At 73.4% G+C, this 56,801-nt stretch carries 52 protein-coding genes (1 of these 52 running past the window's edge); 37 read left to right on the top strand and 15 right to left on the bottom strand.

Annotation, left to right across the window (positions count from 1 at the left end; genetic code table 11):
• The 3 genes from ACZ3KP_RS33850 to ACZ3KP_RS33840 all read right to left on the bottom strand — a co-directional run.
• Window positions 1-3,734, bottom strand: partial view of an amino acid adenylation domain-containing protein gene (locus ACZ3KP_RS33850; RefSeq protein ID WP_467504197.1) — the 5' portion only. It extends 1,300 nt beyond the left edge of the window; only the first 3,734 of its 5,034 coding nucleotides appear in the window; the start codon lies at window positions 3,732-3,734; its stop codon lies off the left edge, out of view.
• A gap of 315 nt (window positions 3,735-4,049) precedes the next feature.
• Window positions 4,050-5,348, bottom strand: coding sequence for an MFS transporter (locus ACZ3KP_RS33845; RefSeq protein WP_467504195.1), 1,299 nt, complete (start codon window positions 5,346-5,348; stop codon window positions 4,050-4,052).
• 336 nt (window positions 5,349-5,684) lie between these two features.
• A complete protein-coding gene (locus ACZ3KP_RS33840) occupies window positions 5,685-5,852 on the bottom strand; it encodes a hypothetical protein (protein WP_467504193.1) in 168 nt (55 codons plus the stop codon).
• A gap of 238 nt (window positions 5,853-6,090) precedes the next feature.
• Here ACZ3KP_RS33840 and ACZ3KP_RS33835 point away from each other — a divergent pair, with 238 nt between their 5' ends.
• The 10 genes from ACZ3KP_RS33835 (at window position 6,091) to ACZ3KP_RS33790 (ending at window position 20,316) form a co-directional block, all read left to right on the top strand.
• Complete coding sequence (locus tag ACZ3KP_RS33835; protein ID WP_132893789.1) at window positions 6,091-6,534, top strand: SRPBCC family protein; 444 nt, start codon at window positions 6,091-6,093, stop codon at window positions 6,532-6,534.
• A gap of 149 nt (window positions 6,535-6,683) precedes the next feature.
• Window positions 6,684-9,113, top strand: coding sequence for an MFS transporter (locus tag ACZ3KP_RS33830; protein WP_467504191.1), 2,430 nt, complete (start codon window positions 6,684-6,686; stop codon window positions 9,111-9,113).
• A 159-nt stretch (window positions 9,114-9,272) separates the two neighbouring features.
• Entirely contained in the window at window positions 9,273-11,762 is a 2,490-nt protein-coding gene (locus tag ACZ3KP_RS33825) for a SpoIIE family protein phosphatase (protein WP_467504189.1), read from the top strand.
• A gap of 134 nt (window positions 11,763-11,896) precedes the next feature.
• Window positions 11,897-12,622 carry a class I SAM-dependent methyltransferase gene (locus ACZ3KP_RS33820; RefSeq protein WP_467504187.1) on the top strand — a complete coding sequence of 242 codons (726 nt, stop codon included), beginning with the start codon at window positions 11,897-11,899 and terminating at the stop codon, window positions 12,620-12,622.
• A 109-nt stretch (window positions 12,623-12,731) separates the two neighbouring features.
• On the top strand, window positions 12,732-13,565 hold the full coding sequence (locus ACZ3KP_RS33815; RefSeq protein WP_467504186.1) for a M55 family metallopeptidase: 834 nt from the start codon (window positions 12,732-12,734) through the stop codon (window positions 13,563-13,565).
• Window positions 13,558-14,862: a M20/M25/M40 family metallo-hydrolase gene (locus tag ACZ3KP_RS33810; protein WP_358984459.1), complete on the top strand. Its 1,305-nt coding sequence runs from the start codon at window positions 13,558-13,560 to the stop codon at window positions 14,860-14,862. Before ACZ3KP_RS33815 ends, ACZ3KP_RS33810 begins: the two co-directional genes overlap by 8 nt.
• A gap of 16 nt (window positions 14,863-14,878) precedes the next feature.
• A complete protein-coding gene (locus tag ACZ3KP_RS33805; RefSeq protein WP_467504184.1) occupies window positions 14,879-16,813 on the top strand; it encodes a prolyl oligopeptidase family serine peptidase in 1,935 nt (644 codons plus the stop codon).
• A gap of 50 nt (window positions 16,814-16,863) precedes the next feature.
• On the top strand, window positions 16,864-17,787 hold the full coding sequence (locus tag ACZ3KP_RS33800) for a S66 peptidase family protein (protein WP_467504346.1): 924 nt from the start codon (window positions 16,864-16,866) through the stop codon (window positions 17,785-17,787).
• A 39-nt stretch (window positions 17,788-17,826) separates the two neighbouring features.
• Window positions 17,827-18,381, top strand: coding sequence for a GNAT family N-acetyltransferase (locus ACZ3KP_RS33795; protein ID WP_467504182.1), 555 nt, complete (start codon window positions 17,827-17,829; stop codon window positions 18,379-18,381).
• Between the two features lie 60 nt (window positions 18,382-18,441).
• On the top strand, window positions 18,442-20,316 hold the full coding sequence (locus ACZ3KP_RS33790; protein ID WP_467504181.1) for a DUF5107 domain-containing protein: 1,875 nt from the start codon (window positions 18,442-18,444) through the stop codon (window positions 20,314-20,316).
• Window positions 20,317-20,328: 12 nt separating this feature from the next.
• On the opposite strand, the gene ACZ3KP_RS33785 is transcribed toward ACZ3KP_RS33790, so the two are convergent.
• Window positions 20,329-20,679 carry a VOC family protein gene (locus ACZ3KP_RS33785; protein WP_467504180.1) on the bottom strand — a complete coding sequence of 117 codons (351 nt, stop codon included), beginning with the start codon at window positions 20,677-20,679 and terminating at the stop codon, window positions 20,329-20,331.
• A gap of 87 nt (window positions 20,680-20,766) precedes the next feature.
• Between ACZ3KP_RS33785 and ACZ3KP_RS33780 the strand changes: the two genes are divergently transcribed.
• The 13 genes from ACZ3KP_RS33780 to ACZ3KP_RS33720 all read left to right on the top strand — a co-directional run bounded on the left by ACZ3KP_RS33780 (window position 20,767) and on the right by ACZ3KP_RS33720 (window position 29,564).
• On the top strand, window positions 20,767-21,228 hold the full coding sequence (locus tag ACZ3KP_RS33780; protein ID WP_467504178.1) for a phage holin family protein: 462 nt from the start codon (window positions 20,767-20,769) through the stop codon (window positions 21,226-21,228).
• A 215-nt stretch (window positions 21,229-21,443) separates the two neighbouring features.
• On the top strand, window positions 21,444-23,291 hold the full coding sequence (locus ACZ3KP_RS33775) for a transketolase (protein ID WP_467504177.1): 1,848 nt from the start codon (window positions 21,444-21,446) through the stop codon (window positions 23,289-23,291).
• Window positions 23,288-24,265, top strand: coding sequence for a non-homologous end-joining DNA ligase (ligD, locus tag ACZ3KP_RS33770; protein WP_467504175.1), 978 nt, complete (start codon window positions 23,288-23,290; stop codon window positions 24,263-24,265). The genes ACZ3KP_RS33775 and ligD overlap by 4 nt, the downstream gene beginning before the upstream one ends.
• Window positions 24,266-24,310: 45 nt before the next feature.
• Window positions 24,311-24,673, top strand: coding sequence for a gas vesicle protein GvpO (locus tag ACZ3KP_RS33765; protein ID WP_467504173.1), 363 nt, complete (start codon window positions 24,311-24,313; stop codon window positions 24,671-24,673).
• Window positions 24,674-24,719: 46 nt separating this feature from the next.
• Window positions 24,720-25,154 carry a gas vesicle structural protein GvpA gene (locus tag ACZ3KP_RS33760; RefSeq protein WP_132893764.1) on the top strand — a complete coding sequence of 145 codons (435 nt, stop codon included), beginning with the start codon at window positions 24,720-24,722 and terminating at the stop codon, window positions 25,152-25,154.
• The gene (locus tag ACZ3KP_RS33755; protein ID WP_467504172.1) at window positions 25,151-25,924 is read left to right on the top strand and encodes a GvpL/GvpF family gas vesicle protein; all 774 of its coding nucleotides are present in this window, start codon (window positions 25,151-25,153) and stop codon (window positions 25,922-25,924) included. The genes ACZ3KP_RS33760 and ACZ3KP_RS33755 overlap by 4 nt, the downstream gene beginning before the upstream one ends.
• A 4-nt stretch (window positions 25,925-25,928) precedes the next feature.
• Window positions 25,929-26,192 carry a gas vesicle protein GvpG gene (locus tag ACZ3KP_RS33750; RefSeq protein WP_358984489.1) on the top strand — a complete coding sequence of 88 codons (264 nt, stop codon included), beginning with the start codon at window positions 25,929-25,931 and terminating at the stop codon, window positions 26,190-26,192.
• Window positions 26,189-26,848: a DNA primase gene (locus ACZ3KP_RS33745; protein WP_467504170.1), complete on the top strand. Its 660-nt coding sequence runs from the start codon at window positions 26,189-26,191 to the stop codon at window positions 26,846-26,848. The genes ACZ3KP_RS33750 and ACZ3KP_RS33745 overlap by 4 nt, the downstream gene beginning before the upstream one ends.
• Window positions 26,845-27,963, top strand: a complete 1,119-nt coding sequence (locus ACZ3KP_RS33740) for an SRPBCC family protein (protein WP_467504168.1) — start codon at window positions 26,845-26,847, stop codon at window positions 27,961-27,963. The genes ACZ3KP_RS33745 and ACZ3KP_RS33740 overlap by 4 nt, the downstream gene beginning before the upstream one ends.
• Entirely contained in the window at window positions 27,960-28,307 is a 348-nt protein-coding gene (locus ACZ3KP_RS33735) for a gas vesicle protein (protein ID WP_132893756.1), read from the top strand. The genes ACZ3KP_RS33740 and ACZ3KP_RS33735 overlap by 4 nt, the downstream gene beginning before the upstream one ends.
• The gene (locus tag ACZ3KP_RS33730; RefSeq protein ID WP_467504165.1) at window positions 28,304-29,098 is read left to right on the top strand and encodes a GvpL/GvpF family gas vesicle protein; all 795 of its coding nucleotides are present in this window, start codon (window positions 28,304-28,306) and stop codon (window positions 29,096-29,098) included. The genes ACZ3KP_RS33735 and ACZ3KP_RS33730 overlap by 4 nt, the downstream gene beginning before the upstream one ends.
• Window positions 29,095-29,283, top strand: coding sequence for a gas vesicle protein (locus ACZ3KP_RS33725; protein ID WP_046730146.1), 189 nt, complete (start codon window positions 29,095-29,097; stop codon window positions 29,281-29,283). The genes ACZ3KP_RS33730 and ACZ3KP_RS33725 overlap by 4 nt, the downstream gene beginning before the upstream one ends.
• Window positions 29,284-29,300: 17 nt before the next feature.
• Window positions 29,301-29,564, top strand: coding sequence for a gas vesicle protein K (locus ACZ3KP_RS33720; protein ID WP_132893807.1), 264 nt, complete (start codon window positions 29,301-29,303; stop codon window positions 29,562-29,564).
• 25 nt (window positions 29,565-29,589) lie between these two features.
• Here the strand turns inward: ACZ3KP_RS33720 and ACZ3KP_RS33715 are convergent, their stop codons facing one another.
• On the bottom strand, window positions 29,590-30,405 hold the full coding sequence (locus ACZ3KP_RS33715; protein WP_467504163.1) for a class I SAM-dependent methyltransferase: 816 nt from the start codon (window positions 30,403-30,405) through the stop codon (window positions 29,590-29,592).
• A gap of 156 nt (window positions 30,406-30,561) precedes the next feature.
• Window positions 30,562-32,049 (bottom strand): phosphatase PAP2 family protein, encoded by a 1,488-nt coding sequence (locus tag ACZ3KP_RS33710; RefSeq protein ID WP_467504162.1) that lies wholly within the window; start codon window positions 32,047-32,049, stop codon window positions 30,562-30,564.
• Between the two features lie 78 nt (window positions 32,050-32,127).
• On the opposite strand from ACZ3KP_RS33710, the gene ACZ3KP_RS33705 reads away from it, so the two are divergent.
• From ACZ3KP_RS33705 to ACZ3KP_RS33695, 3 genes are all read left to right on the top strand, one after another.
• Complete coding sequence (locus tag ACZ3KP_RS33705) at window positions 32,128-32,787, top strand: histidine phosphatase family protein (protein WP_467504160.1); 660 nt, start codon at window positions 32,128-32,130, stop codon at window positions 32,785-32,787.
• 156 nt (window positions 32,788-32,943) lie between these two features.
• Window positions 32,944-34,563: an ABC-F family ATP-binding cassette domain-containing protein gene (locus ACZ3KP_RS33700; protein ID WP_358984511.1), complete on the top strand. Its 1,620-nt coding sequence runs from the start codon at window positions 32,944-32,946 to the stop codon at window positions 34,561-34,563.
• Between the two features lie 82 nt (window positions 34,564-34,645).
• Window positions 34,646-34,903, top strand: coding sequence for a DUF6158 family protein (locus ACZ3KP_RS33695; protein ID WP_358984514.1), 258 nt, complete (start codon window positions 34,646-34,648; stop codon window positions 34,901-34,903).
• A 51-nt stretch (window positions 34,904-34,954) separates the two neighbouring features.
• Here the strand turns inward: ACZ3KP_RS33695 and ACZ3KP_RS33690 are convergent, their stop codons facing one another.
• Together ACZ3KP_RS33690 and ACZ3KP_RS33685 are read right to left on the bottom strand one after the other, a co-directional pair.
• The gene (locus ACZ3KP_RS33690) at window positions 34,955-35,503 is read right to left on the bottom strand and encodes a type 1 glutamine amidotransferase domain-containing protein (RefSeq protein WP_467504158.1); all 549 of its coding nucleotides are present in this window, start codon (window positions 35,501-35,503) and stop codon (window positions 34,955-34,957) included.
• 94 nt (window positions 35,504-35,597) lie between these two features.
• Window positions 35,598-35,978, bottom strand: coding sequence for a DUF2795 domain-containing protein (locus ACZ3KP_RS33685; RefSeq protein ID WP_132893741.1), 381 nt, complete (start codon window positions 35,976-35,978; stop codon window positions 35,598-35,600).
• 238 nt (window positions 35,979-36,216) lie between these two features.
• Between ACZ3KP_RS33685 and ACZ3KP_RS33680 the strand changes: the two genes are divergently transcribed.
• The 3 genes from ACZ3KP_RS33680 to ACZ3KP_RS33670 all read left to right on the top strand — a co-directional run bounded on the left by ACZ3KP_RS33680 (window position 36,217) and on the right by ACZ3KP_RS33670 (window position 39,682).
• Window positions 36,217-37,128 carry a hypothetical protein gene (locus ACZ3KP_RS33680; protein ID WP_467504156.1) on the top strand — a complete coding sequence of 304 codons (912 nt, stop codon included), beginning with the start codon at window positions 36,217-36,219 and terminating at the stop codon, window positions 37,126-37,128.
• Window positions 37,129-37,241: 113 nt separating this feature from the next.
• Entirely contained in the window at window positions 37,242-38,552 is a 1,311-nt protein-coding gene (locus tag ACZ3KP_RS33675) for an aminotransferase class I/II-fold pyridoxal phosphate-dependent enzyme (protein WP_467504154.1), read from the top strand.
• Window positions 38,549-39,682, top strand: coding sequence for an MBL fold metallo-hydrolase (locus ACZ3KP_RS33670; RefSeq protein WP_467504152.1), 1,134 nt, complete (start codon window positions 38,549-38,551; stop codon window positions 39,680-39,682). Before ACZ3KP_RS33675 ends, ACZ3KP_RS33670 begins: the two co-directional genes overlap by 4 nt.
• Before the next feature lie 94 nt (window positions 39,683-39,776).
• Here ACZ3KP_RS33670 and ACZ3KP_RS33665 read toward each other — a convergent pair whose 3' ends face one another.
• Both ACZ3KP_RS33665 and ACZ3KP_RS33660 read right to left on the bottom strand, forming a co-directional pair.
• On the bottom strand, window positions 39,777-40,400 hold the full coding sequence (locus ACZ3KP_RS33665) for a DedA family protein (protein WP_366894046.1): 624 nt from the start codon (window positions 40,398-40,400) through the stop codon (window positions 39,777-39,779).
• Between the two features lie 14 nt (window positions 40,401-40,414).
• Window positions 40,415-41,188 carry an MBL fold metallo-hydrolase gene (locus tag ACZ3KP_RS33660; protein ID WP_467504150.1) on the bottom strand — a complete coding sequence of 258 codons (774 nt, stop codon included), beginning with the start codon at window positions 41,186-41,188 and terminating at the stop codon, window positions 40,415-40,417.
• A gap of 84 nt (window positions 41,189-41,272) precedes the next feature.
• Between ACZ3KP_RS33660 and ACZ3KP_RS33655 the strand changes: the two genes are divergently transcribed.
• The 6 genes from ACZ3KP_RS33655 to dnaK all read left to right on the top strand — a co-directional run bounded on the left by ACZ3KP_RS33655 (window position 41,273) and on the right by dnaK (window position 49,278).
• A complete protein-coding gene (locus ACZ3KP_RS33655; RefSeq protein ID WP_132893732.1) occupies window positions 41,273-41,704 on the top strand; it encodes a hypothetical protein in 432 nt (143 codons plus the stop codon).
• Window positions 41,705-41,834: 130 nt separating this feature from the next.
• Window positions 41,835-43,835, top strand: a complete 2,001-nt coding sequence (locus ACZ3KP_RS33650; protein ID WP_467504344.1) for an alkaline phosphatase family protein — start codon at window positions 41,835-41,837, stop codon at window positions 43,833-43,835.
• Window positions 43,836-43,951: 116 nt separating this feature from the next.
• Window positions 43,952-45,013 carry an ATP-binding protein gene (locus ACZ3KP_RS33645; protein ID WP_467504148.1) on the top strand — a complete coding sequence of 354 codons (1,062 nt, stop codon included), beginning with the start codon at window positions 43,952-43,954 and terminating at the stop codon, window positions 45,011-45,013.
• Window positions 45,010-46,806, top strand: a complete 1,797-nt coding sequence (locus ACZ3KP_RS33640; protein ID WP_467504147.1) for a vWA domain-containing protein — start codon at window positions 45,010-45,012, stop codon at window positions 46,804-46,806. Before ACZ3KP_RS33645 ends, ACZ3KP_RS33640 begins: the two co-directional genes overlap by 4 nt.
• A 57-nt stretch (window positions 46,807-46,863) precedes the next feature.
• A complete protein-coding gene (locus ACZ3KP_RS33635) occupies window positions 46,864-47,289 on the top strand; it encodes an OsmC family protein (protein ID WP_132893724.1) in 426 nt (141 codons plus the stop codon).
• A gap of 135 nt (window positions 47,290-47,424) precedes the next feature.
• A complete protein-coding gene (dnaK, locus tag ACZ3KP_RS33630) occupies window positions 47,425-49,278 on the top strand; it encodes a molecular chaperone DnaK (protein ID WP_467504146.1) in 1,854 nt (617 codons plus the stop codon).
• 27 nt (window positions 49,279-49,305) lie between these two features.
• Here the strand turns inward: dnaK and narJ are convergent, their stop codons facing one another.
• The 3 genes from narJ to ACZ3KP_RS33615 all read right to left on the bottom strand — a co-directional run bounded on the left by narJ (window position 49,306) and on the right by ACZ3KP_RS33615 (window position 51,570).
• The gene (narJ, locus tag ACZ3KP_RS33625; protein ID WP_467504144.1) at window positions 49,306-49,788 is read right to left on the bottom strand and encodes a nitrate reductase molybdenum cofactor assembly chaperone; all 483 of its coding nucleotides are present in this window, start codon (window positions 49,786-49,788) and stop codon (window positions 49,306-49,308) included.
• A gap of 89 nt (window positions 49,789-49,877) precedes the next feature.
• Window positions 49,878-50,693, bottom strand: coding sequence for an SAM-dependent methyltransferase (locus ACZ3KP_RS33620; protein ID WP_467504143.1), 816 nt, complete (start codon window positions 50,691-50,693; stop codon window positions 49,878-49,880).
• Window positions 50,694-50,706: 13 nt separating this feature from the next.
• The gene (locus ACZ3KP_RS33615; protein ID WP_467504141.1) at window positions 50,707-51,570 is read right to left on the bottom strand and encodes a helix-turn-helix domain-containing protein; all 864 of its coding nucleotides are present in this window, start codon (window positions 51,568-51,570) and stop codon (window positions 50,707-50,709) included.
• Window positions 51,571-51,835: 265 nt separating this feature from the next.
• Between ACZ3KP_RS33615 and ACZ3KP_RS33610 the strand changes: the two genes are divergently transcribed.
• Window positions 51,836-52,141, top strand: a complete 306-nt coding sequence (locus ACZ3KP_RS33610) for a 4a-hydroxytetrahydrobiopterin dehydratase (RefSeq protein ID WP_467504140.1) — start codon at window positions 51,836-51,838, stop codon at window positions 52,139-52,141.
• Between the two features lie 5 nt (window positions 52,142-52,146).
• The gene (locus ACZ3KP_RS33605; RefSeq protein WP_467504138.1) at window positions 52,147-52,968 is read left to right on the top strand and encodes a class I SAM-dependent methyltransferase; all 822 of its coding nucleotides are present in this window, start codon (window positions 52,147-52,149) and stop codon (window positions 52,966-52,968) included.
• On the opposite strand, the gene ACZ3KP_RS33600 is transcribed toward ACZ3KP_RS33605, so the two are convergent.
• Window positions 52,934-55,597 carry a cellulose binding domain-containing protein gene (locus ACZ3KP_RS33600; RefSeq protein WP_467504137.1) on the bottom strand — a complete coding sequence of 888 codons (2,664 nt, stop codon included), beginning with the start codon at window positions 55,595-55,597 and terminating at the stop codon, window positions 52,934-52,936. The genes ACZ3KP_RS33605 and ACZ3KP_RS33600 overlap by 35 nt on opposite strands.
• Window positions 55,598-55,695: 98 nt before the next feature.
• The coding region (locus ACZ3KP_RS33595) for a glycoside hydrolase family 48 protein (RefSeq protein ID WP_467504135.1) at window positions 55,696-56,801 on the bottom strand (1,106 nt) is incomplete at its 5' end.

The raw sequence follows: 56,801 nt of genomic DNA, 5'->3' as shown, positions 1-56,801 counted from the left end.
GTGAGGGGGTACTGGGCCTGCATCCATTGCATGCGGTTGGTCCAGCCGGTGTGGGTGGAGGCGACGCCCTTGGGTGTGCCGGTCGACCCGGAGGTGTAGTACACCGAGATCAGGTTGTCCCCGGTGACACCGTTGTCCACCGCCGTGGGCGAGGACTCGGTGAGCGTGCCCGGCCCGCAGTCCAGGACCGTGAGCGATCCGGCCGCACAGTCCGCCAGCGACTCGGCGCGCTGCCGGTCCACACAGATCAGCGGGGCGTCCGCGTCCGTCAGCAGGGTCACCACCCGGCCCACCGGCAGGTCCGGGTCGAGCGGCAGGAACGCGCCGCCCGCCTTCACGATGGCCAGGAGGGTGACGGCCATCTCGGCGGAGCGGTCCATCCAGAGGCCGACGGGGGTGTCGGCGACGACTCCGGCCTCGCGCAGCCGGGCGGCCAGGTGGTTGGCGCGGCCGGTGAGTTCGGCGTAGGAGAGGGTGTTCTCGGAGTCGGTGACCGCCGGCGCGTGCGGGGTCGCCGCCGCCACCGCGTCCACCAGGTCCGTCAGCAGGCCGCCGGGGTACTCGACGCGTTCGCCCAGCCCGCCGCCGAGCGGCGGCAGTTCGCGCTCCGCGGCGCCGGACTCCAGCCCGATGCGGTCCATCGGCCGCTCCGGGTCGGCGACCGCCGACCGCAGCAGGGTGATGTAGTGGTCCACCATCCGCCGGATGGTGTCCTCGTCGAACAGCGACGAGGCGTACTCCCAGATCAGGGTGATCCGGTCGCGGTCCGGGTGGTCCTCACGGCCGGCCCGCTGCTGGGCCCGCGGCACCACCACGATGTTCATGTCCATCTTGGACGAGCCGTTGTGCCGCTCCAGGACGGTGCCCCGCACCCCGCCGAACTCCAGGTCCGGGACGATGGCGTTGTGGAAGCTGAACATCACCTGGAACAGCGGGTTGATGGACGGCACCCGCGGCGGGGCCACGGCCTCCACCAGCCGGCCCAGCGGCACGTCCTGCCAGTCCGAGGTCTCCATCAGCACGTCGTTGACCCGGCGCCGCAGGACCTCGAAGCCCGGGGAGCCCGAGGTGTCCAGCCGCAGCGGCAGGGTGTTCACCACCATGCCCAGCATGCGCTCGGTCTCCGCGAGCCTGCGGTTCGCGACACCCGAGCCGACCACCAGGTCGCTCTGGCCCGAGTAGCGGCTCAGCAGGGCCGCGAAGCCCGACAGCATCGAGGCGTACAGCGTCACCCCGGAGCGCTCGCTGGACTCCCGCAACGCACGGCTGAGTTCGGTCGGCAGCTCGATCCGCAGGGCCGCGCCGTGGAAGGACGGCACACGGGGCCGCGGCCGGTCCGTCGGCAGATCCAGGACGAGCGGGGCGTCCGCCAAGTGCCGCTTCCAGTAGTCCAAGTGACGGTCCAGTACGTCGTCGCGCATCCAGGCACGCTGCCAGGCGGCGAAGTCGGCGTACTGGATGGGCGGTTCGGGCAGCGGTGACGGCCGGCCGGCCGCCAGCTCGGGGTAGATCGCCCGGATCTCGTCGAGGAGCACGCCGAACGACCAGCCGTCGTGCACGAAGTGGTGCTCCACCTGGACGAGGGTGTGGTCGTCGGCCGCGTGCCGGATCAGCAGCCAGCGGGCCAGCGGCGGTTCGGTCAGCTCGAAGGGACGGCGGATGGTGTCCCGTACGACCTCCTCGGTACGGCGCTCCCGGTCCGCCTCCGGCACGTCCTGGAGGTCGACCACGGGCAGCCGCACCGCCATCGGCGGACGGACCTGCTGCATCGGCACGCCGTCGACCGTGGCGAAGGCCGTCCGGAAGATCTCGTGGCGGCGGACCACCTCGGTGATCGTGGCGCCCAGCGCCTCGGCGTCGAGCGGGCCGCGCAGCCGGATGGTGGCCTGGGCGTTGTAGGCGAGGTTGCCGGGGGAGAGCTGCTCCAGGAACCAGATCCGCTCCTGGGGGAAGGACAGCGGCAGCGGACGGTCCCGGGGTACCCGGACCACCGGCGGCAGCGGCGGCGCGCTGCGGCCCAGCCGGTCCAGCTCGGCGGCCATCCGGGCCACCGTGCGCTCCTGGTAGATGCTCGATATCGGCAGCTCGGCGCCGAACTCCGAACGGACCCGCGCCGCGAGGCGTCCGGCGAGCAGCGAGTGGCCGCCCAGCAGGAAGAAGTCGTCGTCGACACCGACCTCGTCGATGCCGAGGAACTCGGCGGCGATCTCCGCCAGTCGGCGCTCGGTCTCGGTGCGGGCCTCGGCCCCGCCGCCGCCCAGCCCCAGCGACGCGCGGTCCAGGGCGGGCAGGGCGGCCCGGTCCAGCTTGCCGTTGGGCAGCAGCGGCAGCCGGTCGATCAGCGCGACCGACGGCACCATGAAGTGCGGCAGCCGGCCGGCGGCGAACCCGCGAAGCTCCAGCGGCTCCGCCGACGGCGCCACGGCGTAGGCCACCAGCCGGTCCTCGTCACCGACCCGGCCCACGACCACCGCGACATCCTGGACGGCGGGGTGTTCGCGCAGCACGGCGGCGATCTCGTCGGGCTCGATGCGGAAGCCGTTCAGCTTGACCTGCTGGTCGATGCGGCCGAGGAAGTCCAGCTCGCCGTCGGGCGTCATCCGTACCAGGTCGCCGGTGCGGTAGGCCCGTTCGCCGGGGGAGTCCGGGTCCGGCACGAAACGGTCGGTGGTCAGGTCCGCCCGGCCGATGTAGCCGCGGGCCACCCCCGCGCCGCCGATGACCAGTTCACCGGGCTCGCCGGGCGCCACCGGGCGCAGCGACTCGTCCAGGACGTAGAGGCGCACGCCGTCGATGGCCCGGCCGATGACCGGCTTGCCGCCGCCCGGCACGGTCCGGGACACCGAGGCCCACACGGTGGTCTCGGTCGGGCCGTACGCGTTGAACATGGCCCGGCCCGGTGCCCACCGGTCGACCAGCTGCTGGGGGAGCGCCTCACCGGCGCACACGATCGTCTCCAGGTGCGGCAGTTCCCGCTCCGGCACCATCGCGAGCACGCTCGGCGGCAGGGTGATGTGGGTGATCCGGGCGTCGGCGAGGAAGTCGCCGAGGCCGGGCCCGTACAGGACGTCGCGGCGCGGCGGCAGGACCAGGGTGGCGCCCGAGCACAGCGCCATGGCCAGCTCGAAGACGGACGCGTCGAAGCTGGGCGAGGCGAACTGGAGCACCCGGTGGCCCGGTCCGACGGTGAACGTGGAGCGCTGGGCGTCGGCCAGGTTGGCGAGCCCGCGCTGGGTGAGCGTCACGCCCTTGGGGCGGCCGGTGGAACCGGAGGTGTAGATGACGTAGGCCGCGGACTCCGGGCGCAGCCGGGGCAGCGGGAGGGGCTCGGCCGGCGCGGTGTCGTCGGCGGGGTCCGCGAGCGGCACGCCGAGGGAGCGCAGCCACTCGGGCGCGTCCGCGTCGGCGATCACCAGCGCGGCACCCGAGTCGCTGATCATGTACGACAGCCGGTCGGCCGGGTACGAGGGGTCCAGCGGCAGCCAGGCGGCGCCGGCGTGGGCGACGGCGAGGACCGAGGTCACGAGGTCGAGGGACGGCTCCAGGAACACGCCGACCGTCGCTCCCGGGCCCACGCCGAGGGAGTGCAGCCGGGCGGCCAGGGCCCGGGCGCGGGCGCCGAGTTCGGCGTAGGTCAGGTGCCGGTCGCCGAGCTCTGCCGCGGGGCGGTCGGGGGTTGCTGCTGCTTGCCGGAGGAACTTGTCGAGGAAGTGTCCGGAATCTGCTGGTGTCACGGAAGTCTCCATGAGGGGCGGTGACGGACGGGCGGGGACCGGGGGGCGGGGGGGGGGGGGGGGGGGGCCCGGGGGGGGGGCGGGGGGGCGCGGGGGGGGGCCCCCCCCCCCACGCCCCGGTCCCGGTCGCCCTGCTTCGGCGGTTGCGGGCAGACGCGGGCGGACGTCCGGGAAAGGGGTGGTGGGTGCGAGCCGCGTGAGCGGTGCCGCGACGGCGATCATCGATCGGTACAAGAACGCTAACCGCGCCACGACGGCCGGAACGGCACTGTCACAGGCAGTCCGGGAGGCACTTCCGGCTGCCGGTTGTGCCGCTCAGGTCTCCTGGACGGCCTCGGGCGGGGTCCTGCGGGACAGCGGCGAGGGCAGGATCCACAGGCAGGCGGTGAGGGCCCCGGCCGCGGCGATCCACAGCGTCGTGCGCAGCCCCAGCGGCCCGGCGACGGCACCGGCGAGCAGCGCGGCGAGCGGCCGCATGCCGAGGTTCACCCCCTGGTAGGCGCCGAACACGCTGGACCGCATGGCGTCCGGGACCTGCGAGGTCAGCAGGGTCGCGGCGGTGATGTCGATCCAGATGACGCCCATCGCCGAGCCGAACTGGGCGCCGACCAGCATCGGCAGGACCGTGCCCCCGGACCCGTGGGCCGCGGGGATCAGCAGCAGCGGGGCTGGGGTCGCCAGGCAGCCGAGCAGGAAGGTCCGCCCCACCCCCAGGCGCCGCGTGAGCGGGGTCGCGGAGACGGCGCCCACCACCGCGCCGACGGCTCCGGCGCCCAGCACCGTGCCCAGCAGGCCCGCGCCGAGGCCGAGCGTGGTGGTGGCGTACAGCACGAAGAGGGTGGTGGTCACGAAGCAGAAGAAGTTGACGGTGGCGGTGGCGGCCAGCGCCGCCCGGATGGTCCGGGAGCGGACGACGAACCGGCCGGCCGCCCGCAGCCGGGCACGCTCCTTCGAGGGAGGTGCCTCCTGCGGCGCGATCCGCGCCAGCTGCACGGCCGAGACGAGGTACGACACCGCGTCCACCAGCAGGGCCACGGGCGCGGAGAACAGCTGCACCAGGAAGCCGCCGGCGCTGGGGCCGACGACCTTGGCCATGGCCCGGCTGCCGCTGCCCAGCGAGTTCCCCGCGACGTAGTGCCCGGGCGGCACCAGCGCCTTGAACACCGGGGGGTTGCACACCTCGAAGAGGACCGACAGCAGCCCGACGCCGAACGCCACCGTGAACAGGACGGTGAACGTCAGCCTGCCGAAGGCGTACACGAGAGGCAGGCCGAGCAGCAGCGCGCAGCGCCCCAGGTCGGCGGCGATCATGACACGGCGGCGGTGCCTGCGGCGGTCCGCCCACAGTCCGGCGTACGGCCCGAACAGCAGGTGCGGCAGCCAGACCGCGGCGCCGAGGTAGCCCATCTGGGCCGCGCCCGCGTGCACCACGGTGACGGCGATGAGGGGGATGGCGAGGGCGGACACCTGGTCGCCGAGGTACGAGACGGTCTGCGCGGTCCAGTAGCGGCGGAACGCGGTGTCGCGCAGCAGGCCGGGGATCCAGGACAGGGCACGGGAGGGACCGGCCGGTCGGGTCGTGGGGGCGGTCTCCTCGGGGGCGGACACGTGCACGGGAGGGCCTTCCTCTGGTCGTCGGGCATGACGTGCGGCGGGATGCCCGTGGCCGCACGGCATGCCGGGACCTGGGAGGACCGCCCGGCGCGGGGCGCGGGTCGGTCGGGGGCACGGCAGGGCACACGGCCACGACCGTTCGACGACCCGGCCGCCCGGGAGCGCGTGACCCGGCCGGAGTGAGGTGTGGACCGCCCGTCCCACCCTTCGCACCCACCGGCCGAACCCCCACGATAGCGCGCCGTCCCCCGCGCCGATCTCCCCCCGACCCCCGAACCCCCGCCGCCCGCAACGGATTTCGGCCGGTAGCGGCGAGGCGCATCGCTGGTGCGTCGGTCAGAGGCGCTTCGCCGTGCGGTCGCGCAGCAGCAGCCACTGGCTCGCGTCGGCGTCGCCCGGGCGCGCGGCCGGTCCGTGCAGCAGCACGGCGTATGCGGTCCTTTCCGCCTTGCCCGGGGCGGCATACGGGCCCGGCTCCTGTGCGGTCGGGAATGACCTCGTCATGCCTTTCCAGGCCTGGTCCGCGTGCGGAGTGCTGAGCATCGGCCCTCCCGGGCTCCATAGGGTCAGGCAAGTAGCACTCACCACAGAATAGAACATCTGTTCCCATGATCGTGCGAACGATCCGTGGAGACCGTGCGGACGCGCTTTCCGACCGCTTCCGGCACCCCGATTTGGGGCGCCGGGCGCCGGGGTGGTTGGCTTGGTACCACCCCGAGAACCCAGCTGCTGGAGGAACGCAATGGCGCAGGTCGAGGCCACCACGGAGCGGATCGTCGCCGCGGACCCGGAGACGGTGTTCGACACCCTCGCCGACTACAGCGGCGCGCGCGCGAACCTCCTGACCGAGCACTACAGCGAGTACGAGGTGCGCGAGGGCGGCGACGGCGAGGGCACCCTCGTCCACTGGAAGCTCCAGGCCACCAGCAAGCGCGTCCGTGACTGCCTCCTGGAGGTCACCGAGCCCACCGACGGCGAGCTGGTCGAGAAGGACCGCAACTCCTCCATGGTCACCACCTGGCGGGTCACCCCCGCCGGGGAGGGGAAGTCCAGGGTCGTCGTCCACACCACCTGGCAGGGCGCGGGCGGCATCGGCGGCTTCTTCGAGAAGACCTTCGCCCCCAAGGGCCTCGGCCGTATCTACGACGCGGTGCTCGACAAGCTCGCCGCCCAGGTCGAGAAGTAATCTCCTGACGAACAGAGGGCGTTGGCCGCCCTCACCGGTTCGAGTGGATCTCCGTTCCGGACGGTCCCGTGCCGTAACCCGTCGCGCCTGCCCGTAGTTGTCGCCTTCACGGCGGCAATGGTGCGCAGGCGCGACGAGGGGAGCGGTACGTGGGCGGAACGACGCTGGTGGAGTACGAGGAACCGGCCGCGGCGCCTTCGGCCGCGCCGGTACCCGAAGCCGCCCCGGCGCCCGGACTCGGGCCGCGCCGCACCTGGCTGGTGTTCTGCGGGCTGATGCTGGCCCTGCTCCTCGCCGCGCTGGACCAGATGATCGTCGCCACCGCGCTGCCGAAGATCGTCGGTGAACTGCACGGCCTCGACAGGATGTCCTGGGCGATCACCGCCTACCTGCTCACCGCCACCGTCGGCCTGCCCGTCTACGGCAAGCTCGGCGACCTGATCGGCCGCAAGGGCGTCTTCCAGTTCGCGATCCTGGTCTTCGCCGTCGGCTCCGCGCTGGCCGGACGGGCGCAGAGCATGGACCAGATGATCGCCTTCCGTGCCGTACAGGGCGTCGGCGCGGGCGGGTTGATGATCGGCGTGCAGGCGATCATCGCCGACATCGTGCCGCCAAGGCAGCGCGGCCGGTTCATGGGGCTGATCGGTGCCGCCTTCGGTCTCGCCTCCGTCGCCGGGCCGCTGCTCGGCGGCTACTTCACCGACCACCTCTCCTGGCGCTGGTGCTTCTACGTCAACGTGCCCTTCGGGCTGGTCACCCTGGCCGTCGTCACCCTTGTGCTGAAGCTGCCGAAACCCCGGCCGCGCGCCCGTTTCGACGTGCTGGGCGCGCTGTCGCTCACCGCCGCCTCCACCTGCCTCGTGCTGCTCACCAGTTGGGGCGGGACCGAGTACGCGTGGGGCTCGGACGTCATCCTCGGGCTGGGCGCCGGCGCGGTGCTCGCCGCCGGGCTGTTCCTGGTCGTCGAGCACCACGCGGTCGAACCCCTCATCCCGCTCAGGCTGTTCCGGGACCCCGTCTTCACCGTGACCGGCCTCGTCGGACTGGTCATCGGCGTCGCCCTGTTCGGCGCCGCCAGCTACCTGCCGACCTACCTGCAGATGGTCGACGGGGCCTCGGCGACCGGGTCCGGGCTGCTCATGCTGCCCATGATGGGCGGGATCGTCGGGGCCTCGGTCGTCGCCGGACAGCTCATCAGCCACACCGGGCGCTACCGGATCTACCCCGTGCTCGGCGGGGGTCTCTCGGTCGTCGGCATGTGGCTGCTGTCCCGGCTCGACATCGGCACGCCGCGCTGGCAGTACAGCATCTGGATGGCCGTCCTCGGCGCCGGGATCGGCATGGTGATGCCGGTGCTGGTCCTCGCCGTGCAGAACTCCGTGCGCCCCACCGACCTCGGCACCGCCACCAGCGCCAACAACTACTTCCGGCAGATCGGCGGAAGCGTCGGCGCCGCCGTCTTCGGCACCCTCTTCACCGACCGGCTCACCGACGCCCTGCACCGCCGCCTCCCCGTCCACGCCGGCGCCCGGCTGCCCGACCCGGAGGCCCTCACCCCGCAACTCGTCCACGCGCTGCCCCCGGCACTGCGCGACGCCTACATCCGCGCCTACGCCGACGCCATGCCCCGGATCTTCCTCTACCTGGTCCCGGTGCTCGTCCTCGGCCTGATCGTCGCCTGCTTCCTCAAGGAGAAACCGCTGGTGTCGCACCACACCGCCGAAACGGAGTCCGCTCCCGTGACCGCCCCGATCCCGCAGGCCCGCGTCCAGCCCCCGGCCGCGGGGAGCCACACCCCGCCGCGCCCGCCGGGCACCGGCGCGGGGATCCCCGTCTGCGGCACCGTCCAGCACCCCGACGGGACCGTGGTGCCCCGCGCGGCCCTCACCCTCATCGACGCCGTCGGCCGGCAGATCGGCCGCGGCGCCAGCGGCGAGGACGGCCGGTACGCCCTGGCCACACCCGGCTCCGGGGCGTACGTCCTGATCGCCGCCGCCGGCGGACACCAGCCGCAGGCCGTCACCGTGACCGTCGGCGAGCGGCCCGTCGAACTCGACGTGGTCCTCGGCGGCGCCGGACGCCTCGCGGGCAGCGTGCTCACCGCCGACGGCACGCCGGTAAGGGACGCCACCGTCACCCTCACCAACGTGCACGGCGAGGTCGTCGCCAGCGTCCGCAGCGGGCGCGAGGGCGGCTACGTCATCACCGAGCTGGTGGCCGGCGAGTACACCCTCGCCGGCAGCGCGCCCGCCTTCCGCCCGGCCGCCCTCCCGGTCACCGTGCAGGCCTCCCGGGAGACCCGGCAGGACGTCGAACTCGCCGGCGGTGCCGTGCTGAAGGGCACGGTCCGGGCCGGCGGAGGCCGGCCGGTGGAGGACGCGCGGGTGACCCTGCTCGACGCCGCGGGGAACGTCGTGGACACCCTCACCACCGGTGCCGACGGAACCTTCCGGTTCGTCGACCTCTCGTCCGGCGAGTACACCGTCATCGCCGCCGGCTACCCGCCGGTCGCCACGGTCCTCCAGGTCGCGGGCGGCGGCCGTACCGAACGCGACCTCCAACTCGGCCACGAGGACTGACCGCCGACCCGCGTGCGAGCACTGACCGCCGGCCCGCGCGCCGGTGTGATCCGGTGAAACAATTCCAGGAATGCCACACATCGCAACCTGCGGCCACCGTACGGTAGTGGCGGGCGGCACAGATCTTTTGCGGAGCCGTGGGGAGAGAGGGCCTGGGTCATGGACCGTGGCAGCGAGCGGGACGCACCTGCCGGCCTCGGTGCCGGAGACGGCGCGGTGGGCCGCATCCCGCTGGCCGTGGTCGTCGTCGACCGTGCCGGCCGGGTCTCCCACTGGAGCACCGGCGCCCGACGCCTCTTCGGCGCCGCCAGGGAGGAGGCGATCGGCCGCGCCGTCCTCGACCTGCTGCCCGTCTCCGGCGCTCTCCCCGAGGAGGACGACGAGATCACCCCGTACGGGGCCTACGCGGCGTACGACGGACTCGGCCCCGACCTGGAGTCGTCCCTCGACGGACGGCTGAACTTCCCGGCGGCGGGCCGCGCCCGCCTCACCGTGCCCACGCGAAGCGAGCCGGGGGCAGCCGCGCCCGAAGGGCAGGGCAGCGACCGCACCGACGTGCTCTGGTGGGCGTACCCGCTGGTCGGCCCCGGGGAGGAGCGGCTCCTGGTGCTGGCCGCCGACGCCGAACGGCTGCACAGGGCCGAGCAGGAGGAGGGTGTCGCCGTCGAGCGGATAGCGCCCGGCTTCGCCCTGCACACCGACTTCCCCGGCGCCGAGGAGCTGGCCCGCAGGCTGCCCGAGATCCTGCCCAGCATGAGCGTGGACGAAAGCGCCCGGATAGTCGCCCAGGTCCTCGAACTCGGCTACCCCATCCTGGAGTTCAGCCAGAACGACCGGGTGCCGGTCACCCCCGACTGGGGCGTCGCCCGGCGCACCGAGCGCAAGGCCCGCCGAGCACGCGCCGCACTCGCCGCCGCCCAGGGGCTGCCCGTCCCCGCCGAACTCACCGACGACGTGGCCGAGGACCTGGAGCACGCGGCCGTCCGCGAACGCCTGGAGTTCCTCAACGAGGTGAGCGGGAAGATCGGCACCTCGCTCGACCTGTCCCGCACCATCGTCGAGGTCAGCAGAGCCGTCGTACCCCGCTTCACCGACGTCGCCGGCACCTACCTGCGGGAACAGGTCGTCGCCGGTGAGGGGTTCCCGGACGGCGTGCCCGACACCACCACCATGTGGCACCGGGTCGCCCTGGAGCACACCGACGAACCCGGCCGCTGGGACGACGTCGTGCCGATCGGGGAGGCCATGCCCTTCCCGGCGCACACCCCGTTCTTCCAGTGCATGACCAGCGGCGAACCGGTCCTCGTCCCGCACATCAGCGAGGAGATGGGCCATGCCATCGCCTCCCAGTTCGAGAAGCGCGACATCCGGCCGCTGATCACCGGCCGTTCGATGCTGGTGGTGCCGCTGAAGGCCCGCAACGTCGTGCTCGGCTTCATGATCCTGCTGCGCCACCCGGAGCGCGAGCTGTTCAACGACATGGACCGGGTCACCGGCGCCGAACTCGCCGCCCGCGCGGCCCTCGTGCTCGACAACGCCCGCATGTACACCTTCCAGGAGAGCGTCGCCGAGACCCTCCAGGACAGCATGCTGCCGCACATCCCGCCCCGGATGGCGGGCTGTGACATCGCCACCCGCTACCTGCCCGGCACCCTGCTCGGACGGGTCGGCGGCGACTGGTTCGACTCCGTGAAACTGCCCGGCGCCCGCACCGCGCTCGTCGTCGGCGACGTCATGGGCCACGGCCTCAACTCGGCCGCGATGATGGGCCAGTTGCGCACCGCCGTCCAGACGATGGCGGCGATGGACCTGCCGCCCGCCCAACTCCTGCGCAACCTCGACGACTTGGCGCAGCGCCTCGGTGACTCCTACCTGGCCACCTGCCTCTACGCCGTCTACGACCCGATCGAGGGCGAACTGCACCTCGCCAACGCGGGCCACATCCCGCCGGTCCTGGTGCGGGCCGCCGACGGCCGCAGCGAACTCCTCGACCTGCCCACCGGCGCGCCCATAGGGGTCGGCGGGGTCGCCTTCGAGTCGCTGCGGGTGCGCGTCGAGCCCGGTGACCGGCTGGTGATGTGCACCGACGGCCTGGTCGAGATGCGCGGCGAGGACATCGGTGTCGGCCTCGCCACCCTCTGCGAGTCCGCCGCCCACCCGGCCGCCTCCATGGACCAGGCCTGCGACACCATCATCCGCGCGCTCAACACCCGAGGCGGCCGCAAGGACGACGTCGCCCTGCTGATGGCCCGGCTCAACGGCATCGCGCCCGAGGACGTCGCCGAATGGCGGCTCGCCCTCGACCCGGCCGAGGTCGGCCGGGCCCGCGCCGTCGTCCGCGAGCAGCTGCACGACTGGGGTCTCGGGCGCCTGGCCGACCCGGCCGAACTCATGGTCAGCGAACTGGTCACCAACGCCGTACGGCACTCCCACAGTCGTCCGGTGCAGCTCCGGCTGATCCGCGGCGAGACCCTGCTGTGCGAGGTGGACGACGACGACCACACCCTGCCCACCCTGCTCAACGCGCGCCCCGACGCCGACGCCGGACGCGGACTGCGGGTGGTCAGCACCCTGGCCCGGGAGTGGGGCACCAGTCGCACGGCCGCCGGGAAGACCGTCTGGTTCGAACTCACCTCGCGGCGCCGCTGACCCGGGGGCGCAGGTTCGCCGAACGGGTGGTGAAGGAACGCGCTGGGCGCTTGTGGCCGAAACCCGCGCAGGGTAAACCGTACTGGCCCGTCAGTGCTGACGGTCATCTGCGGTTTCACCCTGGGGAGTTGGCCATGAGCGTGACTAGTCGCAACCGGCATGCGTGGGAGGACTTCTGGCGAGAAGCCCCCGACGAACCGGGGGCGGTGTTCTGGGACGCCGATCCGGACGTGACCGCAGCGGTCCACGTCGCCCTCTTCGAACCCCACCTCATCGACCCGGGCCTGCCCCTGGTCGACCTGGGCTGCGGCAACGGCACCCAGACCCGCTTCCTCGCCCAGCACTTCCCGCGCGTCCTCGGCACCGACATGTCCGAGGCCGCCCTGGAGCACGCCCGGCAGGCCGATCCCGCGGGACAGGCCCGCTACCGGCTCCTCGACGCGGCCGACAAGACCGAGGCCCAGGCCCTGCACCTGGAGCTGGGCGATGCCAACGTCTACATGCGGGGCGTCCTGCACCAGTGCGAACCGGACGACCGGCAACCACTGGTCGACACCATCGCCACCCTCGTCGGCAGCCGCGGCCGGGCCTTCCTCGTGGAACTCGCCGAGGCTGCCGGGCCCCTGCTCGGCGGTCTCGCGCAGAGCCCGTCGGGCCCGCCGCCCAAGCTCGCCCCGGTCTTCCGGCACGGCATAGCCCCCGGCGAGGTCGCCGACGACGCGGTCCTCGGCTACCTGCGCAGCGCCGGCCTCACCGTCCTGGCGAGCGGTGAACTTCCCCTGACCACCACCGAGTTCACCCCGGACGGCGAGCTGATCGTGCTGCCGTCCAGGTGGCTGCTCGCGGGCCGGGAGGGCTGAGGCAGCACGCGGGGACCGCGCCGGGGCCGGGCGGGGTGGGCGGGGGTGGGCGGGCGCGCCCCGCCCGCCTGCTGGCCCGGCCCTCCCGCGACGCGTAACGTGACGGACCATGAAGATCCTCATCAGCGCCGACATGGAGGGCGCCACCGGGGTGACCTGGCCCGGTGACGTGCTCCCGGGGACACCGCAGTGGGAGCGGTGCCGGTCGTTGTTCACCTCGGACGTGAACGCGGCCGTCCTCGGCTTCTTCGACGGCGGCGCCGACGAGGTCCTGATCAACGAGGCCCACTGGAGCATGCGCAACCTGCTCCTGGAGCAGCTCGACGAACGCGCCGAGATGATCACCGGTCGCCACAAGTCCCTCTCCATGGTCGAGGGCGTCCAGCACGGTGACGTCGACGGGGTCGCCTTCGTCGGCTACCACACCGGCGCAGGCATGGCGGGCGTCCTCGCCCACACCTACCTCGCCAACTCCGTCACCGGGGTCTGGCTGAACGACGTCCGCGCCAGCGAGGGCCTGCTCAACGCCCACGTGGTCGCCGAGTACGGCGTCCCCGTCGTCCTCTTCACCGGCGACGACCTGGCCTGCGAGGACGCCCTCGGCTACGCGCCCGAGGCCCTCAAGGTCGCCGTCAAGGACCACGTGTCCCGGTACGCGGCGGTGTGCCGGACCCCGGCCAGGACGGCCGGGGAGATCCGGGCCGCCGCCAAGGAGGCCGCCCGCCTCGCGGTGCGGCACGAGCCCGTGACCGGCGGCCCCTTCACGATCGCCCTGGAGTTCGACGCCGAGCACCTCGCCCTCTCCGCCACCGTCGTCCCCGGCGTCGAGCGGATCGGCGAGCGCAAGGTGGCGTACACCGAAGGAACCATGTACGACGGCATCCGCACCTTCAAGGCGGTCACCACGATCGTCTCGGCCGCGGTGGAGGAGCAGTATGGCTGACCAGCAGGCACTGGACGAGGTCGTCCGGTTCACCTCCGAACTGATCCGGATCGACACCAGCAACCACGGCGGCGGCGACTGCCGGGAGCGCCCGGCCGCCGAGTACGCGGCCGAGCAGCTCTGCGGAGCGGGCCTGGAACCGATCCTCCTGGAGCGCACCGAGGGCCGTACCAACGTCGTCGCCCGCATCGAGGGCACCGACCCGGCCGCCGACGCGCTCCTGGTCCACGGCCACCTCGACGTGGTGCCCGCGCGGGCCGCCGACTGGAGCGTCGACCCCTTCTCCGGGGAGATCCGCGACGGGGTGGTGTGGGGACGGGGCGCCGTCGACATGAAGAACATGGACGCGATGATCCTCGCGGTGGTGCGCGCCTGGGCCCGGCAGGGAGTCCGGCCGCGCCGGGACATCGTCGTCGCCTTCACCGCCGACGAGGAGGACAGCGCGGTCGACGGCGCCGGCTTCCTCGCCGACCACCACCCCGAACTGTTCGAGGGCTGCACCGAGGGCGTCGGCGAGTCGGGCGCCTTCACCTTCCACGACGGCACCGGGCGGCAGATCTACCCGGTCGCCGCCGGGGAGCGCGGCACCGGCTGGCTCAAGCTCACCGCACGCGGCCGGGCCGGACACGGCTCCAAGGTGAACAAGGAGAACGCGGTCACCCGCCTCGCCGCCGCCGTCACCCGCATCGGCGAGCACACCTGGCCGCTCCGGCTCACCCCGACCGTCTCCGCGGCCCTCACCGAACTCGCCGCGCTCTACGGCATCGACAGCGACCTGCGCGACGTCGACCTGCTCCTCGACAAGCTCGGCCCGGCCGCCCGGCTGGTCGAGGCCACCGTCCGCAACAGCACCAACCCGACGATGCTGGACGCCGGTTACAAGCTCAACGTCATCCCCGGCGAGGCCGTCGCCTTCGTCGACGGGCGCTATCTGTTCGGCACCGAGGACGAGTTCCGCGCCACTCTCGACGAGCTCACCGGCCCCGACGTCGACTGGGAGTTCCAGCACCGCGAGGTCGCCCTCCAGGCACCGCTGGACTCACCGACGTACGCCAGGATGCGCGCCGCCGTCGAGGAGTTCGCCCCCGAGGGGCACGTGGTGCCGTACTGCATGTCCGGCGGTACCGACGCCAAGCAGTTCTCCCGGCTCGGCATCGCCGGCTACGGCTTCGCCCCGCTCAGGCTGCCCGAGGGCCTCGACTACCAGGCCCTCTTCCACGGGGTCGACGAACGCGTGCCCGTCGATGCCCTGCACTTCGGCGTCCAGGTCCTGGACCGCTTCCTGCGTACGGCCTGAGAGCGAAGGAGACAGCGTGCAGACGAAGGTGTACGGCTCGTGGACCTCGCCCGTCGACGCGGCCCTGGCCGCGGCGCACGACGGCGCCCCGGAGTGGGTGGGGTACGTCGGCGGCGAACCCTGGTGGACCGAGCCCCGGCCCGGGGAGGGCGGCCGCCGCACCCTGGTCAGGGGCAGCACCGGGCAGTCCGTGCTGCCCGCGCCGTGGAACGTCAACAGCCGGGTCATCGAGTACGGCGGACACCCCTGGGCGGGCACCGTGCCCGCCGACGGCGGCGCCCCGCTGCTGGTTTTCACGCACTTCGACGACCAGCGGCTGTACCGGTTCGAGCCAGGCGCCGAACCCCGCCCGCTGACCCCGCCCGGACCTCGCTGGGCCGAACCGCTGCTGTTGCCGGACCGGGGTGAGGTGTGGTGCGTGCTGGAGGAGTTCACCGGGGACGGCCCCGACGACGTGCGGCGCGTGCTGGCCGCCGTACCGCTGGACGGCTCGGCCGCCGAGGACCGGGCCGCCGTACGGGAACTCACCGCCGAGCGGCACCGGTTCCTGACCGGGCCCCGGCTCTCGCACGACGGGCGGCGGGCCGCCTGGCTGGCCTGGGACCACCCGCGGATGCCCTGGGACGGCACCGAGCTGCTGGTCGGCGAGGTCGGTGACGACGGTCTGCTGCACTCGGTCCGCGCCGTCGCGGGCGGACCGGCGGAGGCCGTCGCCCAGGTGGAGTGGTCCGCGGACGACCGGCTGCTGTGGGCGAGCGACCGCAGTGGCTGGTGGAACCTGTACCGGGACGGCGTCCCCCTCTGCCCGCGCGAGGAGGAGTTCGCCGGGCCGCTGTGGAGGCTCGGCTCCCGCTGGTTCGCGCCCCTTGACGACGGGCTGATCGCCGTCGTCCACGGCCGGGGACCGGCCGTGCTCGGGGTGCTCGACCCGGAGACCGGCGAACTGGTCGACGCCGCCGGACCCTGGACCGAGTTCGCCGCCACCCTCGCCGTGCACGGCACCCGGGTCGTCGCGGTGGGGGCCGGGCCGCGCACCGCGCCCGAGGTCGTCGAACTCGACACCGCCTCCGGCCGCGCCCGGGTCGTCGGCACCCCGCACCACGACCCGGTCGACCCGGCCCACTACTCCGAGCCGCAGGTCCGTACCTTCACCGGGCCGGGCGGCCGGGAGGTGCACGCCCACGTCCACCCGCCCCGCAACCCCGGCCACACCGCCCCCGCGGGCGAGCTGCCGCCGTACGTCATCTGGGCGCACGGCGGCCCCACCAGCAGGGTGCCGCTCGTCCTCGACCTCGCGATCGCCTACTTCACCTCCCGGGGCATCGGGGTCGCCGAGGTGAACTACGGCGGCTCCACCGGGTACGGGCGGGAGTACCGGGAACGGCTGCGCGAGCAGTGGGGCGTGGTCGACGTCGAGGACTGCGCGGCCGTCGCGCTCGCCCTCGCCGAGGAGGGCAGCGCCGACCGCGCCCGGCTCGCGATCCGCGGCGGCAGCGCGGGCGGCTGGACCGCCGCCGCCTCCCTGACCGGCACCGACGTCTACGCCTGCGGCACCATCGCCTACCCCGTCCTCGACCTCGTCGGCTGGGGCGCGGGGGAGACCCACGACTTCGAGTCCCGGTACCTGGAATCCCTGATCGGACCGCGGGCCGAGGTGCCCGAGCGCTACGCCGAGCGGTCTCCCACCGAGCGGGTCGACCGGCTCACCGCGCCCTTCCTGCTGCTCCAGGGCCTCGACGACGTGATCTGCCCGCCCGCGCAGTGCGAGCGTCTCCTCGCCCGGCTGGACGGCCGGCCGGTGCCGCACGCCTACCTGACCTTCGCGGGGGAGGGGCACGGATTCCGGCGCGCCGAGACCCTGATCCGCGCCCTGGAAGCCGAACTCGCCCTCTATGCTCAGGTCTTCGGTTTCGAGGTGGCGGGGATCCCCGCACTGGAGCTGGTGAAGTGAGTGAAGTGACCGCAGCAAGCGCACCGACGCCGGCGGCCGGAGCGGCCTCGGTGGGCGCACTGACCAGGCCGCCCCGGCTGTCCGCCGGAGCGCGGGTCGCCGTCGTGGCGCCCAGCGGGCCGATCGTCGAGGAGCGGCTCCAGGCGGGGCTCGACATCCTGCGCGGCTGGGACCTCGACCCGGTGGTGGCACCCCATGTGCTCGCCCAGGACGGTGAGTTGGGCTACCTGGCGGGCACGGACGCCGACCGTGCGGCCGACCTCCAGCGGGCCTGGTGCGACCCGTCCGTCTCCGCCGTGCTCTGCGCACGCGGCGGCTACGGCGCGCAGCGCGTCGTCGACCTGCTCGACTGGGAGGCGATGCGGGCGGCCGGGCCGAAGGCGTTCGTCGGCTTCAGCGACGCGACCGTGCTGCACGAGGCGTTCGCCACCCGGCTGGGCCTCGCCACCCTGTACGGACCGGTGGCCGCGGGCGCCGACTTCGTCAAGAGCGCCGAGGCCCAGGAACACCTGCGGGCCACCCTGTTCGCCCCGGAGACGGTCCGCACGATCCCCTCCCGGGGCACCGCGCTGGTCCCCGGCCGGGCCCGGGGCGTCACGGTCGGCGGCTGTCTGCGCCTGCTCGCCACCGGCCTCGGCACCCCGGGCACCCACCCCGGCGCGCGTGGCGGACTGCTCCTCCTGGAGGACGTGGGCGAGCAGCCGTACAGCCTCGACCGGAGCCTCACCCAGCTGCTGCGGTCCGGCTGGCTCGACGGAGTCGCCGGGGTCCTGCTCGGCTCCTGGGACCGCTGCGGGCCCTACGAGGGGGTCCGGGCCATGCTCGCCGACCGGCTCGGCGGCCTCGGGGTGCCGGTGGCCGAGGAGTTCGGGTTCGGGCACTGCGCGGACGCCCTGACGGTCCCGCTGGGAGTGACCGCGGAACTGGACGCCGACGCGGGCACCCTCACCCTGACGGAGCCGGCACTGCGCTGAGGCCCACCCGGCGGCCTTCGCTCCGCGTAGGGTGACGGGATGCCGCACACCGCTTCCCGCTACCTCGCCGAGGGCCCCCGCGTGGGCATCCGCCACTTCACCTACGAGGACGGCGCCGAGTTCATCGCCCGGGCCCGGGAGAGCAAGGACCTCCACCAGCCGTGGCTGTTCCCGCCCACCACCGACGCCGCCTACGCCGGTTACGCGGAGCGGCTGATCGAGGACCGCAGCAAGGCCGGGTTCCTGGTGTGCGAGAAGGACGCCGACGGCGCGATCGCCGGGTTCATCAACATCAACAACATCGTGGAGGGCGGCTTCCAGTGCGGTGCGCTCGGCTACGGCGTGTTCGCGCACGCCGCCGGGCGCGGCCTGATGCGAGAGGCCATGGGTCTGGTCGTCGACCACGCCTTCGGGCCGATGCGGCTGCACCGCCTCGAGATCAACGCCCAGCCGGGCAACGCCGCGTCCATCGCGCTCGCCCGCGGTGCCGGCTTCCGCCTGGAGGGCTTCTCGCCGAACATGATCTACATCGACGGCGCCTGGCGGGACCACGAGCGGTGGGCGATCACGGCGGAGATGCGCGCGCCCGGCTGACGGCCTTTGCGCAATCCTGACCGGTAGCTCCCCTGGCCACCTCACCCGCGGCCGGGTTCCATGGTGATCGTGACCAGGATCCGACGTGAGGTACTGACCCTGCCCGCGGCGGAGTTGGGCCCGGACAACCCGCTGCCCCCACTCCGTTGCCTGAGGCAGCTCGGCCAGGGGCAGCTCGGCCAGGGGCAGCCGCGCAGCCTGCTCCCGGTGCGGATCCGCGACGGCTACGGCAGGACCCGCGAGCCCCGTGACCTGGACGCCCTCGTGATCGAGAACGACCGGCTGCGGGCCACCGTCCTGCCCGGCCTCGGCGGCCGGATCGCCTCCCTCGTCCACCTTCCCACCGGTCGCGAACTCCTCTACCGCACCCCGGTGTTCCAGCCCGCCAACCTCGCACTCAACGGCGCCTGGTACGCCGGCGGCATCGAGTGGAACATCGGCGCCACCGGCCACACCACCCTCTCCTGCGCCCCGCTGCACGCGGCCCGCGTCCCCGCCCCCGACGGCGGGGAGCTGCTGCGCCTGTGGGAGTGGGAGCGTCTGCACGACCTGCCCTTCCAGGTCGACCTGTGGCTGCCGGACGGCTCGGACTTCCTGTACGCCGGGGTCCGCGTCCGCAACCCGCACGGACACCCCGTGCCGCTCTTCTGGTGGTCGAACACGGCGGTACCGGAGGGCCGCCGGATCGTGGCACCGGCGGCACACGCCTGGGAGTTCGGCCCCGAGCGCCGGCTGCACCGGGTGCCCGCCCCCGCGTACGACGTCATGCCCCCGTACGCCACCGACTGGTGCTACGACATCCCGGACGGGCGGCGCCGCTGGATCGCCGCGCTCGACGCGGACGGCCACGGGCTGGTGCAGACCTCCACCGACGAACTGCCCGGCCGCAAGCAGTTCGTGTGGGGCTCGGGGCCCGGCGGCCGGCGCTGGCAGGAGTGGCTCGGCGCGTCCGGCCCCGGCGGCTACCGCGAGATCCAGGCCGGCGTCGCCCGCACCCGGCTGGAGCACCTCCGGCTCGACGCGGAGAGCGAGGTGTCCTGGCTGGAGGCCTACGGGCCGCTGACGGCACGCCCCGAGGAGGCGGGGGAGGCTCTGGAGTCCGTCCTGCCGCGCGCCGCACTCGACGCCGCCCGGGCCGCCTGGCAGCCGTACGCCGACGCCGAACCCGGCGCAGTCCTCGCCACCGGCTCCGGCTGGGGCGCCCTCGAAGTGCTGCGCGCGGACCGCAAGTTGCCCGGCACGCCGTTCGCCGAGTCCACCCTGGGCGAGGAACAGGCCCCCTGGCTGGCGCTGTTGCGCACCGGCACCCTGCCCGAACCCCGCCGGGTACGGCCTCCGGGACCCACCCTGGTCGCGCCGCACTGGCGGGACATGCTGGAGACGGCACCCGCCACCCCGGGCACCGAGTACCACCTCGGCGTCGCCCAGTGGCACGCCGGGGACCATGCCCAGGCCGTCCGCAGCTGGGAGCGCGGTCTCCGGATCGCCCCGTCACTGTGGCCGTCGCTGCGCTGTCTCGCCGTCGCCGACGAGGAGTACGGGCACCACGAGCGGGCCGCCGAACGGTACGCCGACGCCTTCGACGACCTGTGCCGGGAACGCCGTGACGACGGCGAGACCTGGACGGCGGCCTGTGCGGCGCTCGGCCGCGAGGCCCTGGAAGCGCTGCTGCGGGTACGTCGGGTCGCGGACGCCCGCGCCGTGTGGGAGGCGCTGCTGCCCGCGACCCGGGAGCGCGGCCGGTTCCGGCTCCTGGAGGCGGAGCTGCTGCTCGCGGAGGGACGACAGGAGGCCGCCCGGGCCGTGTTCGAGGGCGGTTTCGAGGTCGCCGACCTGCGGGAGGGGGCGGACGCCGTCGGCCGGCTGTGGGCGCGGCTCACCGAGGAGCCGCTGCCCGGCCGGTACGACTTCCGGATGCGGCCGCCCGCTCCCTGATCAGGTCCCTGATCAGGCCTGGTGCTGGTCGACGTACTCGAAGATCGAGCCGTCCGGGTGCATCGCCAGCAGGTTGCGGCCGACCGGCGTCGGCACCGGCCCCGCGATGATCTGCGCACCGAGGCCGCTGAGCAGCCGGTGCGCCTCCTCCACGTCCTTCACCGCGATGGTCGCGGCCACCTTGCGCAGCACCGCCAGCTCCGCCTCCGGGCCGCTCATCAGAAGGAACGAGCCGACCGCGGCGACCTGGACGCCGCCGCGTTCGAAACGGCTGGCTCTGCCGCCGGAGAGACGTTCGTAGAAGGGGATCGCGGTATCGAGGTCGTCGACGCAGATGCGCAGGGAGGCGCCCAGAATCTCCATGCCACGAGCCTAGTTGGCGCGGCGCGGTCCGGGGCGGGCTCCGGTGATCTCCTGTTATGCCGATTCGGCCCCGGGTACCCGCACGGCATGGAGCACATCGAGCATCTGGAGCATCTGGACAAGGAGCTCGTCGACGAACTGGCGCAGGTCGCCCGCGAGACCGTACGTGACGAACTGCGCGAGCAGGGCCGCAAGCGGCGGCGCACGGCGGCCATGTACGCCGCTTCGGGCGCGGCCGCCCTGTACGCGGGGGCCGCGGTCGCGCTGGCCGTGGGGCTGGCGCTGGCGCTCGTGCTGCCTGGCTGGGCCGCGGCGCTGATCACCGCGGTGCTCCTCGGTGCGGCCGCCTGCCTGCTGCGGGAGGCGGGCCGTCCGAAGAGGCCGCACGCCCCGCACGCCCCGCACGCGGCGGCCGGAGGCACGGCCCCCGCCGGGCTGCCGGACGGACCCGGCGTCCCGTACCCGCCGATGCCGCCCACCCCGCCCGCCACCCCCGCCCCGAACACCCCGGACGCCACGACCCCGAGCACGCCGCGGCACCGGACCTGAACCGGCCCGCCCCCCCGGGTGGCACCGCGTGAGCCGCACCGCGAGGCGTCCCGGCCGGGGCGCCTCGGCGGGCGGCGTTCGGCGCGCCCGCCTACGGTTACGTGGGAGGCGCCCGCCGCACCTTCGCAGGCGCACCGTGACCGGCGGGCTCCGGAGCGTGGCCACCGACCCCGGTTGCGCGCCGCGCAACCGTGAAACTTCCCGGAAGGAGCCTCATGAACACCGCCGAACTCGTAGAACTCGCACAGCAGTTGCGGGTGGACAGCGTGCGGGCGGCCGCCGCTGCCGAGTCCGGGCATCCGACCTCGTCGATGTCCGCCGCCGACGTGATGGCGGTCCTGCTCGCCCACCATCTGCGCTACGACTTCGACCGGCCCGGCCACCCCGGCAACGACCGCTTCATCCTCTCCAAGGGCCACGCCTCGCCCCTGCTCTACGCCGCGTACAAGGCGGCCGGCGCCATCGACGACGCCGAGCTGCTCACCTTCCGCAAACTCGGCAGCCACCTGGAGGGGCACCCCACCCCGCGCCGGCTGCCGTGGGTCGAGACCGCCACCGGCTCCCTCGGCCAGGGCCTGCCGGTGGGCGTCGGCATCGCCCTGTCCGGGAAGCGGCTGGAGCACGGCCACTACCGGGTCTGGGTGCTGTGCGGGGACAGCGAGCTTGCGGAGGGCTCCGTGTGGGAGGCCGCCGAGCACGCCGGGTACGAACACCTCGACAACCTCACCGTGATCGTGGACGTCAACCGGCTCGGCCAGCGCGGCCCCACCCGGCACGGCCACGACCTCGACGCCTACGCCCGCCGCTTCCAGGCCTTCGGCTGGCACACCGTGGAGGTCGACGGCCACGACGTGGACGCCGTCGACCGTGCCTGCGGCGAGGCCGCGTCCACCGCCGGACAGCCCACCGCCATCCTCGCCCGCACCCGCAAGGGCCGGGGCGTCAAGGCCGTGGAGGACCGCGAGGGCATGCACGGCAAGCCGGTGCCCGACGCCGAGGAGGCCATCGCCGAACTCGGCGGCGTCCGCGACCTGAGGGTCCACGTGCAGGAGCCGGCCGCGGCGCGGGCGCCGCACTCCGTGTCCACCGGCCCACTCGAACTCCCGCGCTACGACAAGGGGGACGAGGTCGCCACCCGCGACGCCTTCGGCAAGGCGCTGGTCGCGCTCGGCACCGCGCGCGCCGACGTCGTCGCCCTGGACGGCGAGGTCGGCGACTCCACCCGTACCGAACTCTTCGGCAAGGAACACCCCGACCGGTACTTCGAGTTCTACATCGCCGAGCAGCAACTGGTGGCGGGCGCCGTCGGCATGGCGACGCGCGGCTGGGTGCCGTACGCCTCGACCTTCGCGGCCTTCCTCACCCGCGCCCACGACTTCGTGCGGATGGCCTCGATCAGCGGCAGCGGCATCAACCTGGTCGGCTCGCACGCGGGCGCGGCGATCGGGCAGGACGGCCCCTCGCAGATGGGCCTGGAGGACCTGGCGATGTTCCGCTCGGTCTACGGCTCGACCGTCCTCTACCCGTGCGACGCCAACCAGACCGCCAAGCTGGTCGCCACCATGGCCGACCTCGACGGCATCCGCTACCTGCGCACCTCGCGCGGCGCGAGCCCGGTGATCTACGGCCCGGACGAGGACTTCCCGGTCGGCGGCAGCAAGGTGCTGCGCTCCAGTGACGAGGACCGGCTGACGGTGGTCGCCGCCGGGGTGACCCTGCACGAGGCGCTCAAGGCCGCCGACGCGCTCGCCGAGGACGGCATCCGGGTCCGCGTGGTCGACCTGTACTCGGTCAAGCCCGTCGACCGGGAGACCCTGCACCGGGCCGCCGAGGAGACCGGTTGCCTGCTCACCGTCGAGGACCACCACGAGGAGGGCGGCCTCGGTGACGCGGTCGCGGAGGCCTTCACGGACGGCAGGCCCGTACCGCGCCTGGTCAGGCTCGCCGTACGGACCATGCCGGGGTCGGCCGCCCCCGACCAGCAGCTGCACGCCGCCGGCATCGACGCCGAGGCGATCGCGGCGGCCGGGCGGCTGCTGGTCGAGGAGGCGGTCGTGCGGTGACCGACGGCGCACCGCGGCCGGTAGGGGCCGGCCGCCGCACGGTGCGACTGCACCGGCCGGACAAGGTCCTCTTCCCCGGCGGCGGGGAAGAGGGCGACGGCGGGGCGAAGGAGTACACCAAGGCCGACCTCGTCGACCACTACCGCTCCGTCGCACCCTTCCTGCTGCCCCAGCTGCGCGGCCGCCCGCTGATGGTGGAGCGGTACCCGGACGGCCTGGACGGCCCCCGGTTCATGCAGAAGAACACCCCGGACCACTACCCGGACTGGATCGAGCGGGCCACGGTCGCCAAGGAGGGCGGCACCGTGACCCATGTGGTGTGCGGCGACACCGCCACCCTCGTGTACCTCGCGGACCAGGCCTGCGTCACCCTCCACCGCTGGCTCTCCCGCGCCGCCCGGCCCGACCGCCCCGACCGGCTGGTCCTGGACCTGGACCCGCCCGGCGACGACTTCGCCGCGGTCCGGCAGGCCGCCGGCTGGGCCGGTGACCTGCTGGACCGGCTCGGGCTGCCGTCGGCACCCATGACCACCGGCTCCCGCGGCGTCCACCTCGTGGTACCGCTGAACGGCGGGCACCCCTTCGACGAGGTCCGCGCGTTCGCCCACGACCTCGCCGAGCTGCTCGCCGCCGAGCACCCGGACCGGCTCACCACCGCCGTCCGCAAGGCCGACCGGGGCGACCGGCTCTTCCTGGACATGGGGCGCAACGCCTACGCGCAGACCGCGGTGGCCCCCTACACGGTGCGGGCCAGGCCCGGCGCCCCCGTCGCCGTACCCGTCAGCTGGGACCAGCTCGCCGACCCCGCAGTCGACGCCCGCCGCTGGACCGTCGCCGACGCCGTCGACCAGGCCCGAAGCAAACCCTGGGCCGGGCTCTCGGGCCGGGGCCGGGCGCTCGGTCCGGCCCGCCGCAAGCTGGAGGCGCTACGCAGGGAAACCGTCCGACCGCGCACCGTGTCCGATCCGATGTGAAGGTTTGAGCGGGGTACCTCCGGCCACTCGGACCAAGAGGTGGCCATGACGAACACACACGACACGTCTCAGACACACGATTCACGTCAGGAACGCAATCGCGACAACGAACCCGACGCGGCCGCGAAGGGCCGGCCCCGGCCCATGGAGGTTCTGCGCCAGGCACGCACCCAGCTCGCCGAACTCACCGGCATGGCCGCCGAGTCGGTGTCCTCCTTCGAACAGACGGAGGACGGCTGGGCGGTGGAGATCGAGGTGCTCGAACTCGCCAGGGTGCCGGACACGATGAGCCTGATGGCGAGCTACCAGGTCGAACTCGACCCGCAGGGGCAGCTCACCGGATACCGGCGGGTCCGCCGTTACGAGCGCGGACGTGCCGACGGCGCACACAGGTCCGGCGGTCGCTAGACCGCCCGCCCGCGGAGGGTTCCCACGACAAGGAGGTCGGACAGGCATGACCGTAGTACCCGCACAACAGACCGGCGGAGGCGGCTCCAGCGGCCTCTACGACGTGCTCGAACTGGTCCTCGACCGAGGACTGGTCATCGACGCGTTCGTGCGGGTCTCTCTCGTCGGCATCGAGATCCTGAAGATCGACGTACGTGTCGTCGTCGCCAGCGTCGACACCTACCTGCGCTTCGCCGAGGCCTGCAACCGGCTCGACCTGGAGTCGGGCCCCAACAAGAGCCCGGGTCTGCCCGAGATCGTCGGTGAGGTCACCGAGTCCGGTGCCCGCGGCAAGTCGAAGGGCGCGCTGTCCGGCGCCGCCCAGACCATCTCCGACGCCTTCCAGCAGGCCCGTGACGAGCACTCGGGCGAGACCGAGTCCCGGCCGCGTGCGCGCAAGTCGACCACGTCCCGCCGCAAGGAGAGGGAGGAGCAGGAGTGAGCACGTACGTCTACGGCATCGCAGCCGCCGGGCACCCCTCCCTGCCCGAGGGCATGGACGGCGTGGGCGACCCGCCCTGCCCGGTGCGCATCCTCACCGAGGGTGAGCTGGCCGCGGTGGTCAGCGAGGCCCCCGAAGGGCTGCGGCCCAAACGGCGGGACCTCCTCGCCCACCAGAACGTCCTGGCGGAGGCGGGGGGCGGCGGCTGCGTGCTGCCGATGCGGTTCGGCAGCGTCGCCCCGGACGACGAGACCGTCGCGGGCGTGCTCGCCGAACGCGCCGATCACTATCTGGAACGGCTGCGCACCCTCGACGGCAGGGTCGAGTACAACATCAAGGCCAGCCACATCGAGGACGCCGTGCTGCACCGCGTGATGTCCGAGAACGCGGAGCTCCGGGCCCTCGCCGAGTCCAACCGGAAGTCCGGCGGCGGCAGCTACGAGAGCCGGCTGCAGCTCGGCGAGATGGTGGCGGCCGCCGTCCAGGCCCGGGAGGCCGAGGACGCGGTGGAGGTGCGGCAGGCACTGGAGCCGGAGTCCGCGGCCGTGAGCGTGGGCCCCGAGTCGACCGGCTGGCTCGCCAACCTGTCGTTCCTGGTGGACCGGGCCGAGGCCGAGAAGTTCCTCGCCCAGGTCGACCAGCTGCGCAAGAGCCATTCGCACCTCGACGTGCGGGTCAACGGCCCGCTGCCGCCGTACAGCTTTGTCGAACCCGGGCCCTCCGAGCCCGCGGGCACCACCGTCGGCGGTGCGGAGGGCGGTCAGGAGTAAGGCCATGGGACTGATCAAGGAGCTGCTGCTACTGCCGTTCGCGCCGGTGCGCGGCAGCGCCTGGGTCGTCGAGCAGGTCGTGCACGAGGCGGAGCGGATCTACTACGACCCCGCCACCGTCCGGGCCGAGCTGGCCCGGCTGGAAGAGCGGCTGGAAGCCGGCGAGATCGACGAGGAGGAGTTCGACCGGGCCGAGGACGAACTCCTCGACCGGCTGGAGACCGCCCTGCGCAACGACGCGGGGCACGGCAAGGGGACACGTATATGAATCGCATGGGACTGGGCCTCGCGATCGGGGCCGGATATCTCCTGGGCCGGACCAAGAAGCTCAAAATGGCCCTCGCCGTGGGTTCGCTGGTGGCGGGCAAGCGGCTGAACCTGGGTCCGAAGGCGCTGCTGGACCTCGCCAACCAGCAACTGCGTGACAACCCGCAGTTCAAGGAGATCGGCGACCAGTTGCGCCAGGACCTGCGCGGGGTCGGCAAGGCCGCCTCCGGCGCCATGGTCGAACGCCAGCTCGGCTCCCTCGCCGACCGGCTGCACGGCCGTACCGCCGAGGTGCGCGACCAGCTGGCCGGCGTCGTGCCGGACTCCGGTGACCTCGGTCGCGGTGGCGGCCGGGACGAGGAGGACGACGAGGACGCGGAGCGCGCCGACAACGAGGCGGAGGAGGCCGAGGAGCAGGGCGACGAGGAGCGGGACGAGGGCGGTCCGGACGAGGACGAAGCAGACAGGCCGGACGCCGAGCGGTCGGCGAAGAAGGCCGCCGCCAAGAAGGCCCCGGCCAAGAAGGCGCCCGCCAAGAAGGCCCCGGCGAAGAAGGCCGCCGCGAAGAGGGCGCCGGCCAAGAAGGCCGCACCGGGCCGGGCCGCCGCCAAGAAGACGGCCGGCCGGGCCCGGCCGAAGGGAGGCGGTGACCGGTGAACACCGGACCGATCGGCAACGTGGCCCGCTCCGAGGCCGCCGACCGCCTGAAGGCGGAACTTCAGGAGTACCTCGCGGCCCAGGCCCAGCGCCTGCTGGCGGGCGCGGGGACCAAGCTCGGCGAGGCGACGGGCAAGCTCACCGACATCGCCGAGGGCAACAGCCCCGGATTCGGCAAGCTCGCCCTCGACGCCGGCCGCAAGGTCGCCGAGGGCAAGGGGCCGGTGCGCTCCGCGCTGGAACTCGGCTTCTCCCACGCCAAGGACACCATCATGGACAAGGTGAAGAACCTTGGGGGCGGCAAGGGCAAGGGGAAGGGCAAGGGCTCGGGGCAGAAACCGACGGTCATCATCGAGTCCGTCGACGTCGGCGTCCCGGTCCGCACGGCCTACGACCAGTGGACCCGCTACCAGGACTTCAGCACCTTCGCCAAGGGCGTCAAGAGCGCCAGCCGGGCCGACGACACCACGTCGGACTGGCAGGGCAAGATCTGGTGGTCCAGCCGCAGCTGGAAGGGGAAGACGATCGAGCAGGTCCCCGACTACCGCATCCAGTGGTCGTCGGAGGGCGCCAAGGGCACCCACAAGGGTGTCGTGACCTTCCACCAGCTCGACGACAACCTCACCCGCATCCTGCTGGTGATCGAGTACTACCCCAGCGGCTTCTTCGAGAAGACCGCCAACATCTGGCGCGCCTCCGGCCGCCGCACCCGGCTCGACCTGAAGCACTACGCCCGCCACATCTCCATGAAGGGCGAGGTCGACGACGGCTGGCGCGGCGAGATCCGCGACGGGGAGGTGGTCGTCAGCCACGAGGACGCCCTGGCCGAGGAGGAGGAGAACGCCGAGGACCAGGAAGAGGGGCAGGAAGAGGAGCCCTACGAGGGCGAGGAGCCGTACGACGAGGCGGACGAGGGCTCCGAGGAGGACGATGAGGAGGAGGCCGAGGGGTCCGAGGAGCCCGAGGAGTACGAAGCCGACGAGTCCGAGGGACCCGAGGAGTACGAGGCCGAGGACGAGGACTACGAGGAGGACGAGGAGGAGGAACCCGAGGAGGAGCCCGAGGAGGAACCTGAGGCCGAGGACGAGTACGCCAGGTCCGGGAGCCGTCGATGACGATGGCGGGCCGGCTGCCCGAGTCCTACGGCCGGGACGGCGGCGGTGGCGCGAACCTCGCCGACATCCTGGAACGTGTCCTGGACAAGGGCATCGTCATCGCCGGCGACATCAGGATCAACCTGCTCGACATCGAACTGCTCACCATCAAACTCCGCTTGGTCGTCGCCTCCGTCGACCGGGCGAAGGAGATGGGAATCGACTGGTGGGAGCGCGACCCGGAGCTGTCGACGCGCGCCCGGGGCGACCAGCTCACCAGGGAGAACCACGAGCTGCGGGAGCGGCTCGCGGCCCTGGAGGCGCTGGAGGCCGGACGTGGGCAGCGCCAGAGGGAGGACGGATGACCGCACAGGGCGGACTCCGCTATGTCTACGCCGTCTGCCGCCCTTTCGAGGCGGCCCTTCAGGCCCAGCTGACCGGCGTGGGCGGAACCCCGCCGGGCCTGCTCAGGCACCGCGACCTGGTGGCCGTCGTCAGTACGGTCCCGGAGCGGGACTTCGCCGAGGAGCCGCTGCGCGCGCATCTGGAGGACCTGGACTGGCTGGCCGCGACCGCCCGCGCCCACCAGGGCGTGATCGACGCGCTCACCACCGTCACCACCCCGCTGCCGTTGCGGCTCGCCACGGTGTTCCGCGACGACAGCGGCGTACGGACCATGATGGAGGCCCGTGAGGCCGACTTCCTGGACACCCTCGACCGGCTGGAAGGCCGGGTGGAGTGGGGTGTGAAGCTGTACGCCGAGCCCGCCGAGCCGGAGCGGGCGCCCGAGCCCGCCGGACGGCCCGCCAGCGGACGTGACTACCTGCGGCAGCGTCGCTCGCGCACCCGCGAACACGAGGAGAGGTGGCGGGCCGCCGAGGAATTCGCGCACCGGCTGCACGAGCTGCTTTCGAGCGCGGCCGAGGATTCCCGGCTGCACCCCCCGCAGAACGCCTCGCTGTCCGGGGCCCCCGGCCAGAACCTGCTCAACGCGGCCTACCTGGTGCGGCGCGCGGATTCCGAGGAATTCGTGGAACTGGTCGACCGTACGAAGGACGAGGCGCCGGGAATGCGGGTGGAACTCACCGGCCCCTGGGCGGCCTACTCCTTCACCGAGCGCGTGTCCCGCCCGCAGGAGCAGGGGGAGGCGCGGTGACCGTCGTGGAACGTCGTGAGGTCGCCCTGGTGGACCTGCTGGACCGGCTGCTGGCCGGCGGGGTCGTCATCACCGGCGACATCACGCTGCGCATCGCGGACGTCGACCTCGTCCGCATCGACCTGAACGCGCTGATCAGCTCGGTCAACGCCCAAGTGCCCGCACCCTGGGGGGAGCCGACGTGAGCGAGCACCGCAACCGGATGGACCTCGACCCGGACACGGTGGAGCGCGACCTGGTGAAGCTCGTACTGACCGTCGTGGAGTTGCTGCGCCAGCTGATGGAACGGCAGGCGCTGCGCCGCTTCGACACGGGCGACCTCACCGAGGAGCAGGAGGAACGGATCGGGCTCACCCTGATGCTGCTGGAGGACCGCATGGCCGAGCTGCGGGACCGCTACGGGCTGCGGCCCGAGGACCTCAATCTGGACCTCGGGCCGCTGGGACCGCTGCTGCCGCGCCAGTGACCCGGCCGTAGCGCCGGGACGAGGCTCACTTACGGCAGAGGATCTCTCCGTGCAGGACGGCGAACCAGCCGTCCTCCTGCTCCGCCCAGTGGCGCCAGGCCGCCGAGACGGCCCGCAGTTCCTCCGTGTCGGCGTGCCCGCCCTCGGTGGCCCGCTCGGCGTAGGAGGAGGCGACGGTGCGGTCCGCCCACAGCCCGCCCCACCACTGCCGTTCCTCGGCGGTGCTGTACGTCCAGGTGCCCGAGGTGGCCGTGATGTCGGTGAGCCCCGCGGCCAGGGCCCAGGATTTCAGTCGCCGCCCGGCGTCCGGCTCGCCCCCGTTGGCCCGCGCCACCCGCCGGTACAGCGCCAGCCAGTCCGCCAGCCCCGGCACCGCCGGGTACCAGGTCATCGCCGCGTAGTCCGCGTCGCGCACGGCAATGAAACCGCCCGGTTTCGTGACCCGGCGCATCTCGCGCAGCGCCTGCACCGGGTCACCCACGTGCTGGAGCACCTGGTGGGCGTGGACCACGCAGAACGTGTCGTCCGGGTAGTCCAGCGCGTGGACGTCGGCGACCGCGAAGTCCACGTTGGCCAGCCCCCGACCGGCGGCGGTCGCCCGGGCCTCCGCCAGGACGTCCGGTGCCCGGTCGACGCCGGTGACCCGGCCCTCGGGCACCAGGGCCGCCAGGTCCGCGGTGATGGTCCCCGGGCCGCAGCCGATGTCCAGGATCCGCATGTGCGGCTTCAGCGCACCGAGCAGGTAGGCCGCCGAGTTGGCGGCGGTGCGCCAGGTGTGGGAACGCAGCACCGACTCGTGGTGCCCGTGCGTGTAGACGGCGGTCTCCTGTGGCTTCGACATGGCCCAACCCCTTCGCGTCGCACCGGCGGACGGGGCCGGACGACCCCGTCCCGCGGTGACCGCCACGCTACGCCCGCACTCCGAATGATGAGACCGGCGTTTTACTATATGGACTGACAGCGCATCAGTCTGACGGTGCATCGGCCGCGTGTCGGATCAGGGCAGCGGCCGGTACACGGTCAGCGCCTCCGGCAGCTTCTCGACGGTCATCCCGCCGGTCACGTCGACGACCTCGCCGTCGAAGGCGAGCGGGGTGCCGGCCGCGATGCCCGTCAGGCTGAGCCGGCTCACCCGGGCCTCCGCGTGCGCGGGGGAGCGGGTGAGCGGGCCCGCGAGCGCGGCGGACAGCAGCCGCAGCGCGGGATGCCGGCCGCCGTGCACCACCCGTACGTCGAGCTGCCCGTCCGCCAGGTCGGTACGGCGGCCCGGCGCCAGCCCCATCCGGCGGTAGTGGCAGTTGCCCACGAACAGCAGCCACAACGGGTGCGTCTCACCCCGCAGTTCGACCTTCAGCGGATGCCGGTCGGTGCGCAGCACGCGCACCGCCGCCAGCACCTCGGCGGGCCAGCTGCCGATCCGGCCTGCCCACCGCTCCCGCTCCCGGACCAGCTCCGGATACACGCCCAGGCTCAGCGTGTTCAGGAAGATGCCCTGCCGGTCGCCGGAGCTGAAGCGGCCGACGTCCACCCGGACCGCCGCGCCGTCGCGCACCGCCCGGGCGAGACCCCGGCCGTCCTCCACGCTCAGGTCGTAGGCGAAGTGGTTGAGGGTGCCGCCGGGCAGTACCGCGAGCGGCAGTCCGTGGCGCAGGGCGGTGGCGGCGGCCGCGTTCACCGTGCCGTCGCCCCCGCACACCCCGAGCGCCTGGGCCCGCAGCGCCGCCTTCTCCAACTCGGCCTTCACCTCGTCGGGCTCGCACTCCACCAGCTCCGCCCCGGGCAGCTCGTCGTGCAGCGCCCGCACCCGGTCGGCACTGCCCGAGGCGCGGTTGGCGACCACCACGAGCCCCTCCCCGTCGGGCAGCGCCGGGGCCTTCGCGCGCGGCCGGGGCGGCGGACCGGTCTGCGCCCGGGTCGGCACCAGGGCACGTACGGCGAACGCGGCACCGGCGCCGAGCGCCGCGCCCGCCAGCACATCGCTCGGGAAGTGCACGCCCGTGTACACCCGCGACATGGCGACGGAGAACGCCACCGGTGCCACCACCGCACCCCATCCCGGGGACTCCAGGGCGACACCGGCCGCGAAGGCCGCCGCCGACGCGGCATGCCCGGAGGGGAACGAGGTCGTGATCGGCTGCCGCTTCAGCTGCCGGGCCACCGGAACCGGGTCGAGGTGCGGCCGCGGGCGGCGTACCGAGCGCTTGCCGAGGGTGTTGATGGTGAGGGAGGCCAGGGCCAGCGAGGCCAGGCCGCGGGCGGCGGCCCGGCGCGCCCGGGGAGTGCGGGACGCGGCCACCGCGGCGGCCGTCGCGAACCACAGCACCCCGTGGTTCGCGCTGCGGCTCAGCCGGGGGAGCACCGGCTCGGCGAACGGCCAGTTCCGCTCGGCGGCCACCTCGAACAGCCGGGAGTCGAGGCGGAGCAGCCGGTCACGCAGGGCGTGCCGGCCGGGCTTCGGGAGGGTCAGGTCGACGTCTGGGCTCATGCCGGTGCGGTTACCCTGAAGTGGCTGTTTCCTTCCCTTACGCGGTGCGGTCGAGTGAGAACTGAGAGGAAACCCCGGATGCGCCTGCTCCTCATACGCCACGGGCAGACCCCGACCAACGTCTCCTACCTGCTCGACACCGCTGTCCCGGGGCCCGGTCTGACCGCCCTCGGCGAGCGGCAGGCTGCGGCCCTGCCCACCGCCCTCGCCGACGAGGACATCGAGGCGCTCTACGTCTCCACCCTGACCCGCACCCGGCTCACCGCCGCCCCCCTGGCCGCCGCCCTGGGCCTCGAACCGATCGTCCGCGACGGCATCCGGGAGATCTCCGCCGGCGACCTGGAGATGCTGCCCGGCCACTCCGCGGCCGGCGAGGAGTACATGCGGACCGTCTTCGCGTGGGCGGCCGGCGAGACGGGGCTGCGCATGCCGGGCGGCGAGACCGGCACGGAGGCGCTGGGCCGCTACGACGCGGTGATCGCGGAGGCCGCCGCGAGCGGGGCCGGCACGGTCGCGATGGTCAGCCACGGCGCCGCGATCCGGATGTGGACGGCGGCCCGCGCGGCCAACGTCGACGTCCCCTACGCCGCGTCCCGCCCCCTGGACAACACCGGCGTGGTGATCCTGGAGGGCTCCCCGACGGACGGCTGGAAGGCGCTGTCCTGGCAGGGGGCGGTGGTGGAGCCGACGGGCGTGAGCGGGCCGACGGGGGATGTGCTGGGGGCCGTTTCCGAGTGACGCCGGGTGCGGGTGCGCAGTGGTTGCTCGCGCAGTTCCCCGCGCCCCTTCAGGGACGCGGGGAACTGCGCGACCGGCCCCCACCGGGCCGCACCCGACGAACCGCCCCGATAACGGTTTGCCCCACCGCCGGTGCCCCCCGCAGAATCCCTGACCATGGGACATCTGGAAGCCGCGCACCTCGAGTACTACCTCCCCGACGGGAGGGCGCTGCTCGGCGACGTCTCCTTCCGGGTGGGCGAGGGCGCCGCCGTCGCCCTGGTCGGCCCCAACGGCGCCGGCAAGACCACCCTGCTCCGGCTGATCTCCGGCGAGCTCAAGCCGCACGGCGGCACCGTCACCGTCAGCGGCGGCCTCGGCGTGATGCGCCAGTTCGTGGGCTCGGTGCGCGACGAGACGACCGTGCGCGACCTGCTCGTGTCGGTCGCGCCGCCCGGCATCCGGCAGGCCGCGCGGGCCGTCGACGAGGCCGAGCACGGCATCATGACCGTCGACGACGAGGCCGCCCAGCTGCGCTACGCGCAGGCCCTCGCCGACTGGGCCGAGGTGCGCGGCTACGAGCACGAGACGCTGTGGGACATGTGCACCACGGCCGCGCTCGGGGTGCCCTACGAGAAGGCCCAGTGGCGGCAGGTGCGCACCCTCTCCGGCGGTGAGCAGAAGCGGCTGGTGCTGGAGGCGCTGTTCCGGGGTGCCGACGAGGTGCTGCTCCTCGACGAGCCGGACAACTACCTGGACGTCCCCGGCAAGCGCTGGCTGGAGCAGCAGCTGAAGGACACCCGCAAGACGGTTTTGTTCGTCTCCCACGACCGTGAACTCCTCGCCCGGGCCGCCGAGAAGATCGTCTCCGTGGAACCCTCGCCCACCGGCGCCGACGCCTGGGTGCACGGCGGCGGCTTCGCCACCTACCACGACGCCCGCCGTGAACGCTTCGCCCGCTTCGAGGAGTTGCGCCGCCGCTGGGACGAGAAGCACGCCCAGCTGAAGAAACTGGTACTGACCCTCCGTCAGGCGGCTGCGGTGTCGCACGAGATGGCGTCCCGGTACGCGGCCGCCCAGACCCGGCTGCGCAAGTTCGAGGAGGCCGGACCGCCCCCGGAGCCGCCGCGCGAGCAGGACATCAGGATGCGCATCAAGGGCGGCCGTACCGGCGTACGTGCCGTCACCTGCGCGGGTCTCGAACTCACCGGCCTGATGAAGCCCTTCGACCTGGAGGTCTTCTACGGCGAACGGGTCGCCGTGCTCGGCTCCAACGGCTCCGGCAAGTCGCACTTCCTGCGGCTGCTGGCCGGCGAGGACGTGGCGCACACCGGTCAGTGGAAGCTGGGCGCACGCGTCGTGCCCGGCCACTTCGCCCAGACCCACGCCCACCCCGAACTCCAGGGCCGTGTCCTCCTGGACATCCTCTGGACGGAACACTCCCAGGACCGTGGCGCGGCGATGTCCCGGTTGCGCCGCTACGAACTGACCCAGCAGGCCGAGCAGACCTTCGACCGGCTGTCGGGCGGCCAGCAGGCGCGGTTCCAGATCCTCCTGCTGGAACTGCAGGGCGTGACGGCGCTGCTCCTCGACGAGCCGACCGACAACCTCGACCTGGAGTCCGCCGAAGCCCTCCAGGAGGGTCTGGAGGCCTTCGACGGCACGGTCCTCGCGGTCACCCACGACCGCTGGTTCGCCCGCTCCTTCGACCGGTTCCTGGTCTTCGGCAGCGACGGCCGGGTCCGGGAGTCCGCCGAGCCGGTCTGGGACGAGCGCCGTGTGGAGCGCGTCCGGTAGGGAGGCCCGCGGGCCCGGATGTTCGTACAGTGGAGGCAGGAATCCGGACCGCCGGGACCCACACGACGAGCGGGGTACCACCATGACCGGAGTCGACCCCAGCCGGCTGGACGACCAGCAGCTCATGAAGGAGCTGGAGACCATCCACCGGACGCGCCACGACACCCTGTTGTACGGCTCCAACGACGCGTTGCGCGCCCACAACGAGCGCATGGCCCAGCTGGAGGGCGAGTACCTGCGCCGTAATCCGCGCCGCCTCGTCGCCGCCGGCCGCACCCGGGAGGGTGCCCGGGAGCGCAGCTGCGCCGAGGCGGCGACGCCGCGGACCCCGGCGAGCTGAACTCCGCGGCGCCGCGGGGGACCCCCGCCCGGCGCCGCGGGACCCCTCTGCTCAGCCGGCCTTTCCGGACTCGGCGAACACGGCGAGGAACGCCTCGCAGAACGCCTTGAGATCGTCCGGCTTGCGACTGGTGATCAGCTTGTTCGGGCCGCCGTCGCAGACCGTGACCTGCTCGTCCACCCAGGTGCCGCCCGCGTTGCGGATGTCGGTCCGCAGACTCGGCCAGGACGTGAGCGTCCGGCCGCGTACGACGTCGGCCTCCACCAGCGTCCAGGGCGCGTGGCAGATGGCAGCGACCGGCCGGCCCGCGTCGAAGAAGTCCTTCACGAACGCGACGGCCTTCTCGTCCGTCCGCAGGAAGTCCGGGTTGGCGACCCCGCCCGGCAGGACGAGCGCCCCGAACGAGTCCGCGGACGCCTCGCCGACCACCTCGTCCACCGGGAACGTGTCCGCCTTGTCGAGGTGGTCGAAGCCCTGGATCTTCCCCGGCTGCGTCGACACCAGGACCGGCTCGTGCCCGGCGTCGGACGCCGCCTTCCACGGCTCGGTCAGCTCCACCTGCTCGACGCCCTCGGGCGCGGCCAGAAACGCGATACGCATGATGTTCACTCCCTTCCGCGCGCGGGTCGTCGTCCCGCGCGCGGGCGCGTTGTCCTTCCCCGGGTCTGCTCTCCCGGGTTCCGTCTCCCGGGCCTCACTCCCCGGCGGTCACCGCCTCCGCCAGCGCCAGCAGGCTGTCGTAGCGCGTCCGGTGCGGCAGCCGGGAGACCCGCTCGACCAGCGCGTCGGGGGCGTGGCCCCGCCGCAGCGTCCGGGTCAGCTCGCTCGGTGCCGCCGGGAAGTCGTGCCTGGTCAGGGACCGGGCCAGGAGCAGCCGTACCGCCTCCGGTGACGGCTGCTCACCGACCCCGGGAGCCACCCCGGCGCGGAACAGCTCCGGATCGTCGTCGGCGGGCGGCTCGGGATCGTTCCACTCCTCGCTCCGCGTCGGATGGCCGGACCTGAGCAGGCCCTGCAACTCGTGCTTCATCTCGTCGTCCCGGTGCACGTTCAGCCGGTCACTGCCTCGCTGCATGTTTTCCCTCCAGGTACATCAGGGGGTGCCGCCCGCGTACCCGAGGACGGGGGGCCGACACCGGGATCCGTCCGGCGGTTCCCGACACGCCGGTCCGGGGCGGTCACGTCACCCGGAAGGGCGCGGACGTCCCGCGAATGGGGGTCGGCGGCGCGCGGCGGCGCGCGGGGCGGGCTGTGATGGCTGCGGAGGTACGGGCCCCGTGCCCCCGGAGTCGTCCGTGCGAGGAGTTCCCGCCATGCGCCGCACCGTTCGCGCCCTGTCCGTCGCCGTCCTGACGGGTGCCGCGTTCGGCGTCGCCGGTACGGCCGCGGCCGCCGGCCCCGCCGCCGGGGCGAGCCCCGTGGGCTGTGAGAGCTACACGGAGGGCACGGCGGGGGGTACGGCGGGCGCCGTCGCGGACGGCACCCGCGCCGCCGACGGGACCTGCCCGGCGGGGGCGGGCGGCGGAGAGCAACGGCCCTGGACCCCGCCCGCCCTCGCCGACCCGGGCGTCACCCCGGACCAGGGCGGCACGGACGCGCACGGCAGCGGGGCCGCGGTCCCGCACGGGAAAGACGCCACGGGTCCGCAGGGCGCGGGGAGTGTCCTCCCGGGCGGCGACGACGTCACGGGGCCGGGGGCTGGCGGGGGCAGGGTGCCGGGCGGGGGCGACGGCACGGCCGCGCACGGGGACGGCGGCGCCGTGGAACCCCCTGCGGGCGACGGCGCGGCGGAGTTCCATGGGGACGACGGCACGGCTGGACGCGGGGGTGACGGTACGGCGGGACGCGGGGGTGATGGCACGGCTGGACGCGGGGGTGATGGCACGGCGGGACGCGGGGACGACGGCACGGCGGGACGTGAGGGGGACGGCACCGCCCCCTGGGAGGCCGGGGAGCGGCCCTGTTCCGGTGGGACGCAGCAGTCCTGCGCAGGCGGAGGTGACGGACGGGAGTGCGACGGGGCGCGGAGCGATGCCGCGGCCTGCGCCCCGGCGGGCGTCCAGCACGGCGTGGCGGCGGGGGACGGCGGCTCCTACAACGGCTCCGTACCCGCCCTGGCCGCGGGCGCGCTGCTGATCGCGGCCGCTTGCTGCGGCGCGTTGTACCGGCTGGTGGGCGGCAGGCAGTACCGGCCGTGGGGCGGACGGTCCGGCGCGGACGGGTGACACGGCCGGGACCGGGTACCCCGGAGCAACCACTCCGGCACCGCGGGCCACCCTCACGGGGAGGCGGCACGGCCCGGACAGCACACGGCACCACGGACTGCGCGGAGGCGGACATGCGGCGGACGGACCCCGAGGGCCACGGACCGACGCACGGCACGCCTGCCGGGCGGACGCGGGGCACGTCCACCGAGGCCGAGGGGCACGGGCCCGTCCGCTTCGGGCCGGCCCTGCCCGACGACGGGCTGCCGGTCCTGCCCGAACTCTCCGCCGCGCTGGCCGCCGCCGCGGGCCTCGGCGAGGAGGAACCCGTCGGCGGCGGGGCCGCGCTGCTGGACGCGGCCCACGGCTACTGGGACCGCCGCGGGCTGCCCGGCACGCCCGGCCGCCTCACCGCCGGACCCGGCGCCCCCGCCCTGCTCCTCGCGCTCACCGCCGCGCTCGGCGGCGACGTCCTGGTGCCGCGTCCCTGCGCCGCCTGGTGGGCACCGTACGCCCGGCTGCTCGGCCGGCCCGTCTTCCATGTGGCCACCCCGGCCGAGTCGGGGGGCGTCCCTGACCCCTACGCGCTGCTGGAGACGGTGCGCCGGGTCCGCGACGAGGGCGGCGACCCGCGACTGCTCGTGCTCTCCGTCGCCGACGACCCGACCGCCACCGTCGCCCCGCCCGAACTGCTGCACGAGACCGTGGAGGCGGCGGCGGGCGAGGGACTGCACCTGGTCAGCGACGAGACCTGGCGCGACACCTTGCACGCTCCGGACGCCACCGTGCTGCTCAGTCCCGCGGAGATGCTCCCGGACCGGGTCACCGTGGTCACCGACCTGGCCGGCGGCCTGCTGCCGGCGGGCTGGCCCGCCGCCGTGGCCCGGTTCCCGGCGGACGGCGCCGGTACGGCACTGCACGCGCGCGTGCTCGACGTCCTCACCGCGATGGGCGCCCGCCTCGCCGGCCCGGTCGCGGTCGCCGCCCGCCACGCGCTCGACGAACCCGAACCCGTCGTCGTACGCCGGACGGCCGCCGTACGACTGCACGCGCGCGTGGCCGCCGCCGCGCACGCCGCGGTCGTCGCCGGGGGTGCCCTGGCCCGCCCCCCGCAGGCCGGCCGTCACCTGTACGTCGACCTGGAGCCGCTGCGGGCCGGGCTCGGCGCCCGAGGCGTCGGCGACGCACAGGAGTTGGAGGACTTCCTCACCGCACGCCTCGGCATTCCCGCACCCGGCGGCCACCGCTTCGGCGACGACCTGGGCGCACTGCGGGTACGGCTCGCCACCGGGCCGCTGCTGGGCGGCACCGACGAGGAACGTCTGGAATGCCTCACGTCCCCCGCGCCGTTGGAACTGCCACACGTGCAACGCGCGTTGATGTCCTTGAGGTCGGTACTCGACGATCTCCGCGACGACGCTCAGCGATGGGAGCCTCCTCGATGACGCAGCAGACGCAAGAGCAAGTGTCCGCCACGACGACCGCCGACACACCGCCCGCCGCCACGACCACCACCGCCACGACGCCTGCCGCCACGACGACGACCGCCACGACGCCTGCCGTCCTCACGACTGTCGGCCCGCCGCTCGCCGAACCCCGCCCGCTGGGCGAACTGCGGGTCTGGCCGCGGACCTTCCACGACCGTCTCACCGCCCCCCTGCCCGGTCTCAAGGCCATGGCCCGCTTCGCCCGCGAGGGCTCCGTCCGCCCCGGCCGCCAGGGTCTCGCCGACATATCCAGACTGCCCTGCGAACCCGCCCCGCTGCCCCCCGTGGACGCCGGCACCGTCGCCGTCACCTGGGCGGGGCACGCCAGTTGGGTCGTCCGGATCGGCGGCCTCACCGTCCTCACCGACCCCGTCTGGTCCCGCCGGATCCTCGGCACCCCGGCCCGTGTCACCCCGGTCGGCGTCCCCTGGGAGACGCTGCCGCGCATCGACGCCGTCGTCATCAGCCACAACCACTACGACCACCTGGACGCCCCCACCCTGCGCCGACTGCCGCGCGCCACCCCGGTCTTCGTACCCGCCGGGCTCGGCGGCTGGTTCCGGCGCCGCCGCTTCACCACCGTCACCGAACTCGACTGGTGGGAGGCGGCCGAACTGTCCGGCGTCCGCTTCGACTTCGTCCCGGCCCACCACTGGTCCAAGCGCACCCTCACCGACACCTGTCACAGCCTCTGGGGCGGCTGGGTGCTCACCGGGCCCGACGGACAGCGCGTCTACTTCGCCGGCGACACGGGCTACGGCCACTGGTTCTCCAGCGTCGGTGAACGCTACCCGGGCATCGACCTCGCCCTGATGCCGATCGGCGCCTACGACCCCCGTTGGTGGCTCAGCGACGTCCATCTCGACCCGGAGGAGGCGGTCCGGGCGACGCAGGACGTCGGGGCGCGGCGGATGGCCCCCATGCACTGGGGCACGTTCATCCTGTCGGCGGAACCGGTCCTGGAGCCGCTGAACCGGGTGCGGGCGGCCTGGGAGAAGGCCGAACTGGCCCGCGAGGACCTGTGGGACCTGCCGGTGGGTGGTTCGAGGATCCTGGAGCGTGCCTCGTCGGACAGCGCCGTCAACTAGAGCGCCCCGTCAGGGGCGCGAGGCTGTGTCCATGTGCGGCTCCGCCCCGTGGGCGTGAGAAACCACCACGGCACCCGCGCCCCGCACCGCCCCGTCACCCGGGGGATCGAACCCGCCGCCACACCCCCGGCGCCACACTGATCAGCACCGTCAGCGCGACCGCCACCACGACCCCCTCCCACGGCTCCGGAAACAACGACCCGCCCAGGATCCCAATCACCTGGTAGGTCGCCGCCCACGCCAGACACGCCGCCGCGTTCCCCCGCGCGAACCGCCGCAGCGGCCACTCGGCCAGCAGACACGCCAGCATCACCGGTATGCGACCGGCGGGCACCAGCCGGGACAGCACCAGCACCGCCACCCCGTGCTCGGCCAGCTTCCCCTGCGCCTGCTCCAGCCGCTCCTCGGGCGCCCGCGACCGGATCGCCTCCAGCCACCGCGACCCGTTCTTCGACCGCAGCCCACGCCGCCCCAGCCAGTACAGCGCCGCGTCCCCGAGGAACGCCGCCAGCGACGCCGTCACGAACACCAGCGCCAGCGCCAACGGCGCCGTCTGGTGGAACGCCACCACCGCCGCGGAACTCACCAGCGCCCCGGTCGGCACCACCGGCACCAGGGCGCCGACCAGCACCAGCAGGAACAGCGTCGGATACCCGATCGCCTGCTGCGCCGACCCGACGGACGACGGGGTCGCCGCGGTGGACCCGGCAGCCGCCATGACCAGCAGCAGCCTCACCGTGCGACCTCCAGCCGCACGCGCTCCCCGTGCCCGAGCCGGTGCACCGCCACCCCCGGCGCGTACTCGGCCGCGAGGCGCACGAACTCGTCACCCGGCGCGTGGAATTCGTGGGGGCGCACCGCGTCCATGCCGATCGGCCAGTACGTGCCGTAGTGCACCGGCACCGCGCTGCGGGGCGCCAGCCGTGCCACCGCACGCGCCGCCCGCCCGGCGTCCAGATGCCCCTCCCCGAGATACGGCCCCCAGCCGCCCACCGGCAGCAGCGCGACGTCCACCGGGCCCACCACCTCGGCCATCTCGTCGAACAGCCCGGTGTCCCCGGCGAAGTACGTCCGGGCCGCGCCCTCGATCACATACCCGAGGGCGGGGGAGCGCTGCGGGCCGACCGGCAGTCGGCGGCCGTCGTGCAGCGCGGGCACGGCACGGACGACGAGCCGGCCGACGTGTATCTCGTCGCCGACACCGACCTCGGTGACGCGCAGCTGCCGGAGCCGACGGAGCGCGGGCACCGCGCGTTGTGCGCCCCGGGGCACAAGCAGGCGCGTGCCCGGGGCGAGCCCGGCGAGCGAGGGGACGTGCAGATGGTCGGCGTGCAGGTGGGAGACGAGCGCGAGGTCCGCGCGGCGGGCCTCGGGCGGGGGCGGGGCGCCCCTGCGCCGGCGCAGATGGGCGAGCCGGCGCGCGAACAGAGGATCGGTGAGCAGTCGTATGCCCGAATCCTCGATCGTGCAGGTGGCGTGGCCCCACCAGGTGATCTCCACCGGCACCCTCTTTGCCTCCTTCGCGCGACTCCCCGAAGCCTACGTGCAGGAGTAGGGTCGGCGGCGAAACCCGGAGGTGAGGGGGACGCCATGGGACAGGTGCGGGGTGCCTCCGGCGGGCTCCCGGCGGTGCGGGTGACCGCCATCGCGAGTCTTACGCCCCTGGAGGAGCTGGAGATCGACCCTTTTCTGGTCGACTCCCGCAGCCAGCACGCGATGTGCGCGCGCTGGGCCGTGGAGCACGGGTACGTCGTCGCCCGCGAACTCCTGGTCCGCGGCCTGCGCCACGACCACAGCGCCCTGTGGGCGGGCGTCCGCCCCGGCCTCGACGTCTTCGTGGCACCGAGCCGACGGGTCCTGGAGAGCGCGCTGTCGTCGGTGGAGGCCTTCACGGCGGAGTGCGCGCGACGCGGGGTGCGGGTGGAGACGGTGGGCCGCGCCGAGCCCCGCTACGACGCCCAGATGAAGGCCCGGGTCCACCGGCGTCTGTCCATGCCGACGGCCGGGTACGACGGGCGGTAGGGGCAGGGGCTGACGCCCGTATGACAGTCTGGTCGGCGGACTGATCCGCGGGCGGCGCGGGTCCCCGAGTCGAGGTCGGTGGGGCGTGCGGTGGCGGCGGGTCGTCAGTCAGATCGGGCGGAGCGTGGCGGTGTGGGCGGTGTCCACCGTCACCATGCTGGTGCTCGCCGGGATCCTGCCCGACTTCCAGCTCCAGTCCCCGGACGGTGACAGCGCCACCCGGATCGCGGTGACCGCGGCCCTCGGCGCCGGTGCCTTCGGTGTGCTGTCGGCCGTCGTGTGGCCCCTGCTCGTCCGACTGCTGCTGCTGGTGCCCGCCCTCGTCCTCGGCCTCCTGGTCTTCTTCCTCAACGGCTCCCTGCTCCTGGTCGCCCTGCGCATCAACCCCTCCGGGCAGAGCGAGGCCGCCCCGGAGACCGCCGTGATCGTGGCCGCCGTGATGTCCGCGGTCGCCTCCGCCACCGGCGGCGCCCTCGCCGTCCGCGACGACGACGCCTACCGGCACCGGCTGTCCCGGCTGGCCACCCGCCGCCGCAGATCCCACCCGCCCTGCCCGACCGCCCCCGGCACCGTCTTCCTCCAGCTCGACGGCGTCGGCCACGACGTCCTCACCGCCGCCGTCGCCAGGGGCCTGATGCCCACCGTGGCCGCCTGGCTGGCCGCCGGCCACCGGCTCACCCCCTGGCGCACCGACTGGTCCAGCCAGACCGGCGCCAGCCAGCTCGGCATCCTGCACGGCTCGAACTTCGACGTCCCCGCCTTCCGCTGGTACGAGAAGGACAGCCAGGAGGTGATGGTCTGCAACCGGCCGACCAGCGCCGCCGAACTCCAGCGCCGCGCCGTCGAGCGCACCGCCGACGGGGGGCTGCTCACCGTCGACGGCGCCAGCCGCGGCAACCTCTTCAGCGGCGGTGCCGAGGAGCAGGCCCTGGTGCTGTCCATAGCGATCCGCCGCCGGGGCCGCGAGAACCGCTCCCGGGCCGGTTACTTCGCCTACTTCGCCGACCCCGCCAACGCCGTCCGCACCGCCCTCTCCTTCCTCGCCGAGGTCGGCCGGGAGGTGGGCCAGTCCGTCACGGCCCGGCTGCGCAGGCAGCGCCCGCGGGTGGGCCGCGGCGGTCTCTATCCCCTCGTCCGCGCCTTCGCGACGGTCGTCGAACGGGACGTCGTGGTCGCCGCCGTCATCGGCGACCTGCTCGGCGGCCGCAGCGCCGTCTACGCCGACCTGGTCGCCTACGACGAGGTCGCCCACCACTCCGGCCCGCACAGCAAGGACGCCGACAAGGTGCTGCAACGCCTGGACCGCGCCCTCGCCCTGATCGAGAAGGCCGCCGAGCACGCCCCCCGGCGGTACCGGATCGTCGTCCTCTCCGACCACGGCCAGAGCCCCGGCGAAACCTTCCGCTCCCGCTACGGACTCACCCTCGGCGACCTGGTGAGGGCCGGCTGCGGACTGCCCGTGCCGCGCCGCGCCGAACGCACCCACAGCGGCACCGAGGCCCGCGCCGCCGTCCGCGCCGCCCTGCGCAGACCGGTCGAGGAGGGCGGCGGGAAGCACCGGCCGACACGGCACTCGGAACCCGTCGTGCTCGCCTCCGGCAACCTCGGCCTGATCTCCTTCCCGGACGTGCCGCACCGGATGACCAAGGAGGAGCTGGACGCCCGCCACCCGGCGCTGCTCACCACCCTCGCCAACCACCCCGGCATCGGCTTCCTGCTGGTCCGCAGCGAGGAACACGGCGGGGTGGTGCTCGGCGCCCACGGCGCCGAGATCCCGCTCGACCGGCTGGACGTCCAGCCGGGACCGCTGGCCGCCTTCGGGCCGGGCGCCGCGGACGCCGTCCGGCGCACCCACTCCTTCCCGCACACCGCCGACATCATGGTCAACTCCTGGTACGACCCTCAGGACGGCGAGGTCCTGGCGTTCGAGGAGCAGATCGGCTCGCACGGGGGACTGGGGGGCGCGCAGGGACGGCCGTTCCTGCTGTCGCCGCCCGGTGTGTCCGCCCCGGTGGCGGAGGGTGAGGAACTCGTGGGCGCCGAGGCGGTGCACGGGGTGCTGCGGCGCTGGCTCCTGGAGGCGGACGGCCCGCAGATCCCCCTGGCCACGGAGGGGGAGCGGGCCGCGTAGCCGGCCGGGGCGTGTCCCCACCGGTGAAAAATCGGCTGCGTTCGCGCGGCTCCCGGCACACACTGTTCGAGCCGGTCGCAAGCGATCCGCCCGAACACCCCTCAGGAGCCTCCCCTTTGCAGGCAGCCGTCACCGTCACCCCCGCCCGTATCCCCGAACTCCTCCTCGGCCTGGCCACCGTGCGGCCCGTCTTCCTCTGGGGCGCGCCCGGCATCGGGAAGTCCTCCCTGGTGCGGGAGTTCGCCGAGTCGCTGGGGCTGGAGTGCGTGAGCCTGCTGGGTACGCAGCTCGCCCCCGAGGACCTGATCGGGGTGCCGCAGATCCGCGACGGCCGGTCGGTGTTCTGCCCGCCCGAGGCCATCGCCCGCGACGAGCCGTACTGCCTCTTCCTCGACGAGCTGAACGCGGCCACCTCCGACGTGCAGAAGGCGTTCTACTCGCTGATCCTGGACCGCCGGATCGGGAACTACGAACTGCCCAAGGGCTCCATCGTGATCGGCGCCGGCAACCGCGCCACCGACAACGCCCTCGCCAGGCCCATCGCCTCCGCCCTGGTCAACCGCCTGGCCCACGTCCATCTGGAGGCGTCCGCGCACGACTGGCTCGCCTGGGCCGCGGGCAACGGCATCCACCCGTGGATCCTCGATCACCTCACCGACCGGCCCGACCACCTGTGGTCCAAGCCGCCGAAGACCGAGGAGCCGTTCTCCACCCCGCGCTCCTGGCACATGCTCTCCGACGCCCTGCACTCCTTCGGACGGGACCTCGACGAGGCCACCCTGAAGGTCCTCGCGCACGGCACGCTCACCCCCGCGCACGCGACCGCCTTCTGCGGATACGTCAAGATCGTGCGCAGCCGCTTCGGCCTGGAGGCGATCCTGCGGGGCGACGCCGGCTGGCCGCACCGTGTCGAGGACCGCGACCTGCTGTACTACCTCGCCGAGTCCTTCCGCGGCCGGCTCGTCAAGGAACTGCCCGCGGCCAAGGAGCACATGTCGGCGAACGGCCGGGCGACCGCGTACCGCGCCAAGTCGCTCCTCGTCCAGCTCGCGGAGATCTCCGTCGAGGTCGCCCAGACCGTCATCGCCTCCGACGCCGACGGCAACCCGGTGCTGCCCGCCTGGTTCCTGATCGAGGCCGCCCGGGACATGCCCCGGCTGGTGGAGGCCCGCCGGTGAGGCGTACCGCCCCGCGCAAGAAGCAGGACCCGGCCGCCGAGAACTTCGCCGCCGGCGTCGAGCTGCTACGCGCCAACCCGGCCCTGCGCGCCGTCGAGTGCACCCTCTGCCGGCACGAGAAGTGCGAACTCGCCCCGCACGAGGGGCTGGTACGGGCCGACTCCGACGGCGTCCTGCACGCCCACGCCACCCGGCGCGCCGAACCCGCCGAGTGGGCCTGGGCGCTGGCCCACTGCACCCTCCACCTCGGCTTCGGCCACCTGCCCGCCGCCACCGGCCCGCGCACCCAGCCGGACCGCTACGACCTGGCCGCCCGCTGCGCCGTCGTCAACCGCTTCCTGGAGACCTTCCCGGTCGGCGAGGCCCCCGACCACCTGCCCGCGTCCTACCCGGAGGGCGACGAGGACCGGCTCGCCGCGGGCTGGCGCCGCGCGGGCGGCGTGCCCGCCGCCTACGAGCGCGGCGGCACCAGCGGCGGCGACCCCGACCAGCTGCTGCTCTCCTGGAACCGGTGGGCCGGTCAGGTGCCCGACTGGCAGCTCGGGTTCGCGCACGCGCTGACCCGCACCATGTCCCGCGCGATGGACCTGGCCGGCGGCCGCCGCACCTCGATGAGCGGCCCGCCGACCCCGCTGCGGCCCTGGGAGCAGGCGCTGAGCTGGTTCGTCTCCTCCTACCCGCTGCTCGGCGGCATCGCGGCCGGGATCAGGCTGGTCGCCGACGCCGAACTGGCCCGCGCTCACGACATCGCCGTCGCGGCCGTCAACCCCGAGGCCGGCGAGATCTACGTCAACCCGCTGCGCACGATGGACGACGAGGAGTGGCGGTTCGTCCTCGCCCACGAGATGCTGCACGCCGCGCTGCGCCACGGCGACCGCCTCGGCGGCCGCGACCCCTACCTGTTCAACATCGCCTGCGACTACGTCATCAACGGCTGGCTGGTCGAGATGCAGGTCGGCACGATGCCCGAAGGACTGCTGCACGACCCGGAGCTCAAGGACCTCTCCGCGGAGGAGGTGTACGACCGGATCGCCGGCGACCTGCGGCGGGCACGGCGCCTCGCCACCCTGCGCGGCAAGGGACGCGGCGACGTCCTGGGCGCGCCGCTCGGACCGCCGGGCGCGTACGTCGACCTCGACGAGTTCTACCGCCGGGGCCTCGGCCAGGGCCTCGACCTGCACCGGTCGCAGGGGCGGGGCCTGCTGCCCGGCGGCCTGGTCGAGGAGATCCGCGCGCTCAGCCATCCGCCGCTGCCCTGGGACGCCCGACTCGCCCGCTGGTTCGACGAGTTCGTACCGCGTCCGGTGGCGGTACGGTCCTACGCCCGCCCCTCGCGCCGCCAGTCGTCCACCCCCGACATCCCGCGGGCAGGCCGGTACTTCCCGCCCGAGGAGGTCGCCCGCTGCACCTTCGGCGTGGTCCTCGACACCTCCGGCTCCATGGACCGCACCCTGCTCGGCAAGGCGCTCGGCGCCATCGCCTCCTACGCCGATGCCCGCGACGTCCCGGCCGTCCGGGTCGTCTTCTGCGACGCGGCGCCCCATGACGCCGGTTACCTGCCGGCCACCGAGATCGCGGGCCGGGTCCGGGTGCACGGGCGGGGCGGTACCGTCCTGCAGCCCGGCATCGACCTCCTGCACCGCGCCGACGACTTCCCGCCGGCCGCGCCGGTCCTGGTGATCACCGACGGCTGGTGCGACGTGCTGCGGGTCCGCCGCGAACACGCCTACCTGATCCCCGAGGGCGCCCGCCTGCCCTTCAGCGCGAGGGGGCCGGTCTTCCGCGTGCGCTGAGGCGGGATGTGATCGGATGGGGGTTGCGAACCGGTCCATCCGCCGAAAGGAACAACCGTGGCTACCACGCGTACCGCACACACCGTCTGGGAAGGCAGCCTGACCGAGGGCAACGGTGTCATCACCTTCGACTCCTCCGGCATCGCCGAGCAGCCGGTCACCTGGGCCGCCCGCTCCCAGGAGGCGAATGGCAAGACCAGCCCGGAGGAGCTGATCGCGGCCGCCCACTCCAGCTGCTTCTCCATGGCGCTCTCGCACGCCCTGACCGGTGCCGGCACCCCGCCCACCAAGCTGGTCACCAACGCCGACGTCACCTTCCAGCCGGGTACCGGCATCACCGGCATCCACCTGACCGTCGAGGGCACGGTCCCCGGCCTGGACGAGGACGGCTTCGCCGCCGCCGCCGAGGACGCCAAGAAGAACTGCCCGGTCAGCCAGGCCCTGACCGGCACCACCATCACCCTGTCGGCGAAGCTCGCCTGACCGCCGTACCCCGCCGGTGCCGTGTCCCCGTCCGGGGGGCACGGCATCGCCGTTCCCGGGGTACCCGGCATTGACAACGGCCCGCTCAGGTTTTGTGCTGGAGACGAGGCGGCGCCCGGGCGGAAGGGGACGGACATGGCACGTGCGGTCGGGATCGACCTCGGTACGACGAACTCGGTGGTGGCCCTGCTGGAGGGCGGCGAGCCCACGGTCGTCGCCAACGCCGAGGGGGCCCGCACCACCCCGTCGGTGGTGGCCTTCGCGAAGAACGGCGACGTGCTGGTCGGCGAGGTCGCCAAGCGGCAGGCGGTGACGAACGTGGACCGCACCGCCCGCTCCGTGAAGCGGCACATGGGCGACGCCCACTGGCGGTTCCCGGAGACCGGATCCGTGGACGGGACCCGCTACCGCGCCCAGGAGCTGTCGGCGCGGGTGCTGCAGAAGCTCAAGCGGGACACCGAGGCCTACCTCGGCGAGGACGTCACCGACGCGGTCATCACCGTGCCCGCGTACTTCGACGACTCGCAGCGGCAGGCCACCAAGGAGGCCGGGGAGATCGCCGGCCTGAAGGTGCTCCGGATCATCAACGAGCCGACCGCCGCCGCGCTCGCCTACGGCCTCGACCGGGGCGAGGAGCAGACGGTCCTCGTCTTCGACCTCGGCGGCGGCACCTTCGACGTGTCGCTGCTGGAGATCGGCGACGGCGTGATCGAGGTCAAGGCCACCAACGGCGACACCCACCTCGGCGGCGACGACTGGGACCAGCGGATCGTCGAGCACCTCGTGAAGCGGTTCAAGGGGCAGTACGGCATCGACCTCGGCAACGACAGAATGGCGCTGCAGCGGCTGCGGGAGGGCGCCGAGAAGGCCAAGATCGAGCTGTCGTCCGCCACCGAGACCTCGGTCAACCTGCCGTACATCACCGCGTCCGCCGAGGGGCCGCTGCACCTGGACGAGAAGCTGACCCGCGCCCAGTTCCAGGAGCTCACGGCGGACCTGCTGGACCGCTGCAAGAAGCCGTTCCACCAGGCCGTCAAGGACGCCGGGGTGCAGCTGTCCGCGATCGACCACGTCATCCTCGTCGGCGGCTCCACGCGGATGCCCGCCGTCACCGACCTGGTCAAGGAACTCACCGGCAAGGACCCGCACAAGGGCGTCAACCCGGACGAGGTCGTCGCGGTCGGGGCGGCCCTGCAGGCCGGTGTCATCCGCGGCGACGTGAAGGACGTGCTGCTGCTCGACGTCACCCCGCTGTCCCTGGGCATCGAGACCAAGGGCGGCATCATGACCAGGCTCATCGAGCGCAACACGACGATCCCGACCCGGCGTTCGGAGATCTTCACGACCGCCGCGGACAACCAGCCCTCCGTCGGCATCCAGGTCTACCAGGGCGAGCGAGAGATCGCCGCGTACAACAAGAAGCTGGGCGTCTTCGACCTCACGGGGCTGCCGCCGGCGCCGCGGGGGGTGCCGCAGATCGAGGTGGCCTTCGACATCGACGCGAACGGGATCATGCACGTCTCGGCGAAGGACCTGGCCACCGGGCGGGAGCAGAAGATGACCGTGACCGGCGGTTCGGCCCTGCCCAAGGACGACATCGACCGCATGATGCGGGAGGCCGAGCAGTACGCCGAGGAGGACCACAGGCGCCGGGAGGCCGCGGAGACCCGGAACCAGGCCGAGCAGCTCGTGTACCAGACGGAGAGCTTCCTCCGGGACAACGGCGACCGGGTGGCGGGCGAGACCAGGACCGAGGTGGAGTCGGCGGTGGCGGACCTCAAGCGGCTGCTGGCGGAGAACGCGGACACGGCCGCCCTGCGCGACGGCGTGGAGAAGCTCGCCACGGTCAGCCAGCGGATGGGCCAGGCCATGTACGCGTCGGCCGCCGCCGGCGGCGGTTCGGCCGAGGACCAGCGGCCACCGGAGGCCGAGGAGGAGGGCGTGGTGGACGCGGAGATCGTGGACGACGAGAAGGGCGCCGCAGGATAGACACCGCAGGACGGACACCGCCGGAACTCACTCCCGGGCGGCCGGCAGGGTGGCGCAGACCGCGTCCAGGACGCACGCGTAGGGCGTACCGACGTCGGTCAGCCGGCCCCGCAGCCGCTCCAGGCAGACGCGGTGCTCGGTGAGCAGGTCCGTGTCACCGGTGCGGGCCGTGAACTCCAGCACGGCCGGCAGGTAGTCCGGCAGTTCCGTACCGGTGAACTCGATGCCGTACGCCTTGTAGACGTCCTCGAACCGGACCAGGCACCTGTCCCGCCGACCGGTGTCGCCGTCCTGCCACCGGCTGAGGTAGAGGCTGTGCCGGTTCCCGGAGTCGAAGACCCGCACGTAGTGCGCGGCCAGCTCCGGCGGCGGGGTCACCGTCGCATGGTCGGTGAACTCCCGCAGCTGCGGAGCGGCTTCGCGCAGCAACGGCAGCCGGGCGATGAAGTCGTCGTCCGGATAGGTCAGACAGAGCGCTGCCGCCTGGTAGAACACCGCGTCCGAGGGCATCGGTCCTCCTTCGCCTCCCTTGCTGCCCCCTTCCGTCTCGACGCTAGGGGCGGGCGAGGGAACGCACCCGTTCAGGGCGCCCGGACGGGTCACACCTTCAGGGCCACCCCGCCGTACACCGGCACGATCCCCTCCTGCTGGAGGACCACGTCCTCGGGGTCCGGGCGCCACCCGGAGACCGGGATCACGCCGGGGCCGAGCAGCTCCAGACCGTCGAAGAAGCGGGAGAACTCGGGCAGCGAACGCGGGTGGAAGGGCGTCCCGCTGCGCCGGAAGTTCGCCGCCGCCTGCTCGACGGCCGCCGGGCTCAGATCCGGGGTGACCTGGGAGAGGATCAGGTGGCTGCCCGGGGCGAGCGCCTCGACGTACCCGCGCAGCAGCCCGTAGGCGTCGTCGCCGTCCGGGTCGTCGCCGAGGTAGTGGGTCAGCGCCACCAGGGACAGCGCGACCGGCTCCGTGAAGTCCAGGGTCTCGGCGGCCCTGGCCAGCAGGGTGTCGCGGTCGCGCACGTCGGCGTGCACATAGGCGGTGCCGCCCGCCACGGTGCCGCGCAGCAGGGCCTCCGCGTGCCGCAGCACGATCGGGTCGTTGTCCGCGTACACCACCTTCGACTCCGGTGCGACGCCCTGCGCCACCTGGTGCAGATTGGGCTCGGTGGGGATGCCCGTGCCGATGTCCAGGAACTGCCGGGTGCCGGACTCGGCGACGACCCGGACCGCCCGCTGCATGAACCGGCGGTTCGCGCGCGCCCCGCGCAGCACCGTGCTGTCCACGGCCAGGATCCTGCGGGCGAGTTCCTCGTCCACCGGGTAGTTGTCCTTGCCGCCCAGCCACCAGTCGTACACCCGCGCGGGGTGCGGCCGGCTGGTGTCGATGGCGGGAGGCGCGGGCTCGGATGCGGTCACGGTGCTGGGCTCCTCAGAGTTCGTCGCGGTACTTCCGCAGCAGCTCCCCGGTCCGCTGCGCGGAGGCGGCCCGGGCCGTCATGTGGTCCAGCACCTCCAGGTGCGCCCCCACCTCGTCCCGGGAGTCCAGGTACAGGGCGCCGGTCAGGTACTCGGTGAAGACCATGTCGGGCAGTTCGGGTTCGGCGAACCGGAACAGCGTGAACGGCGCGTACGTCCCCGGGTGCGGGCCACTGGCGAACTCGGCGAGCTGGAGGGTGATCCGGTCCCGCTCGGCGAAGGCGAGCAGCTTGTCGACCTGGTCGCGCATCACCGCGCAGTCGACGCTCACCGGGCGGCGCAGCACGGTCTCGTCCATGATCACCCACAGGTGGGGCGGATCGTCCTGTTCCAGCAGCCGCTGCCGGGTCAACCGCAGGTCCACATGCCGTTCCACGGCCGCGGGGTCGGTGTGGCCGATCGTCCCGGCCTCCATCACGGCCCGCGCGTACGCCTCGGTCTGCAACAGGCCGGGGAAGAAGTGCGGTTCGTAGGAGCGGATCACCCGGGCGGCGCCCTCCAGGCTCACGTAGAGGCTGAACCAGTCCGGCAGCACGTCGTGGAACCGCTGCCACCAGCCCGGCTGGTTGGCCTCCTCGGCGAGCCGCACGAACGCGGCCTGTTCGTCCTCGGGCACCCCGTACGTCTCCAGCAGCACCTGGACGTACGGGATCTTCAGCGCGACCTCGGCCATCTCCATCCGCCGCACGGTGGCCTGCGCCACCCGCAGTACCCGCGCCGCCTCGTCCCGGCCCAGGCCCGCCGCCTCCCGCAGCTCCTGCAGACGTTTGCCGAGCACGACCTGACCGACCGTGGGCGCAGCACGCCGCTCACTCACGCCACGCCTCCCCTACGTGCACAAGTACCCGTGCAGTCTGCCACGCGAGGCCGCCGTCGCACACGTTGTCGAGGCGGCCTCCTGTGTCTACGCGCGAAACCCTCGTCGCGTCAACACCACGCCGTACGAGCCCACTTGACGCCGACCGGGGACGCCGGCCGGAAGCCGGGACCGATCACGGTCGCGTCGCACGCCCGGCACCGCCCCCACCCCGTACGCTCGAAGCCCCCGCAAGCCGCCGCAGAACCGGGAAGGACACCGCACCATGGCCGTCGAACCGCTGTCCCAGAAGGAGATCGAGGACCGGCTGGCCGAGCTGCCGGGCTGGTCGGTGGACGGCGACCGGCTCGCCCGCGCCTACCGCCTCGACTCGCACGTCGCCGCCGCCGCGCTGGTCATGCACATCGCCGCGGTCCAGGACGAACTCGACCACCACTCCGACCTCACCCTCGGGTACCACACCGTCACCCTCACCGTGCACACCCACAGCGCGGGCGGCGCCGTCACCGCCAAGGACTTCGAACTCGCCCGCAGGGTGGAGGACATCGCCCCAGGCCACGGCGCACACTGAGCCATGTGCTGGACTACGACGAGGAAGCCGGTGGCTACGACGCGACACGCGGCGGAGAGCCCCGCGCGGCGGCGGCCGCGAACGCCGTCCTCAGCCTGATACCCGACCGGGCCGGGCAGCCCGGCGGCCTGTCCGGCCGCCCCGGCCGGCTGCTCGACCTCGGCTGCGGCACCGGCATCGTCACCCGCCGTCTGGCCGCCGCCCGCCCGGACCTCCGGGTCACCGCCGCGGACCGTGCGCACGCCATGGCCCGCACGGCCGCCGCCCGGCTGCCGGGGACGGTCGTGCGCGCCGACGGACGGCGGCTCCCCTTCCCGGACGCCACCTTCGACGCGGTCACCACCGTCTGGCTGCTCCACCTCGCCCGGGACAGCGCCGAGGTCCGTGAGATCGTCGCGGAGTGCGCGCGGGTGCTGCGCCCCGGCGGGGTGTACGTCACGACCGTCGACAAAGCCGCCGCGCACGACGTCGGCAGCGACATCGACGCGGTGCTCGCCGACCGCCCGCGCCGCCCCCCACCGGACGCGGCCGCCGACGTCACCGCGCACGCCCGGCACAGTGGACTGTCTCCCGCCGGGCAGGGCGCCTTCCCCGGCCTCGGCCAGGGCCGCAGCCCCCGCTCCACCATCGCCGACCTGCGACGCGGCTGGTTCACCGTGCTGCCTCCCGACGACCCCCGGGTGGCGGAGTTCGCCGAGCGGCTGGCGGCCCTCCCGGACCAGGACCGCCGCCGCCCCGACCCCCGCTTCACCCTCCGCGCCTTCAGCAAGGCCGACCCGTGTCCCGCGCCGGTCAGGAAGCCGTACAGGTCCGGTCGTCCAGGGTGAACGCCGTGGGCCGGTCATTGGCACCCGTCCAGGTGCCCGTGAAACCGAAGGACACCGAGGAGCCCGCGGCCACCGTGCCGTTCCAGCTCACGTTCCTGGCCGTCACGGCCTTGCCGGACTGGGCCCAGTCGGCGTTCCAGAGCCGGCCGACCGTCTGCCCGTTCGCGAACGACCAGCCCAGCGTCCAGCCGCTCCACGGCGTCGAGCCCGTGTTGGTGAGCCGCACGTCCGCCTGGAAACCGCCCGCCCACTGGTTGGTGATCCGGTAGACGACCGCGCAGGCGCCGGCCGGCGGCGTCGGACCCGTGCCCCCGCCTCCGCCGTCTCCGCCGCCGTCCGAGGTGTCGCCGTAGATCACACCCCGGCCGTTGGTCGAGACGTACACCCGGCCGTACACCCGCGGGTCACCCGTGATCGCCGCACCCGTCCAACCCCACTGGTGGGCGTCGTCGTTGATCCGGATCCAGGTCGCGCCCCGGTCCGTGGAACGGAAGATGCCCCGGACGCCACCGATCTTCGCACTGGTGTAGAGGGTCTGGTACGAGGCGCCGGGCGCCGCCTTCCCGAAGCCGACGGTGTCGGCCTGGTCGACGTTCGAGAGCCTGGTGAAGGTCGCGCCGCCGTCCGTCGAGTGCCAGAGGCCGTACGCGCCGTCCGACGCGCCGCCGGCCAGCCACACGTCGCCCTTCGTCCCGGGCAGCGCCTTGAAGCGCACGCTGTCCCCGCTCGGCAGGCCGGTCGCGGCGGACGCCGAGAACGTCGCGCCGCCGTCCGTACTGACGTAGAACTTCCCGGACTTGAAGCCGTAGAAGGTCTTCGCGTCGGCGCGGTCGGACTCGACGACCGCGCCGGCCGGGATGCCGCTGGACGCCGACCAGGACGAGCCGAAGCCCGTCGTGTACTGGACGCCGGTGCCGGCCGGGCTCCACACGAAGCGGCTGCCGTCGGCGGCGGCCGCGACGGTACCGCCGCCGCTCACCCCCGGAGGGTCCGTGCCCGCGAACCAGTTGGCGCCGTTGTCCGTCGAGAACGCGATGTGTGGGCCGGAGTCCAGGTCGCCCACCCGCACCACCGTGTCCGGGTTCGCCTCGGCGAAGTCCAGGCTGGTGGTCGTGGTGAAGGTCGGGGACGTGTACATCATCGACGGGACCTTGGTGAGGTCCGTGTGCCGGAAGCCGCCGATGTCACCGAGCGCGCTGAAGAGCTGGGCGCCGCCCGACGGGGGAGCGGCCAGGTCGTTGACGGAGGTCTCCTCCAGGCCCCGCACCATGGGCGTCACGGTGAACTGGCCGCCGCTGTCCCACTTCGTCAGGTTCTCCGTGCCGTACAGCGTCGCACCCGTGCCGTACATCATCCGGTCCGAGTCGAACGGGTCGATCTCCAGGGACTCCGTCATCCACCCCAGTTTCGGCGTCTGTTCGGGCGGTGACGGGTTCGCGCCGAAGGTGAGCCAGGGCGAGGACGAGACGTCGATCGTGTAGCGGTTCGAGCGGTTCGGGTACGAGGTGTAGTCCCACGCCTTCGTCCAGGTCGCCCCGCTGTCGGTGGAGCGGAAGATCTGGGTGTCCGGCCACCAGGAGCTGTACGCCGTCGCCATCACCGTGCCGGGGTGCTGCCGGTCGACCGTCAGGCCGCTGAAACCGTAGGAGGTGTCCGCCTCGGCGACCGGGCTGATGTTCGTCCAGCCACCGGTCGCCGTCGAGTACCGCCACAACTGGCCCTTGCCGCCGTCGTAGGGGCCGCCCGTGTCGCTGTAGGCCAGGTACAGGTAGCCGTTCCTGGCGTCCAGCACGCCCTTGTGGGCGAGGTAGCCGGTGGGCTGGCCGGCCAGCCGGGTCCAGGTCGCGCCGGCGTCCGTCGACCGGTACACCGCGTTGTCCTTGTCGGCGACCCCGACGTAGATGGTCTTCGTGGCGCTGCCGGAGGTGCCCGTGGACTCGTCGAAGGTGACCCAGACGATGCCCTGGTTGTCGCTGGCGTACCCGGTCGTGTCGCTCGGGTCCTGCTGGTAGTCGCCGACGTTCGGGAAGCCGGTCACCTGCGACCAGCTGACCCCGGAGTCCGTCGACCGCCACAGCCCCTTGCCGCTGGGCGCGCCCAGGTACAGCACGCTGTCCTTGTTCGGGTCGATCGCCAGCCGCTCGCCCATGCCCCGCCCGGGCATGTTCCCGCCCAGCTTGAACGGCAGGTCGGCCTTCTGCCAGCGGGCACCCCGGTCGGAGGAGCGCAGCACGGCGCCGTTCGTCGGGTCCCAGCTGTTGGTGTACGTCCCGACGGCCGCGTACACCTTGTCCGGATCGACGGAGTCGGAGGCCAGGCTGACCACACCGGTGTGCCCCCACTCGTCCCAGCCGACCGAGTCCAGCAGCGGCGTCCAGCTCCTGGTCGACTCGGACCAGCGGTAGGCACCGCCGATGTCGGTACGCGCGTAGGCGAGGTTCTTCTCGGTACGGTTGAACACGATCCCGGGGACGAAACCACCGCCGTCGATCCGGGCGTTGTGCCAGGTGTACGTGTCGGCGGCGAGCGTGTCCGGTGCGCCGCCGTCCGCGGCGACCGCGGGCGGGACACCGACGAGCAAGCCGGCGGCCAGGGCGAGCACGGCGGTGAGGATGCGGGTTCTTCGCACGGGAGAAGTCCTCTCCGGAGAGGGAAGGGCGGCCCCTGGTGCAGGCAGGGGCCGCCCACTGGAGCGCCCCGTCAGGGGCGCGGGCTGTATCGGCCGGACTACTCCAGCAGCTCGGCGTACGACCCCATGGCGAGGGCGATGTCCGCCTGGGCCCAGAACCGGTGGTAGGTGAACACCGGCGCGGCGCCGCCCGCCAGGTACGCCTGGATCTTCGACCACGCGGGGTCGTTCTTGTAGAAGGACCGCAGCGAGGCGAACGTCGAGGACGAGTTGATCGCGTCCCCGTTCGGCATCTTCCCGCTCCACCCGCTCGGGACGTACACGGCGTCCCCGAACCGGTTGTAGTCGGCCCGCGTCTCCGGCACCGCGATCCCCAGGCTGTCCTGGTAGTTGTTCCACATGCCGTCGAGCAGCGCCTTCGCCGTCGACTTCGCCGTCGCGTCACCGGACTTGGCGGCGTAGTACGTCAACGTCTTGGCGTACGCGGCCGCCACGCCCACGTCGTTCGTGTAGTCGGCCACCGTGACGTGAAGCCCGCTGTTGGAACCGGGACTCGACGCGTTCCAGGTGTCCGGCTGCCCCGACCACTGGAGCGTCGACGGGATGAGATAGGTCCCGTCGGGGTTGATCGTGGTCTTGGACAGCGCCCACGCCACCCACTTGTCGAGGATCGCCTTGGCCTGCGCGTTGCCGGTCTGCTGGTAGTACTCGGCGACCCGCTCCATCGACCAGGCCTGGAAGCCGAACCACTGGTTGGACGGCGGGTCGTGGTACACCGGCTCCCAGTCGTAGTACATGCCGTAGAAGGTCGACGTACCCGCCGGCGGACTCGCGTACCGCCCCTGCCAGCTGTTGGTCGCACCGCCGGCGATGGCGCCTTCGGACGACTGCAGCCAGCGGTAGAACTCCAGCTGCCGGGTCAGTGAGGTGCCCCAGTCCGTCGCGCCCGTCGCCGACTTGGGCTTCAGGTCGGCGTACGAGCTCAGCGCGTACGCGGCCAGCGGGTTCTGGTAACCCCCGTGCACATGGCTCGACCCGATGCGCCAGGCCCAGCCGCCGTTCGTGTCGGTCGAGCCGCCCCACGCGTAGTACCAGGAGAGCAGGTAGTCCGAGGCGTCCTTGCCGGTGCCGGCCGCGCAGGTGGACGGGCCCACGCAGTTGCCGATCTTCTTGAAGTACTTGTCGTACATCGCGTAGCGCAGGT

This window comes from Streptomyces sp. NPDC020958 (assembly GCF_055562175.1).
Note: the sequence above shows the minus strand (reverse complement) of the source record. Positions and strands in the feature narration are given on the sequence as shown.

Excerpts from the sequence above, each read along its gene's own strand:
- ACZ3KP_RS33840 (WP_467504193.1), bottom strand. The coding sequence starts at position 5,852 with ATGACGAGGTCATTCCCGACCGCACAGGAGCCGGGCCCGTATGCCGCC.
- ACZ3KP_RS33835 (WP_132893789.1), top strand. The coding sequence starts at position 6,091 with ATGGCGCAGGTCGAGGCCACCACGGAGCGGATCGTCGCCGCGGACCCG.
- ACZ3KP_RS33825 (WP_467504189.1), top strand. The coding sequence starts at position 9,273 with ATGGACCGTGGCAGCGAGCGGGACGCACCTGCCGGCCTCGGTGCCGGA.
- ACZ3KP_RS33820 (WP_467504187.1), top strand. The coding sequence starts at position 11,897 with ATGAGCGTGACTAGTCGCAACCGGCATGCGTGGGAGGACTTCTGGCGA.
- ACZ3KP_RS33815 (WP_467504186.1), top strand. The coding sequence starts at position 12,732 with ATGAAGATCCTCATCAGCGCCGACATGGAGGGCGCCACCGGGGTGACC.
- ACZ3KP_RS33810 (WP_358984459.1), top strand. The coding sequence starts at position 13,558 with ATGGCTGACCAGCAGGCACTGGACGAGGTCGTCCGGTTCACCTCCGAA.
- ACZ3KP_RS33795 (WP_467504182.1), top strand. The coding sequence starts at position 17,827 with ATGCCGCACACCGCTTCCCGCTACCTCGCCGAGGGCCCCCGCGTGGGC.
- ACZ3KP_RS33790 (WP_467504181.1), top strand. The coding sequence starts at position 18,442 with ATGGTGATCGTGACCAGGATCCGACGTGAGGTACTGACCCTGCCCGCG.
- ACZ3KP_RS33785 (WP_467504180.1), bottom strand. The coding sequence starts at position 20,679 with ATGGAGATTCTGGGCGCCTCCCTGCGCATCTGCGTCGACGACCTCGAT.
- ACZ3KP_RS33780 (WP_467504178.1), top strand. The coding sequence starts at position 20,767 with ATGGAGCACATCGAGCATCTGGAGCATCTGGACAAGGAGCTCGTCGAC.
- ACZ3KP_RS33775 (WP_467504177.1), top strand. The coding sequence starts at position 21,444 with ATGAACACCGCCGAACTCGTAGAACTCGCACAGCAGTTGCGGGTGGAC.
- ACZ3KP_RS33765 (WP_467504173.1), top strand. The coding sequence starts at position 24,311 with ATGACGAACACACACGACACGTCTCAGACACACGATTCACGTCAGGAA.
- ACZ3KP_RS33760 (WP_132893764.1), top strand. The coding sequence starts at position 24,720 with ATGACCGTAGTACCCGCACAACAGACCGGCGGAGGCGGCTCCAGCGGC.
- ACZ3KP_RS33750 (WP_358984489.1), top strand. The coding sequence starts at position 25,929 with ATGGGACTGATCAAGGAGCTGCTGCTACTGCCGTTCGCGCCGGTGCGC.
- ACZ3KP_RS33745 (WP_467504170.1), top strand. The coding sequence starts at position 26,189 with ATGAATCGCATGGGACTGGGCCTCGCGATCGGGGCCGGATATCTCCTG.
- ACZ3KP_RS33735 (WP_132893756.1), top strand. The coding sequence starts at position 27,960 with ATGACGATGGCGGGCCGGCTGCCCGAGTCCTACGGCCGGGACGGCGGC.
- ACZ3KP_RS33730 (WP_467504165.1), top strand. The coding sequence starts at position 28,304 with ATGACCGCACAGGGCGGACTCCGCTATGTCTACGCCGTCTGCCGCCCT.
- ACZ3KP_RS33720 (WP_132893807.1), top strand. The coding sequence starts at position 29,301 with ATGGACCTCGACCCGGACACGGTGGAGCGCGACCTGGTGAAGCTCGTA.
- ACZ3KP_RS33715 (WP_467504163.1), bottom strand. The coding sequence starts at position 30,405 with ATGTCGAAGCCACAGGAGACCGCCGTCTACACGCACGGGCACCACGAG.
- ACZ3KP_RS33710 (WP_467504162.1), bottom strand. The coding sequence starts at position 32,049 with ATGAGCCCAGACGTCGACCTGACCCTCCCGAAGCCCGGCCGGCACGCC.
- ACZ3KP_RS33705 (WP_467504160.1), top strand. The coding sequence starts at position 32,128 with ATGCGCCTGCTCCTCATACGCCACGGGCAGACCCCGACCAACGTCTCC.
- ACZ3KP_RS33700 (WP_358984511.1), top strand. The coding sequence starts at position 32,944 with ATGGGACATCTGGAAGCCGCGCACCTCGAGTACTACCTCCCCGACGGG.
- ACZ3KP_RS33695 (WP_358984514.1), top strand. The coding sequence starts at position 34,646 with ATGACCGGAGTCGACCCCAGCCGGCTGGACGACCAGCAGCTCATGAAG.
- ACZ3KP_RS33690 (WP_467504158.1), bottom strand. The coding sequence starts at position 35,503 with ATGCGTATCGCGTTTCTGGCCGCGCCCGAGGGCGTCGAGCAGGTGGAG.
- ACZ3KP_RS33685 (WP_132893741.1), bottom strand. The coding sequence starts at position 35,978 with ATGCAGCGAGGCAGTGACCGGCTGAACGTGCACCGGGACGACGAGATG.
- ACZ3KP_RS33680 (WP_467504156.1), top strand. The coding sequence starts at position 36,217 with ATGCGCCGCACCGTTCGCGCCCTGTCCGTCGCCGTCCTGACGGGTGCC.
- ACZ3KP_RS33675 (WP_467504154.1), top strand. The coding sequence starts at position 37,242 with ATGCGGCGGACGGACCCCGAGGGCCACGGACCGACGCACGGCACGCCT.
- ACZ3KP_RS33670 (WP_467504152.1), top strand. The coding sequence starts at position 38,549 with ATGACGCAGCAGACGCAAGAGCAAGTGTCCGCCACGACGACCGCCGAC.
- ACZ3KP_RS33665 (WP_366894046.1), bottom strand. The coding sequence starts at position 40,400 with ATGGCGGCTGCCGGGTCCACCGCGGCGACCCCGTCGTCCGTCGGGTCG.
- ACZ3KP_RS33655 (WP_132893732.1), top strand. The coding sequence starts at position 41,273 with ATGGGACAGGTGCGGGGTGCCTCCGGCGGGCTCCCGGCGGTGCGGGTG.
- dnaK (WP_467504146.1), top strand. The coding sequence starts at position 47,425 with ATGGCACGTGCGGTCGGGATCGACCTCGGTACGACGAACTCGGTGGTG.
- narJ (WP_467504144.1), bottom strand. The coding sequence starts at position 49,788 with ATGCCCTCGGACGCGGTGTTCTACCAGGCGGCAGCGCTCTGTCTGACC.
- ACZ3KP_RS33610 (WP_467504140.1), top strand. The coding sequence starts at position 51,836 with ATGGCCGTCGAACCGCTGTCCCAGAAGGAGATCGAGGACCGGCTGGCC.